General features: G+C 71.3%; 48 protein-coding genes and 2 pseudogenes. 23 read left to right on the plus strand and 27 right to left on the minus strand.

Translation table 11 applies throughout. From position 1 onward, the window contains the following. Both E1165_RS07870 and E1165_RS07875 read left to right on the plus strand, forming a co-directional pair. Window positions 1–330: pseudogene (locus E1165_RS07870) on the plus strand (transposase); the annotation flags it as partial. Window positions 331–1,005: 675 nt separating this feature from the next. After that, the gene (locus E1165_RS07875; RefSeq protein ID WP_132389213.1) at window positions 1,006–1,344 is read left to right on the plus strand and encodes a hypothetical protein; all 339 of its coding nucleotides are present in this window, start codon (window positions 1,006–1,008) and stop codon (window positions 1,342–1,344) included. On the opposite strand, the gene E1165_RS07880 is transcribed toward E1165_RS07875, so the two are convergent. Next, window positions 1,341–4,139: a glycoside hydrolase N-terminal domain-containing protein gene (locus E1165_RS07880; RefSeq protein ID WP_371687314.1), complete on the minus strand. Its 2,799-nt coding sequence runs from the start codon at window positions 4,137–4,139 to the stop codon at window positions 1,341–1,343. The genes E1165_RS07875 and E1165_RS07880 overlap by 4 nt on opposite strands. Window positions 4,140–4,961: 822 nt before the next feature. Between E1165_RS07880 and E1165_RS07890 the strand changes: the two are divergent. Beyond that, window positions 4,962–7,987: pseudogene (locus tag E1165_RS07890) on the plus strand (Tn3 family transposase). Between the two features lie 282 nt (window positions 7,988–8,269). Continuing rightward, on the plus strand, window positions 8,270–8,839 hold the full coding sequence (locus tag E1165_RS07895; protein WP_120730846.1) for a trans-aconitate 2-methyltransferase: 570 nt from the start codon (window positions 8,270–8,272) through the stop codon (window positions 8,837–8,839). Between the two features lie 93 nt (window positions 8,840–8,932). Here E1165_RS07895 and E1165_RS30675 read toward each other — a convergent pair whose 3' ends face one another. From E1165_RS30675 to E1165_RS07905, 3 genes are read right to left on the minus strand one after another with little or no spacing between them, the layout of a single operon-like run. After that, complete coding sequence (locus E1165_RS30675; protein WP_207916732.1) at window positions 8,933–9,418, minus strand: SRPBCC domain-containing protein; 486 nt, start codon at window positions 9,416–9,418, stop codon at window positions 8,933–8,935. Between the two features lie 12 nt (window positions 9,419–9,430). Next, complete coding sequence (locus tag E1165_RS29500) at window positions 9,431–9,586, minus strand: hypothetical protein (RefSeq protein ID WP_207916735.1); 156 nt, start codon at window positions 9,584–9,586, stop codon at window positions 9,431–9,433. Window positions 9,587–9,614: 28 nt separating this feature from the next. After that, window positions 9,615–9,983 (minus strand): helix-turn-helix transcriptional regulator, encoded by a 369-nt coding sequence (locus E1165_RS07905; protein WP_132181100.1) that lies wholly within the window; start codon window positions 9,981–9,983, stop codon window positions 9,615–9,617. Between the two features lie 304 nt (window positions 9,984–10,287). Here E1165_RS07905 and E1165_RS07910 point away from each other — a divergent pair, with 304 nt between their 5' ends. Then, a complete protein-coding gene (locus tag E1165_RS07910; protein ID WP_132389217.1) occupies window positions 10,288–11,235 on the plus strand; it encodes a site-specific integrase in 948 nt (315 codons plus the stop codon). A gap of 323 nt (window positions 11,236–11,558) precedes the next feature. Here E1165_RS07910 and E1165_RS07915 read toward each other — a convergent pair whose 3' ends face one another. Further along, entirely contained in the window at window positions 11,559–14,063 is a 2,505-nt protein-coding gene (locus E1165_RS07915) for a tetratricopeptide repeat protein (RefSeq protein WP_132389219.1), read from the minus strand. A gap of 365 nt (window positions 14,064–14,428) precedes the next feature. Here E1165_RS07915 and E1165_RS07920 point away from each other — a divergent pair, with 365 nt between their 5' ends. Continuing rightward, complete coding sequence (locus E1165_RS07920; RefSeq protein WP_165945167.1) at window positions 14,429–16,015, plus strand: discoidin domain-containing protein; 1,587 nt, start codon at window positions 14,429–14,431, stop codon at window positions 16,013–16,015. Window positions 16,016–16,304: 289 nt separating this feature from the next. Beyond that, window positions 16,305–16,742 carry a hypothetical protein gene (locus E1165_RS07925; protein ID WP_132389223.1) on the plus strand — a complete coding sequence of 146 codons (438 nt, stop codon included), beginning with the start codon at window positions 16,305–16,307 and terminating at the stop codon, window positions 16,740–16,742. A gap of 156 nt (window positions 16,743–16,898) precedes the next feature. Here E1165_RS07925 and E1165_RS07930 read toward each other — a convergent pair whose 3' ends face one another. Then, on the minus strand, window positions 16,899–18,386 hold the full coding sequence (locus tag E1165_RS07930) for a family 43 glycosylhydrolase (RefSeq protein WP_132389225.1): 1,488 nt from the start codon (window positions 18,384–18,386) through the stop codon (window positions 16,899–16,901). Window positions 18,387–18,873: 487 nt separating this feature from the next. Here E1165_RS07930 and E1165_RS07935 point away from each other — a divergent pair, with 487 nt between their 5' ends. The 3 genes from E1165_RS07935 (at window position 18,874) to E1165_RS07945 (ending at window position 23,229) form a co-directional block, all read left to right on the plus strand. After that, window positions 18,874–20,301 (plus strand): family 43 glycosylhydrolase, encoded by a 1,428-nt coding sequence (locus tag E1165_RS07935; protein ID WP_132389227.1) that lies wholly within the window; start codon window positions 18,874–18,876, stop codon window positions 20,299–20,301. A gap of 311 nt (window positions 20,302–20,612) precedes the next feature. After that, window positions 20,613–22,109, plus strand: a complete 1,497-nt coding sequence (locus E1165_RS07940) for an MFS transporter (RefSeq protein WP_132389229.1) — start codon at window positions 20,613–20,615, stop codon at window positions 22,107–22,109. A 106-nt stretch (window positions 22,110–22,215) separates the two neighbouring features. Then, entirely contained in the window at window positions 22,216–23,229 is a 1,014-nt protein-coding gene (locus tag E1165_RS07945) for a PrsW family intramembrane metalloprotease (RefSeq protein ID WP_243704645.1), read from the plus strand. A 125-nt stretch (window positions 23,230–23,354) separates the two neighbouring features. On the opposite strand, the gene E1165_RS07950 is transcribed toward E1165_RS07945, so the two are convergent. Both E1165_RS07950 and E1165_RS07955 read right to left on the minus strand, forming a co-directional pair. Next, window positions 23,355–23,903, minus strand: a complete 549-nt coding sequence (locus E1165_RS07950; RefSeq protein ID WP_132389231.1) for a DUF421 domain-containing protein — start codon at window positions 23,901–23,903, stop codon at window positions 23,355–23,357. A gap of 161 nt (window positions 23,904–24,064) precedes the next feature. Then, window positions 24,065–25,435 (minus strand): CHASE3 domain-containing protein, encoded by a 1,371-nt coding sequence (locus E1165_RS07955; protein WP_243704646.1) that lies wholly within the window; start codon window positions 25,433–25,435, stop codon window positions 24,065–24,067. Window positions 25,436–25,583: 148 nt separating this feature from the next. Between E1165_RS07955 and E1165_RS07960 the strand changes: the two genes are divergently transcribed. Then, complete coding sequence (locus tag E1165_RS07960) at window positions 25,584–26,228, plus strand: response regulator transcription factor (protein WP_207916741.1); 645 nt, start codon at window positions 25,584–25,586, stop codon at window positions 26,226–26,228. Here E1165_RS07960 and E1165_RS07965 read toward each other — a convergent pair. After that, window positions 26,206–26,601: a response regulator transcription factor gene (locus tag E1165_RS07965; protein WP_243704647.1), complete on the minus strand. Its 396-nt coding sequence runs from the start codon at window positions 26,599–26,601 to the stop codon at window positions 26,206–26,208. The two genes, E1165_RS07960 and E1165_RS07965, sit on opposite strands and share 23 nt — an antisense overlap. Window positions 26,602–26,863: 262 nt before the next feature. On the opposite strand from E1165_RS07965, the gene E1165_RS07970 reads away from it, so the two are divergent. Beyond that, on the plus strand, window positions 26,864–29,851 hold the full coding sequence (locus E1165_RS07970; protein ID WP_132389239.1) for a phosphatidylglycerol lysyltransferase domain-containing protein: 2,988 nt from the start codon (window positions 26,864–26,866) through the stop codon (window positions 29,849–29,851). Window positions 29,852–30,004: 153 nt separating this feature from the next. On the opposite strand, the gene E1165_RS07975 is transcribed toward E1165_RS07970, so the two are convergent. After that, window positions 30,005–30,796 (minus strand): class F sortase, encoded by a 792-nt coding sequence (locus E1165_RS07975; protein WP_132389241.1) that lies wholly within the window; start codon window positions 30,794–30,796, stop codon window positions 30,005–30,007. Then, window positions 30,780–31,625 carry a hypothetical protein gene (locus tag E1165_RS07980; RefSeq protein WP_132389243.1) on the minus strand — a complete coding sequence of 282 codons (846 nt, stop codon included), beginning with the start codon at window positions 31,623–31,625 and terminating at the stop codon, window positions 30,780–30,782. The genes E1165_RS07975 and E1165_RS07980 overlap by 17 nt, the downstream gene beginning before the upstream one ends. Before the next feature lie 393 nt (window positions 31,626–32,018). On the opposite strand from E1165_RS07980, the gene E1165_RS28865 reads away from it, so the two are divergent. The 4 genes from E1165_RS28865 to E1165_RS07990 are packed head-to-tail and all read left to right on the plus strand — an operon-like array spanning window position 32,019 to window position 33,321. After that, window positions 32,019–32,165 (plus strand): hypothetical protein, encoded by a 147-nt coding sequence (locus tag E1165_RS28865; protein WP_165945168.1) that lies wholly within the window; start codon window positions 32,019–32,021, stop codon window positions 32,163–32,165. A 5-nt stretch (window positions 32,166–32,170) separates the two neighbouring features. Then, window positions 32,171–32,482: a putative quinol monooxygenase gene (locus E1165_RS07985; RefSeq protein WP_243704648.1), complete on the plus strand. Its 312-nt coding sequence runs from the start codon at window positions 32,171–32,173 to the stop codon at window positions 32,480–32,482. Further along, entirely contained in the window at window positions 32,479–32,607 is a 129-nt protein-coding gene (locus E1165_RS30345; RefSeq protein ID WP_256370646.1) for a hypothetical protein, read from the plus strand. The genes E1165_RS07985 and E1165_RS30345 overlap by 4 nt, the downstream gene beginning before the upstream one ends. A gap of 51 nt (window positions 32,608–32,658) precedes the next feature. Beyond that, a complete protein-coding gene (locus tag E1165_RS07990) occupies window positions 32,659–33,321 on the plus strand; it encodes a TcmI family type II polyketide cyclase (protein ID WP_132389247.1) in 663 nt (220 codons plus the stop codon). Between the two features lie 73 nt (window positions 33,322–33,394). Here E1165_RS07990 and speD read toward each other — a convergent pair whose 3' ends face one another. Both speD and E1165_RS08000 read right to left on the minus strand, forming a co-directional pair. Continuing rightward, a complete protein-coding gene (gene speD, locus E1165_RS07995) occupies window positions 33,395–33,856 on the minus strand; it encodes an S-adenosylmethionine decarboxylase (RefSeq protein WP_132389249.1) in 462 nt (153 codons plus the stop codon). 25 nt (window positions 33,857–33,881) lie between these two features. After that, a complete protein-coding gene (locus E1165_RS08000; RefSeq protein ID WP_132389251.1) occupies window positions 33,882–35,099 on the minus strand; it encodes a nucleotide disphospho-sugar-binding domain-containing protein in 1,218 nt (405 codons plus the stop codon). Window positions 35,100–35,336: 237 nt separating this feature from the next. Here E1165_RS08000 and E1165_RS08005 point away from each other — a divergent pair, with 237 nt between their 5' ends. Then, window positions 35,337–36,290: an aldo/keto reductase gene (locus E1165_RS08005; RefSeq protein WP_132389253.1), complete on the plus strand. Its 954-nt coding sequence runs from the start codon at window positions 35,337–35,339 to the stop codon at window positions 36,288–36,290. Window positions 36,291–36,441: 151 nt separating this feature from the next. Here E1165_RS08005 and E1165_RS08010 read toward each other — a convergent pair whose 3' ends face one another. The 9 genes from E1165_RS08010 to E1165_RS08050 form a co-directional block, all read right to left on the minus strand. Beyond that, on the minus strand, window positions 36,442–37,662 hold the full coding sequence (locus tag E1165_RS08010) for an endonuclease/exonuclease/phosphatase family protein (protein WP_132389255.1): 1,221 nt from the start codon (window positions 37,660–37,662) through the stop codon (window positions 36,442–36,444). Next, entirely contained in the window at window positions 37,659–38,714 is a 1,056-nt protein-coding gene (locus E1165_RS08015) for a glycosyltransferase family 2 protein (protein ID WP_132389257.1), read from the minus strand. Before E1165_RS08015 ends, E1165_RS08010 begins: the two co-directional genes overlap by 4 nt. A gap of 40 nt (window positions 38,715–38,754) precedes the next feature. Then, complete coding sequence (locus tag E1165_RS08020) at window positions 38,755–39,795, minus strand: UbiA prenyltransferase family protein (protein ID WP_243704649.1); 1,041 nt, start codon at window positions 39,793–39,795, stop codon at window positions 38,755–38,757. Between the two features lie 21 nt (window positions 39,796–39,816). Next, a complete protein-coding gene (locus E1165_RS08025) occupies window positions 39,817–40,857 on the minus strand; it encodes an NAD(P)-dependent oxidoreductase (protein WP_132389293.1) in 1,041 nt (346 codons plus the stop codon). 2 nt (window positions 40,858–40,859) lie between these two features. Continuing rightward, window positions 40,860–42,188 (minus strand): aspartate aminotransferase family protein, encoded by a 1,329-nt coding sequence (locus tag E1165_RS08030; protein WP_207916744.1) that lies wholly within the window; start codon window positions 42,186–42,188, stop codon window positions 40,860–40,862. Window positions 42,189–42,329: 141 nt separating this feature from the next. Beyond that, window positions 42,330–43,328, minus strand: coding sequence for a lysylphosphatidylglycerol synthase transmembrane domain-containing protein (locus E1165_RS08035; RefSeq protein ID WP_165945169.1), 999 nt, complete (start codon window positions 43,326–43,328; stop codon window positions 42,330–42,332). Between the two features lie 26 nt (window positions 43,329–43,354). Beyond that, window positions 43,355–44,362: a glycosyltransferase family 2 protein gene (locus tag E1165_RS08040; protein ID WP_207916738.1), complete on the minus strand. Its 1,008-nt coding sequence runs from the start codon at window positions 44,360–44,362 to the stop codon at window positions 43,355–43,357. 247 nt (window positions 44,363–44,609) lie between these two features. Next, the gene (locus E1165_RS08045) at window positions 44,610–44,840 is read right to left on the minus strand and encodes a hypothetical protein (protein WP_132389263.1); all 231 of its coding nucleotides are present in this window, start codon (window positions 44,838–44,840) and stop codon (window positions 44,610–44,612) included. Window positions 44,841–44,881: 41 nt separating this feature from the next. Further along, a complete protein-coding gene (locus E1165_RS08050) occupies window positions 44,882–45,592 on the minus strand; it encodes a BTAD domain-containing putative transcriptional regulator (protein ID WP_165945170.1) in 711 nt (236 codons plus the stop codon). A 201-nt stretch (window positions 45,593–45,793) separates the two neighbouring features. Here E1165_RS08050 and E1165_RS08055 point away from each other — a divergent pair, with 201 nt between their 5' ends. The 4 genes from E1165_RS08055 (at window position 45,794) to E1165_RS08070 (ending at window position 50,092) form a co-directional block, all read left to right on the plus strand. Next, window positions 45,794–46,753: a UbiA family prenyltransferase gene (locus E1165_RS08055; protein ID WP_132389267.1), complete on the plus strand. Its 960-nt coding sequence runs from the start codon at window positions 45,794–45,796 to the stop codon at window positions 46,751–46,753. A gap of 148 nt (window positions 46,754–46,901) precedes the next feature. Beyond that, complete coding sequence (locus tag E1165_RS29790) at window positions 46,902–47,966, plus strand: sensor histidine kinase (RefSeq protein ID WP_132389269.1); 1,065 nt, start codon at window positions 46,902–46,904, stop codon at window positions 47,964–47,966. Next, the gene (locus E1165_RS08065; protein WP_243704650.1) at window positions 47,963–48,646 is read left to right on the plus strand and encodes a response regulator transcription factor; all 684 of its coding nucleotides are present in this window, start codon (window positions 47,963–47,965) and stop codon (window positions 48,644–48,646) included. Before E1165_RS29790 ends, E1165_RS08065 begins: the two co-directional genes overlap by 4 nt. Window positions 48,647–48,799: 153 nt before the next feature. After that, window positions 48,800–50,092: an AMP-binding protein gene (locus E1165_RS08070; RefSeq protein ID WP_132389273.1), complete on the plus strand. Its 1,293-nt coding sequence runs from the start codon at window positions 48,800–48,802 to the stop codon at window positions 50,090–50,092. A gap of 51 nt (window positions 50,093–50,143) precedes the next feature. Here E1165_RS08070 and E1165_RS08075 read toward each other — a convergent pair whose 3' ends face one another. Continuing rightward, window positions 50,144–50,662, minus strand: coding sequence for a hypothetical protein (locus E1165_RS08075; protein ID WP_132389275.1), 519 nt, complete (start codon window positions 50,660–50,662; stop codon window positions 50,144–50,146). A 110-nt stretch (window positions 50,663–50,772) separates the two neighbouring features. Beyond that, window positions 50,773–50,973, minus strand: a complete 201-nt coding sequence (locus tag E1165_RS08080) for a DNA repair protein (RefSeq protein WP_132389277.1) — start codon at window positions 50,971–50,973, stop codon at window positions 50,773–50,775. A 217-nt stretch (window positions 50,974–51,190) separates the two neighbouring features. Here E1165_RS08080 and E1165_RS08085 point away from each other — a divergent pair, with 217 nt between their 5' ends. Continuing rightward, the gene (locus tag E1165_RS08085) at window positions 51,191–51,853 is read left to right on the plus strand and encodes a GNAT family N-acetyltransferase (protein WP_132389279.1); all 663 of its coding nucleotides are present in this window, start codon (window positions 51,191–51,193) and stop codon (window positions 51,851–51,853) included. A 306-nt stretch (window positions 51,854–52,159) separates the two neighbouring features. On the opposite strand, the gene E1165_RS08090 is transcribed toward E1165_RS08085, so the two are convergent. Then, complete coding sequence (locus E1165_RS08090) at window positions 52,160–53,614, minus strand: glycoside hydrolase family 3 protein (RefSeq protein ID WP_132389281.1); 1,455 nt, start codon at window positions 53,612–53,614, stop codon at window positions 52,160–52,162. 154 nt (window positions 53,615–53,768) lie between these two features. On the opposite strand from E1165_RS08090, the gene E1165_RS08095 reads away from it, so the two are divergent. After that, window positions 53,769–54,944, plus strand: coding sequence for an ROK family transcriptional regulator (locus tag E1165_RS08095; protein ID WP_132389283.1), 1,176 nt, complete (start codon window positions 53,769–53,771; stop codon window positions 54,942–54,944). 57 nt (window positions 54,945–55,001) lie between these two features. Here E1165_RS08095 and E1165_RS08100 read toward each other — a convergent pair whose 3' ends face one another. Together E1165_RS08100 and E1165_RS08105 are read right to left on the minus strand one after the other, a co-directional pair. Next, complete coding sequence (locus E1165_RS08100) at window positions 55,002–56,009, minus strand: ABC transporter permease (RefSeq protein WP_132389285.1); 1,008 nt, start codon at window positions 56,007–56,009, stop codon at window positions 55,002–55,004. Continuing rightward, window positions 56,006–57,025, minus strand: a complete 1,020-nt coding sequence (locus E1165_RS08105; protein WP_132389287.1) for an ATP-binding cassette domain-containing protein — start codon at window positions 57,023–57,025, stop codon at window positions 56,006–56,008. Before E1165_RS08105 ends, E1165_RS08100 begins: the two co-directional genes overlap by 4 nt. Window positions 57,026–57,200 lie beyond the last annotated feature (175 nt).

Consider the following 57,200-nt stretch of genomic DNA (forward strand, 5'->3'; position numbering starts at 1 on the left):
GTCTCGGGCGGTGATCGACGGCTCCCACGTGCGGGCGCTCAAGGGCGGCCCAAAACCGGTCCGAGCCCGGTCGACCGCCGCAAGCCAGGCTCGAAACACCACGTCATCACCGACGCGGGCGGCATCCTCCTCGCCACGGCACTGACCGGCGGCGACCGCCACGACGTCACCCAACTCATGCCCCTGGTCAACAAGATCCCACCGATCCGAGGCATCCGCGGCCGGCCACGACAGCGCCCAACAGAGATCTACGCCGACCGTGGCTACGACTACGACTGCTACCGCCGGGACCTGCGGGCCAGAGGGATCACCCCGGTCATCGCCCGACGCGGCGTCGTTGACCACTAACGACAAGTAGTGATCGACGGCTGGCTGCGTTTGTGCAGGCCAACGCTGGTTTTTGACGATCGATGACAAGGCCGCGAGGGCGTCAGTCGACAACCGCGGGTTCGGGGTTCGAGTCCCTGGCGGCGCACCAACGTGATCCAGGGGACATAGCCGATCGGCTATGTCCCCTGGATCATGAGTGGGGCGTGGATGGGGCCCCTCGTGCCCCACGTTCTCGAGGCCGAATCGGAACTCTGACCTGCGGAAGTATTGATCAAAGTCTGCGGGCTCGCGCTTGACACCCACAGGGCTCCTGCAAATGCTTACTGTCCGTGTCGATAATGCGTTCGATGTGTCCGTCGTGAGCTGACTGTGACGTGGGCTGCTGCTGTGGGCTCGCACTCGCGTCTGCTGGGCCGGCTTCAGCCGGTGGTGTCGGACGGGAAGGCGTACTGGCTGTCCGCCGAGTTGACCGGCCTGTCACGGACGTTGTGGGACACCTATCTGCGACCGGCGTCAGCCGCAGGGGACGACGATGAACGCCAGCGGCGCGAGGACGAGCGGGAGGTGCTCCACGCGGTGACGTCCGTGCTCCGGAAGCCCAAACCTGCCGGATTCCTCCGGGCACATGCTGGTGTCCTACAACTCGGTTGAGGAAACGCATACCGGCTGGGTCGGGTGCTGCACCAGCTTGCTGACGCGGCGCTGACCGACGCGGTGGCGGCCGAGGTGGATGTTGAGGTCGGCGCGGTTCGCCGGGCCGAACTCGGTGGCCTGTCGGGCCGGGCGGAACAGGCGGCCTCACTGGACCGCCTCGATGCGTCCCCGGTTCAGGTCAGCGCCGCGGACGAACTCTTGCGCGCGAGCCCGCGGGGCGGGGAGTTGCTGTCGGCGGCGGCTGACCCCGCCGCCTCATGTGTGGCGGCGGCGCACTGGTCGGCGCAGCCGCAGTTGTCGCGGCAGATGAGGCGGGAACCAACCCTGGCCGGGTGTTCGCGATGGCCGACGCCATCTTAGACGCGTTGGAGTTGGAACTGCTGGTTGGTGCTACTGGTGGGCGTCCACTGGGAAACGCGGGCGCCGTCGGCGGTGGAGGCTTGCCAAACGTCCATGGCCAGGCCGCTTTGCCGGTTGACCAGGCTCACCACGTCACCGCCGTGTCCGACGAGCCGCCACTGCTGACTGGCGGCGTTGGTGTCCGGCTGCTGGTTGATGTCGGCGCCGCTGCTGTTGCTGGCGATCTGCAGGACCAGGCCGCTGTGCCGAGCCCGGATCCGGTAGTAGCCGCCGTCGGACGGCAGAAACTCGAACTGCTGGTTGGGTCCGGTGCCGGTCGACCACTGGATCAGCTGCGCGCCGGCCGCGGTGGATCCGCCGCTGATGTCGGCGGCCTTCCTGCTGTGCTGGGCCACGAGCCGGTAGTAGGCGCCGACCACCACGGGCCCCGACCTGACGGCCGACGCGCGGTAGGTGTGACCGGCCTGCCCGGCGAACTCGATGAGATCGGTTTCGAGCCGCGTCGGCTGGACCGCCGTGCCGTTGGTCTCGTCGCGCAGATCGAAGGCGCCGGTGAAGATCTGGCTGCGCACCCGGACGGCGCCGGCGCGGTCGGGGGTGACGACGAGCTCGATCCGGCTGCTGCTCCACGCGGCGCCAACCGTGTATCCGCCGCGGCCGCGCAGACCCGTGACGCTGCCGGTGGGCCAGGCGGACGGTAGGGCGGGCAGCAGATGCAGTTCGTTGTTGTGGCTCTGCAGGAGCATCTCGGCGATGCCGGAGGTGGCGCCGAAGTTACCGTCGATCTGGAATGGTGGGTGCAGGTCGAACATGTTCGGCGCGAGCCGGTCGGTGCGCACCAGATCCCGGAGGAGCTTGTACGCCCGTGCGGCGTCTTCCAGCCGGGCCCAGAAGTTGATTTTCCAGGCGAGGGACCATCCGGTGCCATCGTCGCCGCGCAGCTCGAGTGTCTGCCGCGCGGCATGGTACAGCTGGGGTGTGCCCCGCTTGGTGATCTGGTTGCTGGGGTGCAGCCCGTACAGATGGGAAACGTGACGGTGGGTCCGCTCAGTCTCCACCCAGTCGGCGAGCCATTCCTGGACGTTGCCGCGGGAGCCGACCTTCGTCGGCGGCAGCCGGTCCTTGGCGGTGCGCACCTGGATACGAAACGTGGCGTCCACGCCGAGGACTTCGCTGGCCAGTGCGACGCCGTTGAACAGGTCGCGCAGGATCTGGTTGTCCATGGTGGGGCTAGCGCACACGGTGGCGTTCGTGTGATGGGTGAGCTCTGGGGAGTTCGACGGGTTGGTGACGAGATAGCCCAGCGTCGGGTGGGTGACCAGGGTGTCCAGAAAGAACTGGGCAGCGCCCTTCATCGCCGGGTAGTTCGCGCGCAGGAACTCCAGGTCGCCGGTGAACAGATAGTGATCCCAGATCATCGTAGCCAGCCACGCGCCGCCGGTCTGCCACATGCCCCAGCGCGCTTCGTCGACGACCGACGCGCCGCGCCAGGCGTCGGTGTTGTGGTGGGCGACCCAGCCACCCGCGCCGTACTGCGCCTGCGCCACCCGGGCACCGGTCGCCGTCAGGTCTTTGATCATGTCGAAGACCGGCAGGAAACACTCGGACAGGTTCGTCGTGTCGGCCGGCCAGTAGTTCATCGGCAGGTTGGCGTTGAGGGTGTACTTCGAGTCCCACGACGGAGCCATTTGATCATTCCAGATGCCCTGCAGGTTTGCCGGCTGCGTGCCCGGGCGTGAGGAGGAGATCAGCAGGTAGCGGCCGAACTGGAACAGCAGCGCGGAAAACTGCGGGTCGTTCGTGCTCGCGTGCTGAGCGATCCGCACGTCAGTCGTCTGGTCGGCCGCCGCGGTGCGTCCGAGGTCGATCGTCACCCGGTTGAACAGCGCCTGGTAGTCGGTCAGGTGCCGGGCGCGCAGCTGGTCGAAGCCAGCGGTGCGGGCGGCGTTGAGGCGGCTCCGGGCGATGCCCTGGTAGTCGCCGTTGACGGTGCGGTAGTTGACGTAGCTGGAGCCGATCGAGACCAGCACGGTGACGCTGGTCGCGCCGGAGACCCGCAGGGTGCCGCCGGAGCTGCTGACCGTGCCGCCGGCGACGCTGGCGTTAGCCAGGGCGAGGAAGCGGACCTGCCCGGTGACGCCGTCCATGTTTCCGGAGATGCCGTCGAGTCCGATCGTGGCGCTGTCCGGGCTCGAGACCGTCGTTCGCTGTGGACTGTCGAAGGTGGCGTTGAACGTCATCGCGTTGGCCCGGTCTGCGGTCAGCCGGATGACGATCACCTGGTCCGGTGCGCTCGCGAACACCTCCCGCTGATAGCGCACCCCGTTCAGCACGTAGGTGGTGGTGGCAATGGCCGTGGTGAGGTCGAGCGTTCGGTTGTACTGCGAGGCGCCGCTGGCGCTGCCGAAAGCCAGCCGCAGGTTCCCGACCGGCTGGTATGCCAACTGCCCGGCGGGGTTGCCAACCATCGTCTGATTGATCAGATCCTGCGCCTGGGTCCACTGGTCGGCGAAGACCCGCCGCCGGATCTCCGCCAGGTTGGCCGCACCACGGGTGTTCGCCGAGTCGTACGGGCCACCGGCCCACACAGTGTCCTCATTGAGTTGTAGCCGCTCGGTGTCGACATTGCCGAACACCATTGCACCCAGCCGACCATTACCAACCGGCAGTGCTCGAAGCCAGTCCGTGCCCGCCGGCTCGTCGTACCACAACGCCATATCACCCGCGGCCCGCACCTGAGGCGGTGCCAACGCGCCGGCCTTGGCGGCCGCGGTCCAGCCGGTGGGCAGCAGCATGGCACCGGCCCCCGCCGCCCCGGCTCCGAGGAGTTTCCTTCGTGTCACTTCTGACATTCGTTTTCTCCAAGCGGCATCGGCCCGTCGGGCTGTGGGAAGTCCACCACAGCTACACCCTTGGGAGTGGCGTCACGGCGTGCGGGCGCCGCGCCATCGATCGAAGCGCAACACTCGATCGTGTGGTGGCACCTCCAAGGAAGTGACGCATCTCAATGTATGACGTCATACGTTAAGTGCCCGACAGGAGAGAGTCAACACATGCCAACGTTGGTGCCGGACAGGGGCCGCGCCGCCGGGGCCGCGCCCCGCCCGCCCGCCAACGGTCATGCCGCGACGGCACACCCTCGGTCGTCCCCGTCACGCCCACGGCCCCGAGTACCCGCCCCAGGAGTTCGGGTTCGGGTCGGGGATGACGTGCTGGCACAGGTTGCGGGACTGGAACGACGCCGGGGTGTGCGCGCACCGTCAGCTCAGAGGTACGTGTTTCGGTACCGTCGCGCCGTCAGGAAACCCGTCGCTTGTCGAGGCCAAGCCGATGACGCTCGACCATGATGATCCGCCAATCAAGCGGGATCGCCCCATCGGTGAGCCGCCGGCTCCGACCGGCTGGACCCGCCGCCCGCGGTCACCGTTCCCGTCCGCGGGTTCGGGGTTCGAGTCCTGGCGGCGCACCAACTCTGAGCTGCGCGTTCTTCCTTGCGGTAGGCCCGCCCGTAGTTTCCAGACCAAAAACAACGGTAAGAACTGAGGGTTGATCAAGCTCTGTCCTGAGCCCTAGCGTGCCGTCCGTTTGGTGACGGTCGATGCTCGGGTGGTGGGTTCGTGGCGAGTCAGGATGTGTTCTCGGCGGAGGAACTGGCGCGGCTTCGGGGTTTCCGGAGATCAGTCGGGCGGAGCTGATCCGGTACTTCACGTTGACCGGCGCGGACGAGGCGTTCGTGCGCCAGTTCCGCAGCGGCCGCAACGTGCTGGGCGTGGCGGTACAGCTGTGCACGCTGCCGTGGCTCGGGTTCGTCCCGGATGAGGTGGTGGCGGCGCCGGCCGCCGTGGTGGGCCGGTTGTCGCAGCGGCTCGGGATTGCGATGGGTGAGCTGCGCGGGTACGGCGAGCGGGAGCAGACCCGTACGGATCATCTGCGCGAGGTGGCCGGCTATGCCGGCTGGCGGTCGATGGACACCGCTGAGTGGAAGGATCTCGACGAGTTCCTGTTCGCCAGGGCGATGGAGCATGACTCGCCGAAGTTGCTGTTCCGGTTGGCCTGCGAGTACCTGCTGTCGTCGCGGGTGCTCCGGCCGGGGGTGATCCTGTTGCTGCGGCGGGTGGCCGCGGCTCGGGCTCACGCGAGGACGGAGACGTGGTCGCGGGTGCGGCATCTGCTCTCTGACCGGCGGTGCGCTGAGCTGGATCTGTTGCTGGTCCCGGATGCCTATCTCGGCCGGACGCCGCTGGCGTGGCTGGGTGTGGGGCCGACGTCGTCGAGTCCGGCGGCGGTGAAGGCGGAGTTGGAGAAGCTGGCCTATCTGCGGCGCCTGGACGCGCACACCGTGGACCTGTCGATGCTGCCGGTGGAGCGGCGCCGGTTCCTGGCCGGGGTCGGCCGGCGGTTGACGGGGCAGGCGTTGCAGCGGCGGGAGCCGGAGCGCCGGTATCCGATCCTGCTCACGCTGCTGTCGCAGTCGGCCGTCGATGTGCTCGACGAGACGCTGCTGCTGTTCGACCAGGCGATCAGCGGCCGGGAGGCGGCGGCGAAGCAGAAGGTCGCCGAGGCCTTGGCCGAGCGGGCCAAGGGCGGCGAGAACCGGCAGGCGCTGCTGGACGAGATCCTGACCATCGTGCTCGATACCGGGATCGGTGACGAGCAGATCGGCGGCATGTTGCGCATGAGCATCGGCCTGGACCGGATGCGCGCCGCGTGGGCTGAGCGCCGCGAGCGGCTGCCCCGCGATCACGGTCAGCTGAGCATGCTGGATGCGTCGATGTCGTACCTGCGCCAATTTGCCCCGGCCGTGCTGGCCGCGGTCGGGTTCGACGGTGGGCCCGGCACCGAGCAGCTGATGCAGGCCGTGGGGATCCTGACGGGTCTGTACGCGGCCGGTGCCCGCAAGGTGCCGGCCGACGCGCCGGTCGGGTTCGTGCCGGTGAAGTGGGCCGGCTACCTGGTCGCCGCGGAGCAGGCCGGCGACGTTACTGCGTATCGCCGGTACTGGGAGCTGGCCGTGCTGGTGGGCCTGCGTGACGGGCTGCGTTCCGGTGATGTGTTTGTGCCCGGGTCGCGCCGGTACGCCGATCCGGCGTCGTTCCTGCTCACCCCGCAGGCGTGGGCGCCGCAGAAGGTGGAGTTCTGCCACCTGGTCGGCAAACCGGTCGAGGCCGCCGACGCGCTCGCGGCGGCCCACGACGAGCTGCACACCGCCCTGGCCGATCTGGAGACCCAGCTGGCGAAGGGCAACCCGGGCGAGGTACGACTCACCGACGACGGCGAGCTGATCATCCCGCCGCTGACCGCGGAGGACGTACCCGCCGAGGCCGATGCGCTGCGCGCCGAGCTGGCCGCGATGCTGCCGCGGGTGCCCATCGCGTCGGTGCTGGTGGAGGTCGACGCGCGGACCGGTTTCACCGATCACCTGGTGCATGCCGGCGGGAAGGTCGCCCGGCCGGCCGAGCTCAAGCGCAACTTGATGTATGTGATCATCGCGGAGGCCACGAACATGGGCCTGTCCGCGATGGCCGAGTCCTGCGGCGTGCCGTACGACGTGCTCGCCTGGACCGCCGAGTGGTACTTCCGGCCCGAAACCCTGGAGGCGGCCAACGCCGCGGTGGTCAACTACCACCATCTGCTGCCGCTGACCCGGGCGTTCGGCTCGGGCACCCTGTCCTCCTCGGACGGGCAGCGGTTCCCGGTCAAGGGCAAGTCCATCACCGCCCGGCACCTGTCGCGGTACTTCGCCCGCGGCCAGGGCGTCTCCACGTACACCCACGTCTCGGACCAGCACTCGACGTTCGACACGAAGGTCATCGTCGCGACCGCGCCGGAGTCGCACTACGTGCTCGACGGACTGCTCGGCAATGAGACCGACCTGCCCGTGTTCGAGCACGCCACCGACACCCACGGCGCAACCCTGGCGAACTTCGCCCTGTTCGACCTGGTCGGCAAACAGCTCTCGCCGCGCATCCGCGACCTCGGGAAGATCACCCTGTACCGGACCGGGCCCCGCGCTGACTTTATGGACCGCTACCCGCGCGCCGGGGCGCTGCTGACCCGGCGGCTGAACCTGGACCTGATCACGGACATGTGGGACGACCTGCTGCGGGTCGCCGCGTCGGTGCAGGGCGGGCACGCCACGGCGGCGCTGGTGGTCGGGAAGTTGTGCTCCTCGAAGCGGCAGCAGAACGCGCTGACCAGCGCGATCAAGGAGTACGGGGCGCTGCGCCGCACGGTCTACGCCACCCGATACCTGGCCGACGAGACCTACCGGCGGCGCATCGCCCGGCAGCTGAACAAGGGCGAGAACCTGCACGCCCTGCGCCGCTGCCTCGCGTACGCCGGCGAGGGCGCGTTGCGACGGCGGCACCACGAGCAGCAGAGCGAGCAGATGTGGTGCCTGACCGTGGCCACCAATGCGATCGTCTGCTGGTCCACGGAGTACCACGGTCTCGGCGTGGCCGCCCTGCGCAGAGGCGGCCGCGACGTCGACGACGAGGTCCTGGCACACATCTGGCCGACCCACCATGAGAACGTGCACTTCTACGGCACCCACTCGGTCGACATCGACGGCGAGCTCGCTCAGCTCGACACCGACGGCTACCGGCCGCTACGGCTGATCGAGGCCACCTCGGCACGACGCTAACCACGGGCTGGTGAGGTGACGACGACGTCGTCGGTGACGGTGGTGGGGGAAGTACGTGTTCCGCGACGGTGATGGCAACGAGATCGGCATCGGCGGCGACGTCTCCGCTGCCGGACGGTGACTGGTCGCTCGCCGCAGTGCCTACTGCCCGGTAAGTGCCTGTCTCGCTACTCCCAGAGCGGGTTAGGGGCCGGTTCTACGCTCGCGGGATGAGTGGGATCGAGGACTGACTCTTAAAGTGACGCCGTGAGAAACCAACCAATCCGTGACGCCTACTCGTACATGTCGGAGCAGTACATCGCCTTGTTCGATGGTGACTGGCAGGCCCACGCGGACGACGCGGCCCTCGTCCGAGGTCACCTCGTCGGCCTGGACGGCACGGTGCTCGATCTCGGTTGCGGCCCCGGCCATTGGAGCGCCTACCTGCATTCGCTCGGCGCCGACGTGACCGGCGTCGACTTGGTCCCCGAGTTCATCGACTACGCCCAGACCAACTTTCCCGGGCCAGAGTTCCAGCTCGGAGAGATGACCGACCTGGACCTTCCCGCCCATTCGGTGGCCGGCATCCTCTCCTGGTATTCAACCATTCACATACCGCCACCGGAGCTGGACGGTGTGCTAGCCCGGTTCCGCCGGATGCTGACCCCTTCCGGGAGGCTAGTAATCGGCTTCTTCGACAGCGACGACGGGGTGGCCGCGTTCGATCACAAGGTCCACACCGCATACCGCTGGCCTGTGGACGAGTTCTCCGCCCGCCTGAGAGAAGCCGGTTTCACCGAACTTCAGCGTCTTAGGCAGCAGTTTCCGGGCCGCAAGTGTGCGGCCATCGCCGCAGCAGCCGCTGCGTCATAGTGGCCGACTGACCAGCCCTGCGGCCGACGCGCATGCTCGGCGGCGACTGCTGCGCGCCGACGGTGCGGTCACCTCCGCGGTGGCGTTACTTCATCACGCGTCCCCGGCGGGCTGGTAGAACGCGGTGGTGGCCTCGACCGCGGCCGCGACTTGGCTCGGTTCGCCGCCGCCGGCCAGGTGGGCCTCGCCCCGGGCGGCGGCGCTACGCCGGCTGAACTCGCGGCCGGCGGGCGATGCCCTGAACTCCTCGTGGTCAAGGACCTCGCCGTCGCTCAGGAAGCCGGCGAGGGTTAGCAGATGCAGGTCCCAGCCGACACCGCCGGCACCGGGACCGTAGGTGGGGAACATAGGTTCTCCGACGGCGGCAGCGTGGACCAGTTCGAACTCGGTGTCTCCGGCTGATCCGGGAGACAGTCGCACCTCGACCTCGCTTGTGCCGGGCCACTCGTCCGCGCCGGGCCCGAACATCCAGGACACCCGCAGCAAGCGCGGCGGCTCGCACCGGAGGATCTCGCCATGCTCGCCGCCGTCTAGCTCGAATGTCCCGCCGAGGCGAAGGTCGCCGGTGACCGGCTTCATCCAGCGACTCAGTCACTCGGGGTTGGTGATGGCGTCCCACACGTCATCGAGGTGCGCGTTGTAGCGACGCCTCAGCTCCATCGTGTATGCCTCACCGGCGGGCAAAGTCGCCGTGCCCATCTTCCGGCGGGCCGCGGACAGCTCGTCGAGAACATCCTTCATCGTCATGCTCCGTTCGGTAGGGAACCCCTCGTGCCTACGCTTCTTCGTTGGGCCCGCCAGGCTCGTCGTTGGCGGGTTTCCGGGTCATACGCCTGCCGCGGGCGAGCTCGGTCTCCAGTGCGTCTAGTCGCTGGTCCCAGAGCCTGCGGAACCGGTCCAGCCACGAGTCAACCTCGCTCAACGGCCCGGCCTCCACGGCGTAGAACCGACGAGCCCCCTCAGCCCGGACCGACGCGAACCCGTGCTCACGGAGAACCCGCAGATGCTGGGAGACAGCCTGCTGCGACAGTGCGAACTCGACCCGGATCACATCTGTGATTGCGCCAGCGGTCTGCTCACCGTCGGCGAGCAGCTCCAAGATCCGCCGACGCACCGGGTCGCCGAGGACGTCGAACGCGTTCACGACCACATCTTACCATGGTTCACTTGTACAAGCCGACAGTGGTATTCCCCCGAGAGGCTTTCGCGGTATCGGCATCGAAATCCTCCTCGACGAATTCCGGGCACAACCGCCTCTTCCTGGGCGCGACAGCGCTACCGGACGCACTAGGCAAGTCGCCTGCTCCTGCAGGCCGTCTGTGACACAGAATCCCGTATTCTCTGTCATAGGGTCGACGATCCACCCGCCGCCACCTGCCGGACACCGTCATGGCGCAAAGGGTGACTCGGCCACATTCTGTGTCACATCGCCGCAAGGGGCCGCCGAGGTGTCCGTGATCCCGCTGCCGACCGCCCGGCGCCCGGTGGCGCTCGTGGTCGCCGTCGACGCGTTCCTCGACCGGTTCCGCGACGACCCCGCCACCCGCGCCACCTACATCGAGACCCTGCGCCGACTGCGCGAAACCGCCGGCGACCCACTGCCGGTCGCCGCTCTCACCCCGGAGCTCTACGAGCAGACGATGGCCCGCTGGGACGAGCGGGCCGCGAACACCTGGAACGAGCATCTGTCCGCGCTGACCTCGTTCGCCGCCTACTGCCGCCGCCAGGACTGGCTGAGCACCGACCCCGGCCGCCGTCTGGAGCGGCGCAAGGTCACCCGGATCCGAGACAAGGCCATCCCCCGCACGCGGCTGGAGCGGCTGTTCACCGACGACCGCAACCCGCTGCGCGAGCGGGTGCTCTGGCGGATGCTCTACGAGACCTGCGCCCGCGCCGAAGAGATCCTCGGCCTCGACGTGCCCGACCTCGACATGGAGTTCCGCCGCGCCCTGGTCACCGAGAAAGGCGGCGACCGCGCCTACGTCCACTGGGAGACCCCCACCGCCCGCCTGCTGCCCCGGCTACTGGCCGGCCGCACCGCCGGCCCGGTGTTCCTCGCCGACCGGCGCGCACCCGCCGCCGGTCGCCGCGCACCAGCCCTGCGCGACATCTGCCCCGACACCGGCCGCGGCAGGCTGTCCTACCCGCGCGCCGAGTACCTGTTCAAACAGGCATCCCAGCTCCACGACCCCCACGGCACCGGGTACACCCTGCATCAACTGCGCCACTCCGGGCTGACGCACCTCGCGGCCAAGGGCCGCAGCGCCGCCGAACTCCAGGCCAAGTCCCGCCACCAGCACCTGGCCACCCTCGGCATATACGTCCGACTCGGCGAGGAGACCTCCGCCCGCATCACCGCCGAAAACGACGAGCACCACCGCCGGCACCGGCGCTGATCCCGCATCCCACGTACCGGGATCATGAAAAGCGGCGAAGCGCCTCCCGCGCGACCCGCCACTCTGGGGCCGGCGTCCCTGGTACCGGCCTAGATCAACTGCTTAGCGTTGTTTTTGGTCTGGAAACTACGGGCGGGCCGGTAAGGGCGCGCAGCTTCATTTGTGACCCAAGGGAGACCCAGCCTCCCGGCCGTCGCCTCTGGCACCACCACCCGGACGTCCTCCCGGCCAGCTGCGCGAGCTGTTCGGAGATGATCAGAGGGTGGGAGCCGCTCGGCGGACACCGCCGACAGCCGTGTGCCCAGCCTCTGTGGGCGGAACACCTAGCCTGACCGCCTCGGCGCCCAACCCGCCTCGGGCGCACCTAACCCGTACCCTGCGTCAAAGCGGGCTCGCCTACCGGTCAGGGGTGCTACCGGGCCGCACGTGTCAGCGACCATATCGGTAGTCGGTGTAAGCCCCGCCCACGAGAGCGGGAGCGCACGGAGCCCGGCCGCCGCCGGATGCCGCAGGTCATCGAAGATGTTCAGGGCTTGTCGCCAGGCGACCAACGCCGCCTCTCCATCCCCGGCAAGTTGGTGGCAGTCACCCAGGTGCACGAGGGTGTCGGCCTCGTGGTAACGGTCGCCGGACTCCCGATACAGCGTGACCGCCCGCTGGTAGGTCACTGCGGCCTCGGCGCACCGGCCGAGCTGGTGGTAGGTGTAGCCGAGGCTGTCCAAGGTGGCGGGAGACTCGTGCGGCGAACCGAGCTCGGTCTGAAGTTTGACGGCCTGACGGCAGCAGTCCAGCGCGCGTTCGTACCTGCCGAGCAGCGCGTGGTACCACCCGACGACACCCAGCGACGACGCGTACCCGGGCCGGTGGCCCGCGACGTGGAACAGATTCAGGGCCGTGTGGGCGTGCTCCAGCGCCGCCTCGTACCGGCCGGACAGCTCCAGGGTCAACGACAGGTTGAGGTGGCAGTGCGCTTCGCCGGCGCGGTCGCCGATCCGCCGGCACAGGTCGATCGCCTCCTCCAGCTGTGCGTGGGCGTCGGCGTATCTACCCAGACGGTTGCCGGCACGGGCCAGGAAACGCAAGGCGTGGATCCGCCCGACCTCGTTGCCGGCCTGGGTGGCGGCCATCAGCGCGATGCCCTGCACGGCAACCAGATCCTGCCAGTGACCGCGCCAGTCGAGATAGGTGGTCAGCGCCCACGCCAACTGCCAGGCATGCGCGGCGAAACCGTGGACGGCGGCGAGCCCCACCGCACCGACCAGGACCCGGTGTTCGTTCTCCAGCCAGCGCCGCGCGTGGTCGCGGTCGCTCAGACCTTCGCACGTCACGCCTGGGGCCGACGGGACGAGGGCGATCGGGTCCCCCGCCGGATACAGCAGCATGGCTGCGGTGTACGCCGTACGCAGGTAGTGGTCCAGGATGCGGCGCACTACCGCGCGGCGCCGTTTCGGACCGTCGACGAGGCGCGTCTGTTCCGAGGCGAAGACCCGTAGCAGGTCGTGCATCGCGTACCTGCCCGGCACGCGCTCGACGACCAGTCGCGCGCGGGTGAGCTCGGCCAGCGCCGGGCGTACTGCCGCCGGCGGGACGCCCGCGATGCTCGCCGCAGCTTCCGCGGTCAGGTCCGGACCGGGATGTCCGCCTATCCACCGGAACAGCTTCGCTGCCGGCGGGCGCAACTGGCGGTACGAGCCGGCGAACGCGGCGCGCGGGTCGGCGGTGGGGTCTTCGGTGGCGAACGGGTCGAGGGTGTCCCGCGCGTTGCGGAGTTCCTCGGCGAGGGCCGCCAGCGGGAAGGTTGGCCGAGTGCCTGCCCGCGCGGCCACGACTGCCAGGGCCAGCGGCAGAGCGGCACAGCAGCGGATCAACTCGTCGACGGTCTCCAGTTCGGCCGCCACCCGCACGCTGCCCAACCGCCGGGCCAGCAGGTCGCGGGCCTCCGCGAGTGACAGTACGTCGAGCTCGATGTGGTGCGCTCCCTCCACCGCGGCCAGCCCGGTCATCTGACTGCGGCTGGTCACCACCGTGAGGCAACTGGACGTCCCGGGCAGCAGGGGCCGGATCTGGTCGGCGTCGCGCGCGTCGTCCAGAACGATCAGCATCCGCCGGCCCGCGACGAGGCTTCGGTAGAGGCCCTCCTGCGCGGCGCCGCTTCGCGGCACGGCGCGCGCGCTCACGCCCAGCGCGTCGAGCAGGTCCAGCCTCGCCTCGGCCGGGCTGACCGGCGGTCGGCCCGGATCGAACCCGCGCAGGTTGACGAAGATCTGACCGTCCGGAAAGTGGCCGGCCACCCGGTGGGCCCAGTGCACGGCGAGGGAGGTCTTCCCGACACCCGCGCCGCCGCAGACCACGGCAACGGTGCCGGCGGGGACGACCCGGACGGACTCCGGGCCGACATCGGCGGTCTGCCTGCGAAGCAGGGCGTCCAATCCGGCCAGTTCTCGGGTACGCCCGGCGAAGGGGAAGCCCACCAGCGGTAGCTGCCGCGGCACCGGAGAGTCCGTAGTCGCCTTCGAGCGCCGGCGGCTCTCCTGCGCGCGGTCCCGGGCCGTGGCCAGCGCTCCGCGCTCAACCGGGGTCGCGCCGAGCAGGGTGACGAGCATGTCGAAGCGGTCCGTCGGCGGCATGACCTGCCCGTTGAAGTAGCCGGCGAACGTACCGATCGACCAGCCGGTCCGAGCCGCCAGTTCGCGGTAGGTGAGTTCGGGTCCGCCGCATTGACGGGCCTGCCGGCGACGTAGTTGGCGGAGCAGGTGAGCCACTTGCTCGGCCGGCGTCCCCACAACGGGGTGTTCCAGGCCAACGACCAGGGACGGCTCATGTGTCATGCTTCATGACCTCCGCAGGTAGGTCCCGGCCCGCGCCGGCCCCTCGGCCGCTGTGAGTGCCGCTGACATGACTCTATGCATCGGTTGCGCTACCAAGGGAGATCGTCTCGCCAAGTGGTCGGCCGGCTCCCCTGAGGGCGGCGCGCGCGGCAGACGCCCCGACGTGTGGAACCGTCGACCGCCGTTCAGTGATGTTCAAGGATGTTCAGGATCTGCGGCGAGCGGTCCCCGGCGAAGACATCATCTGGACGGCACGCCTGCGCGGCACGGGCCGCGCGGGCCGTTGAGGTTCCGCGAAAGGGGAGACCGTGAGCATGGCCGTCCGCAGCACCGGCCGAGGAGGCGGGTCCGCGAGGCGGGCCTTGGTGGCCCTCCTCGGCGTGGCGCTCGTCGCCACGACCGTGGCCAGTCCGGCCCACGCCGGCGAGGAGAGGGCCGCGGCACCTGCCGCAGTTCCCTCCCCGCCGCAGGTTGAAGTCCAGATCCACTCGCGACTGCAGAATCTCCTGACCCCGGCCTTGTCCGCCGCGGCGGACACCCAGGTACGGGCACTGGTCCGCAACATCGTCGCCCGACAGTTCGACGGCGACACCAACGCCCTGTGGTCGACCGTGATCCAGGAGGCCGAGGAAAGCTACATCGTGGACCCGTACGCCTCTGACTGGCTCGCGCTCAAGGACGCCGTTGCGCAGTTCCACAACATCGACGGATACAGGTTCGATCCGCAGGTCTACATTCCGAACTTCGACGAGGGAATCGTCCCGGCGTCAACGGTGACGATGGCGGTCGCGCCCGCCGACCAGAACGCGACCTCGACGACGGGCTACCGGCTCGACCAGTCCGGCAACGTGGAGACGATCTCCTCACCGATCGACGAGACCTACGTCGAGACCAACGAGGTGTGGGTGCTCTCCGTCAACGAGCGCATCGACACCGGCGAAGCGGCACACATCGCCGACTCGCCGGCGCCCGGCAAGGTGAAGAAGGGCAGCCAGGCCGTCAAGGGCATCGATGCCGGTGACGCCGACGCCACCAAGATCGGGCCGATGTCCGTCTGCAACCCCACCGGCCTGCGTAACAACCAGGGCGAGGAATACCTCCAGCGCTGGCGCGTGCCCAACAAGAACTCGTTCGGCGGGCTCTTCGAGGGCAAGCGGGAGATGCGGCTCGTGGTGGTCACCAGCACCGGCGTAGTGATCAAGAATTACCTGTTCCCGAAGGTGAAGCGCAAGCACATCGACCAGTGGCAGAACTCGAACGTGTTCATCACCACCTGGGACCGCGCCGTATGGGGTGAGGCGATGGGCTACCAGTGGTACGAACTGGACGGCGGCAAGACGACCAGCAGCACGATCAGCGTCCCGATCCAGGGCGGCGGAACGATCAGCACCACGGTGACCAGCCAGGAACGCGACGACGACGGGGGCAGCACGGCGGTGCTGTTCTCCGAGTCGACCTACCGCGAGTACGACACCGGACCGGTTCGGTTCAACATGTGCAGCCAGGGCGGCGACGGTGGCACCGGCAACGACAACTTCGCCTGCGGCGCGATCGCGTCGGCCTCCAGCACCTTCTCGGGCTACTCCCCGTCGCGCACCACGGACTGCAACCGGGACACCCGACTTGGTGGCTCGTACAGCTGGGCCAACGCGTTGGGCACCTGGCCCCCGAGCAACCCCGAGTGGGTGCAGGCCGACTTCGGCGTCAACCGGACGATCCGAAGGGTGGTCGTCTACACCAGCGCGGGGTACCCGATCCGGGACTTCGACGTGCAGGTGTGGAACGGCGTCACCTACGTGACGGTGGCCTCGGTGACGGGCAACACCCAGCTCGCCGTCACTGTCAACTTCACCGCGCGGACGACCAGGATCGTCCGGATCCTCGGCCGCAGCGGCCCGAACCACCAGCAGACCTACGTACGGGTGAACGAACTCGAGGCGTACGCGATCTAGGGCCGAAGCGCCGCGGGCGGGGGTGGGCCGAGCGGAGCCCATCCCTGCCTGCGGCGCAGCGGTTCAACTTCCGGGCGGGGAACTGCTCCGCCTTGCTGCGTAGCGTCAGAGCCGCCCACCCTCAAGATTGTCTCAAGCTCTCCGGTGATTCCTGGTGGTCGATGTATGGCGGTCGAAACAATCGTGTCAATGAATCGAGCGGTGGTTCGGTCACTGGCCCGATCCCGCGGCTCGAACGGCGGCCGTGGCGTGGGCGTGGGCCCATCCTGGCCACGTACGAGGAGGCACGATGATCGGAAAGCTCACCAGAGTCGCCGTGACGCTGGGCGCGGCGACTGGCATGGCCGTCGTCGCTACCCCGGGGGCGGCCTCCGCGGCGAACAACGGGTACGCGTGGGCGTGCTGGAAGGCTCCTGACGACACGATCAACGGTGGGTGCGCCAAGCTCTACGCGAATGGCGAGATCCTGCGGCTGGAGGACTTCCAGGCCGACGGCTGGGGCACCCGGGCGCAGATCCAGAAGTTCTTGCCCGACGGCAACGGCGTCAAGCGCTGGGTCAACCACGGCGATCCCTGCTTCGATGACACCAGCACGAGCAACACCAACGGCGGCATGACCGTGTGCGACTACAACACCGCCGAGAACATCCCGATCAGGGTGCACGTGTGGGCGTCGCGCAACGGTGTGTACAAGCACCACAACTACAGCCCGTCGATTCAGAGCTGACCGAGCCGCCTACAGGGATTGCCCCGCCGACGATCCGCCGGCGGGGCAATCCCTTCCCGGAACAACGCTCGTGAGCACTGCCGCCAGCGCCGGGCGCAGGTGGAGGACGGCGGCGCGGACGGGTTGTCGCCGCCGGACGTCGGACGGCGGAGGCTATCAGTGGACGTAGGGCCAGCCGGCGGCGTCGTAGCCGATCCGGTTGATGCCGAGCAACGACGCTCCGTTGTTGGCGTAGTAGTGGTAGAAGAGGTGGTCGCCGTCCCGGTCGGCGAGGACGGCTTGGTGGCCGGGGCCGTGGACGCTGCCGTGCGAGGTCAGGATCTGTGTGCCGCCGCCGGAGAGCATGTCGCGGCCGGTGCGGTCGACGAACGGCCCGGTCGGGTTGGCGGAGCGACCGACCATCACGCGGTAGGTGCTGTTGGCGCCCTGGCAGCAGCGGTCGAACGAGACGTACAGGTAGTACCAGGCGCCGCGCCTGGTCATCACGGGCGCTTCGATGCCCGGCCCGTGGTTGGCGAGGCTGTGCATGGTGCTGCCGAGCCGCCGCCCGGTGGCGGGGTCGAGCTGCACCAGTTTGATCCCCGACCAGAACGACCCGAAGCTCAGCCACCAGCGGCCCTGGTCGTCGACGATGAGGTTCGGGTCGATCGCGTTGAACGTGTCCGAGGTGCGCGACTCGACGACCAGGCCCTCGTTGGTCCAGCTGCCGGAGGCTCCGGTGGTGCTGGTCGCCAGGAAGATCGCCGAGCGGTTCGAGCCGAAGGTGGACGCCGAGTAGTACAGGTAGTAGCGGCCATTGTGGTACGACAGGTCCGGTGCCCACAGGTTGCGCGCGCCACCGGTGTAGGTGGTGGTCCATGGGGCGCCGCCGGGGAAGACCGCGCCCGCGTTGCGGAAGGTGACCCGGTCGGTGGAGGTCTTCAGCGTGACGTTGGTCCCGGTGTGCGCGACGAGGTACCCGCCCTCCGGGCGGGTGACCACGGTCGGGTCGTGTACGCCGATGTCGCCGGACACCGGGCTCGGCTGCGGGTAGGACGCTGGCGGCGTGCCGGTGGGTGGCGACGGGGTGCCGGTCGGGTTGCCGGCCCCGAGGCGGACCAGTTGCCACTGCTGGTTGGTTCCGTCGAGGTTCTGGTAGCCGACCAGCATGCCGCCGTCGGCGGTCGACCGGTTCCACACGTCAATGACCCTGCCGCTGGACCGGTTGACGAACCGTACGAACCCACCTGCCGAGTCCTGCAACCGGAAGTGCTGCGTCGTCGCCCCACTGTCGCTGTTCTGCACCACCCGGGTGCCGTCCGCCGCGCCGGGCAGGTCCAACACCTTTCCGCTGTGCCGTGACCGGACCTTGTAGAAGCCACCGCCCGCGTCCACGAACTGCCACTGCTGCACCGCCAGGTCGTTGCGGGTCCACTGGTTCACCGGCGCGTTGTCCGCCGTCGACCAGTCGTGCACATCCATCGCCTTGCCGCTGTGCCGGTTGACGAACACGTACGTCGCACCGGTGTCCACCGTTGCCGCCCACGCCGCCGGCAGCCCCACCACCACGCCGGCCGTCAGGGTCAGCACCGCCCCGAGCGCCGACAGCGACCGCCGACCACGCCACCGCGTACGCACCCCCGCCACCTCGCCTGCCAGACTCATCGACTTCCTCCGTTGGTCTCGATCCGGCGCGGAACGGTGATCGTCCACGTTTGCCGCGGGACGGCCCGCCGCGCCGCGTCCCGGGCCGGGACGACGGGGGTCCGCGTGCGCGACTCGGCTCGCCGAGCCTGCGTCAGGTGGGCCACCACTGTGTAACAAATCGAGGCTCCCCGTTCACATTGATGACTGTCAAGATGTCGGTCGGGGAAACCCGGAGTATCTGGCAGGCGTGTGCCGTGCGGAGACGGTCCCACCGCCGACACCCGCCCTGGCCGGCCGGACGGCGCACGCCCGCCCCTTGACGACCTCAGTGTGAGCGTTAACACTCTCGTCACGCGGTCGTCACCGTGTCCAGGGGTGAACATGCCCCACCCCCGGGCGCGCTGCGTCGTGGGGCGGGCCACCTCGTACCGGATCGGCCCTGCCCAGCAGTGGCAGCAGCAACCGGTAGAGCGGCGGAATCCGCCCAGCGGAGAAGGAGAGCGACATGCGCAGACGTACCCTCATCGCGCTGCCCGTCCTCAGTGGGGCAGCGGGGCTGCTGGTCCCGGGCCGGGCGCAGGCCGCGCCCGCGGTGACCTACACCAACTCGCTGATCGCCCAGCGCGCCGATCCCTGGGTGCACAGGCACACCGACGGCTACTACTACTTCACCGCGACCGCGCCCGAGTACGACCGGATCGTGCTGCGGCGCGCGACCACCCTGCAGGGGCTGGCCAGCGCCGCCGAAACGGTCATCTGGCGCAAGCACAGCAGCGGTGAGATGGGCGCCCACATCTGGGCGCCGGAACTGCACTTCATCGACGGCAGGTGGTACATCTACTTCGCCGCCGGCCGCACCGACGACATCTGGCGGATCCGCCCGTACGTGCTGGAGAACACCAGCGCCAACCCGTTGACGGGCACCTGGGTCGAGCGGGGGCGGATCGCGCTCCCGCTGGACACCTTCTCGCTGGACGCCACCACGTTCGTCCACAACGGCACCCGGTACCTCTCCTGGGCGCAGAACGACCCGGCGGTGGGAAGCGGCACGAACCTCTACCTCGCGCCGATGAGCAACCCGTGGACGATCTCCGGTACGCCGGCCCGGATCGCCGTACCGACCCACTCGTGGGAAACCATCGGTCACCGGGTCAACGAGGGTCCCGCCGTGATCATCCGCAACGGCCGGGTGTTCATGACCTTCTCGGCCAGCGCGACGGACGCCAACTACTGCATGGGGTTGCTGACCGCCTCCACGTCGAGCAACCTGATGAACCCGGCGTCGTGGACGAAGAGCGCCCAGCCGGTGTTCCGCAGCAACGACGCCACCAGCCAGTACGGCCCCGGGCACAACTCGTTCACCGTCTCCGAGGACGGGCAGAGCGACATCCTCGTCTACCACGACCGCAGCTACAAGAACATCACCGGAGACCCGCTCAACGACCCGAACCGGCGTACCCGGATCCAGAAGTTCTACTGGAACGCCGACGGCACACCGAACTTCGGCATCCCGGTCGCCGACGGGGTGACCCCGTACCGGTTCCGGTCGCACAACTTCCCGGACCGGTACATCCGGCACTGGGAGTTCCGCGGGCGCATCGACCCGGACGTGACCACACTCGCCGATTCGCAGTTCCGCATCGTGACCGGGCTCGCCGGCAGCGGCACCGTGTCGCTGGAGTCGGCCAACAATCCCGGCTACTACCTGCGACACAAGAACTACGAGATCTGGGTCGAGAGGAACGACGGCAGCACGTTGTTCCGCAGCGACGCGAGCTTCGTCCGTCGCGCCGGCCTGGCCGACTCCGCCGGGGTGAGCTTCGAGTCGGTCAACGCCGCCGGCCGGTACCTCCGGCACTACAACTACCTGCTGTACGTGCAGGCGCCGAGCGTCGCCACCGACCGCGCCGACGCCACCTTCCACCTCGAGTAGCCCGTTGCCGTCCACGGTGGGGCGCGCCGCGCCGGGTGGGGCGGTCCGGCCGACGCCGTCGACGGCAGCCGGACGAGACTGGCCAGGGTGTGGCCCGGCCGCGGCCGTTCCGGACGCCGTGCCCGGCATGTACGGCAGAGCCACGCCGACCCCCCCGCTGGCTGCAATCCCCCGCTTACCGCAGACCGGTAACGGAGTTGGGGGCTGGCCCTGAGGGCAGCGCCACCATTCGGCGCAACGGTGGCCGGTGCGGGCCCATCGGGTCCACCGGCGCGTCGACGCGCAGCGGAGCGGAGAGAGGGAGCCGCACCATGATCAGCACGACAGGCACCGCCTCAGGAGTCCTCCGGAGCACGATTCCCGCCCGGTTGGACCGGCTCACCTGGAACAGCTTCCATACCCGGCTGGTGCTCGCCCTCGGCGTGGCATGGGTGCTGGACGGTTTGGAGATCACCATCGCCAGTTCCGTCGGCGCTGTCCTCGGGCAGGCCGACACGTTGGCCATGTCCGCGACTGCGGTGGGAGCCGTGGCGACGGTCTACCTCGTCGGCCAGGTCGTCGGCGCCCTGTTCTTCGGGCGGCTGTCCGACCGGCTCGGACGCCGCAACCTGTTCATGGTGACCCTCGCCGTGTACCTCGGCGGCAGCGGCCTGACCGCCCTGACCCTGGGCCACGGCGCGGGTTCCGTCGTCTACCTCCTGCTGACACGGTTCATCGCCGGCACGGGCATCGGCGGAGAGTACGCCGCCATCAACTCGGCGATCGACGAGATGATCCCGGCCCACTACCGCGGACGGATCGACATCGCCGTCAACGGAACCTACTGGGCCGGGGCGATCCTCGGTACCCTCGGCGCCCTGTTCTCCCTGCACATGCTGCCTCCCGCGCTGGGCTGGCGCCTCGGTTTCCTGCTCGGACCCGTGCTCGCCGTCGTCGTGATCTACGTCCGGCGGAACCTTCCGGAAAGCCCGCGCTGGCTGCTCATGCACGGCCGCGTCGCCGAGGCGGAGCGCGTGACCGCCCTCGTCGAGGCGCAGAGCAGCCCGGCAGGGCGGACGCCGCCCCCGGTGGACGAGCGCGAGGCCATCGAGATCCGGCCGGTACACGCCGGTTACCGCACGCTGCTGCGGGTCCTCTTCGTGGACCACTGGCGGCGGTCGGTACTCGGCGCGACCTTGATGATCACGCAGTCGTTCCTGTACAACGCGATCTTCTTCACCTACGTTCTGGTGCTCACCCGGTTCTACGGGGTCAGCGCCGACAACGCCCCCGTCTACCTGATCGGTTTCGCGCTCGGCAACCTGCTCGGCCCGTTCACCATCGGCAGACTGTTCGACACCATCGGCCGCAAACAGATGATCGCCGGTACCTACATCGTCTCCGGTGTTCTGCTGGCGGTCACCGCGTACCTGTTCGACCTGGGCGTTCTCACCGCGGCCACCCAGACCATCGCGTGGTGCGTCATCTTCTTCTTCGCCTCGGCCGGTGCCAGCGCCGCCTACCTGACCGTCAGCGAGCTGTTCCCCCTCGAGGTACGAGCCCAGGCGATCGCGGTGTTCTTCGCCATCGCGCAGTGCTTCGGCGCCATCGGCCCGGTGCTGTACGGCCACCTGATCGGCGCCGGGACCAACCCGTCCCGGCTGTTCGCCGGCTACCTCATCGGCGGCGCCGTCATGGTCGTCGGCGGCATCGTCGAGATCATCTTTGGTGTCCGCGCCGAACGCCGACCGCTGGAATCCGTGGCGCTGCCCCTGTCCGCCGTTCAACGACCCCGGGCGGGCACCATCGCCACCTCGTTCTCGTCCTGACCGGACCCGTGGGGGCCGGCGGCCCGGCCGGCCTTACGGCTAGCCGGTACGGAGGATCCCGGTTGACGGCGATGGCAGGAGACGGTCCCGGTGACACGCTCGCGGCATGAGCACCGACCACGCCGCCGGGCACGACGCGGCGGCACGGAGGGAGGACGAGATGACGATGGTGTCGCCGGCGGCGTTCAGGCCGACCACCCACGCCGGCACCGGCACCGGGCCACGAGCCCGGCGCCGGCTGCCGAGCTGGGCGCGCGTCTTTCTGACCGGACTGGTGTTGTGGGTGGTGGCGGTGCCGGTCACCTTCGCCACCGGCAACATCAATCTCATCCCGACGATCATTCTGCTGGGCAGCTTCCTCGTTCCGGTCACGTTCGTGGTGTACGTCTTCGGGCGTGCCGACGGCGTGGTGACCGCCGAGCGCGTGTTCGTCGCCTTCCTCTGCGGCGGCGTGCTCGGTGTGCTCGGCGCCTCGATCCTGGAGGCGGCGCTGCTGCGGCAACCGTCCGGGTGGGGCTACGTCGGCGTCGGTCTGATCGAGGAGGCGGTCAAGCTCGCGGCACTGTGGCTCCTGGCCCGGCACCTGCCCCGGTACACGGCGCGGGACGGGATGGTGCTCGGCGCCTCGGTGGGCCTGGGGTTCGCCGCGTTGGAGAGTGCCGGCTACGCCTTCACCGCCCTGTTCAGCGCGTCGGGCAGCCTGTCGCTGCTCAACGTGGTGGAGACCGAGGCCCTGCGGGCGGTCCTGGCGCCGTTCGGGCACGGGCTGTGGACGGCGATACTGGGCGGCGCCTTGTTCGCGACCGCGGCCCGGTCGCGCCACGGCCGGCCGAGGCTGGGCGGCGCGCTGCTCGGTTGGTACCTGCTGATGGCCCTGTTGCACATGTTCTGGGACGCGTCCAGCGGGATCGCCGTGTTCCTGACCCTGCTGCTCACCGGCACCCCGACGCAGTGGACGTTGATCTCACTCGGTGCCGCGCCCGGGGTGACCGCCGCCCAGGTGCACACCTACACCGTGATCAGTTGGGGACTGCTCGCGCTGGACGCGGCGGTCGGAGTGCTGATCCTGGTGGCGCGCTGGCGCAGGACCGCCCCGCCGGCCCCCGTGACGGTCACCTGACCACGCACGCGGCGCGGTGGTGACCACCGCGCCGCCGGTGTCCCACGCCGCTCCGCCCGGCCGCCGAGCCGGTCGACCGTGACGCCGCTGGCCCGGACTGCCTGAAGCGGCCCGGGCCAGCGGCGTCAGTGGTGCCTCGACCGGTCGGGGTCGAGCAGTGCCTCGATCCGGTCGAGCCGGCGCAGCACCTCCTCGGTGCGATCCGGCTGCTCGACGGTGAGGGTGCCATTGGCCTCCAGCACCGCGGTGTCGACCTGCTCGATGCCGCGGACCCCCTGCCGGCGCACCGCCGCGGCGAGCTCCTCCTTCGAGATGAGGTACCGGCGCAGGTTGGCGTCCACTGTCCGGCCGTCCTGCACCAGCACCGTGGGGGTGCCCTCCATCACCCGGGCCAGGCCGGGATGGCGGAACCCCAGCCGTACGACGACGTAGTTGACACCGAGCAGCACGGCGGCGCCCAGCAAACCCCCGAGGAGCGAGTTGTCCGCGCCGATGACGGCGTTCTGCACCGTGTTGCTCAGCAGCAGGAGGACGACGAGATCGAACGTGTTGAGCTGGGCGAGTTCCCGCTTGCCGCCCAGCCGCAGCGCCACCACCAGGAACAGGTAGACGGCGACCGAGCGGAGCACCTTCTCCGCCAGTGGGATCTGCACGAGCAGCAAATCGTGCAGCATCATGTCCTCCCCGGTCCGGGTTCGGCCTCCCCGTCGCCCACTGCTGTCTGCCGGCAAGGCTTCCACCCGAGACAGCCCCGGTCTGCACGGTTAGCGGCCGTCGTTGCTGGGGGCTGGCTGGAATCCCCCCTTCCGCCGGGGCGAGAGGCCGGCGCCGGGAGCTACCTGCCGGCGCCGGGAAGGTCGACGACCAGCGTGGTGCCCGCCCCGACGGGGCTGGTGACCGACATGGCGCCGCCCAGCGCGTGCACCCGGTCGGCCAGCCCGACCAGGCCCGAACCCCGGGCGGGGTCGGCGCCACCCCTGCCGTCGTCGCGTACCGACAGGTGCAGCCGACCGTCGGCGAGCCGCGCCTCGACCTCGACGACGGAGGCGTGGGCGTGCTTGGCGGCGTTGGCGAGCGCCTCGGACACGACGTAGTACGCCGCGACCTCGACCTGCTCGGGTAGCCGGGTCGGCACGTCGACAGCCAGCTCGACGGGGATCGCCGACCGCCGGGCGAGCGCCTTCAGCGCCGGCCGCAGGCCACCCTCCGTCAGGATCGCCGGATGGATGCCCCGGGACAGCTCCCGCAGCTCGTCCAGGGCGTCGGACAGCCCGTCCACCGCCCGGGACAGCTGCTCCCGCACCTCCGTCGAGCCTGGCGGGACGGCGGTCTCGGCGGCGCGCAGCGCCAGGATCAGCGACACCAGCCGCTGCTGGGTGCCGTCGTGCAGGTCACGCTCGATACGGCGTCGTGCCTGGTCGCCCGCGGCCACGACCCGCGCCCGGGACGCGGCGAGCGCGTCGCGGCCCCGTTCCAGCGAGCTCGCCATCGCGTTGAAGGAGCGCTGCAGCACGCCGATCTCGCCGGTTCCCCGTTCGGGCAGCCGCGTGCCCAGGTCGCCGGCGGCCAGCCGGCCCGCCGTGGCGGCCACCTGACGGACCGGCGCGACGATGACTCGGTGCAGGTAGCTCGCGAACACGACGACGAACAGGACTGAGCCGGCCAGGCCGGCGACCGCGGCGAACACGGCCCGGTTGGCCGCCGCCTCGGAGCCGTGCTGCCGCGTCACCGCGAGGTGGCGTTCGGTGGCCAGGAACTGGTCGAACTCTTCCCGCATCGTGTCGACGCGCCGCCTGCCCTCCTCGAGCTCCGGCAGGATCCGCACCGCCGCCGGGTCCCGCCGTGCCTTCGCGATCAGGGGCGCCGAGTAGTCGCGCAGGTACGAATCGCCCTCCGCCGTGATCCGCTGGGCCCGGACCCGCTGCTGCGGGTTGTCCGCGACGAGCTGTTCGAGGATGGCGGCGTCGTCGCCGAACGAGGCCCGGGCCGCCTCCCACGGCTGTAGGAACTCCTCCCGGCCGGTGAGCAGGTAACCCCGCTGGCCCGTCTCCATGTCGACGACGAGCCGCTCCAGGTGGTTCGCCGCCACCAGCGCCTCCTGCGATCGCAGGGCGCGGCGGTCGTCGGCGCGGAGCCGCGTGACCGAGGTCAGCAGGACGGCGAACGCGCTGCCGACCACCAGTGCCAGCAGAACGCTGGCCACCACCGTGCGCCCCGTCAACCCGCCCCACACGTCAGGTCCCGGTGCGCCGGGGCCCGCCGCCGACCCGGCGCTGCCGGTCCGCGCGTCGCGCCCAGGTACTCCGCCGGGTTCTCACAGCCGTACGCTAGCGGATAATCCGGTCATGACGAGTGTGCGGGTGTTGCTGGCCGACGACGACGTCCTGCTGCGGGAGGGGCTGGCCAGCCTGTTGCAGCGGGCCGGCCACGAGGTGGTGGGGCAGGCGGGCGACGGGCGGCAGCTCGTCGAGCTGGCGCAGGCCACCGCACCCGACCTCGTCGTGGTGGACATCCGGATGCCACCCACCCACACCTCCGAAGGGCTGGAGGCCGCCCGCGACATCCGCAGCATGCGGCCCGGGACGGCCGTGCTCGTCCTGTCCGCCCACGTCGAGGTGGAACACGCGATGGAGTTGCTGGTCAGCGGGCGCGGCGTCGGTTACCTGCTCAAGAGCCGGGTCAGCGACGTGGCGGAGTTCGTCGACAGCCTGGAACGGGTCGCGAACGGGGGATCCGTGGTCGACCCGGCGCTGGTGCAGGAGCTGGTGTCGGCGCGCCGGCGCGACGATCCCCTCGCCGTGCTCAGCGAGCGCGAACGGGAGGTGCTGGCGCTGATGGCCGAGGGGCGGTCCAACGCGGGTATCGCCCGGCGGCTGTGGGTGACCGAGGGCACCGTGGAGAAGCACGTCCGCAGCATTCTGGCCAAGCTGGATCTGGCCGAGACCGACGAGGATCACCGCCGGGTCCTGGCGGTGCTCAAGTTCCTCGAGGCCCGCTGAGCCGATCGGCGTGATCCGCGCCGTCCCGGCGCTCCACCAGGCCCCGGACGGCGGTGGCGGACAGCGTGACCTTGGGTAGGAAACCCACCGCGGGACTGGCCGCGATCAGCTCCGCGTAGTCCTCCTCGTCGTGGGTGGAGATGAGGATCAGGCGAGCCGGCTGCCGGTCACCCTTCTCCTGCAGTCGTCGGGCCAGTTCGAAGCCGCTCTCGCCGCCCAGATCGATGTCGAGCAGCACCACATCGGGCCGGAGCTCCTCGACGCGCCGCAGCGCCTCGACGCCGTTCGACGCCACGCCCACGACCGTGACGCCCTCGCGGTCCAGCAGCACGCGGGCGGCGTCGAGGAACCACGGGCTGTCGTCGACAATCATGCAGCGCAGCATGGACCAAGGGTTCCAGCGCGCAAGCGGCCCTGGCATTCCGGCTAGCTGGACAAGGTACGGGTGACCGCGGTGGTCGTCCCGGTTGCAGCCAGCCCCCAGCGGGGACGGGTGCTGGCGGTGAGGCCCGCCGACGCCGGAGGGCCCACGCTTGTCGACGTGGCCGCGCGGCCGGGCGTCAGCAACGGCGACGGCACCGAGCACACGCACCAACCGCCGGACGTCGGCGACGACCTGACGGATGGGAGGGCACATGATCGAGACGGGAGTGGTGTCTCCCCTCGACGGCGCGGCACCGGCCGGCGGGACGCTGCCCGCCGTCACGGTGCCGGACCGGTTGACCGTACGACTGTCCGCCGACGCCACCGCCCTGGTCTGCGGCGATCTGCATCTGGGGCAGGCCCGGTCGGCCGCCTCCGCCCGGTCCGAGCACGATCTGGCGGCGCGGCTCGCCCGGTGGTCGGGCCCCGGCGTCGTGGTCCTCAACGGGGACACGTTCGAGTTGTGGGGCGAGCCCGGCGGCACGGTCGAGGGCGCCCTCGACGCCCATCCCGCGTTGACCGCGGCACTGCGGGAGTTCAGCCGGGGGCCGGGCCGGGAACTGGTCGTGGTGGTGGGCAACCACGACTCCGCGATCGCCTGGGACGGGGTGTCAGCGGCGGTCGTGGCCGATCGGCTGGGCGGCCGGTGCGCGCTCTCGGTGGACCTGCGGTTCGACACGCCGGCCGGTCCACGGGTGGTGCGCTGCGAACACGGGCACGGGTTCGACCCGGCGAACGCCCTCCGCGATCCGCGTAATCCCCTGGACTCGCCGCTGGGTCAGCACATCGTGCAGGAGGTGTTGCCACACGTCCGGGGTACCCCGATGGTTGCCGACGCCGGGGCACTCACCGACCCGGGCGCGATCGGGCGGTTTCTCGCCTCGCGGCTGGTGTACCGGCAGTTGGGCCCGCGCGTCTGGTGGTTGCTGCTGCCGGCGGTGCTGGCGCTGGCCCTGCGCGCGCCGTTCATGGTGCGGCTGCTGGCGCGCTCGGCCGCGTTCGCCCGTGTCGAGCGGTGGCTGTTGATCTCCGGGATCACCCTGGTCGCCGACGTGGTCCTGCTGGCGGTCCTGGCGGTGCTGGTGGCCCGTGTCCTGTACGCGTCGTTGGCCGGCAGCCGGCTCGCCGCGCGGGGAACGCGGCTCAACGGGCCACCGAAGGCCGCCGCCGCCGCGCTGTGCGAAGCGGGCCTGGCGGGATTCGTCACCGGTCACACGCATCGACCCGAGCTCGCCGCGCTGGCGGGGGGCTTCTACGCCAACAGTGGTTGTGCGACCAGGGTGGTGGAGGCGCGACGCGCCCGCTGGTTCCTGCCGCCGGTGTTCCTGCCGGTGCTGCGCCGCAGCTGGGTAGAGGTCGACGTGGAGCAGCAGGTACGGGCGCGGCTGGTGGTGGGCGAGTCGCCCGCCGGCGGGGCGACGCTGCTGGAGCGGCTCGTCGCCCGGCGTCACCGGTCGGTACCCGACACGCCCGCCGTGGTGGCCGCCGTGCCGGGCCAGGTGGGATGGCCGGTGCAGCAGGACGCGCTGGCCCGCCGGGCCCGGTACGAACGGGTGCGGCGCACGGCCGCCCTCGTGGTCGGCGCGATGGCGGTGCTCAACCTGGTGTCGGCGGTGACGCCGCCGCTGCGGGGCCGGTTGGCCGCGCTGCTGGAATGGCTGCCGGTCGAGGGGCCACAGGCGGCGGCCGCCGGCGTGGTCTTCGTCAGTGTCGCCCTGCTGCTGGTCGCCTGGGGTTTGCGGCGGGGCCGCAGCCTGGCGTGCGGGGTGGCTTTCGGTCTGCTCGCCGTGTCGGCCGTGCTGCACCTCGTCAAGGGGCTCGACGTCGGGGAGGCCCTGCTCGCCGTCGGGGTGGCCGGCTGGCTGGTCCGGCACCGGGCGGCGTTCCCGACGCACCCCGACCGGGGGCAGGTACGGGCGGCCGTCACGGTCCTGCTGGCCGGTGGCGTGCTCGTCGTCGCCGTCTCCGTGGGGTTGACGGCGGCCACGGGCGCGCACCTGCCCACGAGGCACACGGCTGGTGTGGTCGCGGCACGGATGATCGGCACCACGGCGACGCCCCTGCCGTCCACGAGCCGGCTGGTGGAGCCGGCGCTGACCGCGGTCGGGTGCAGCCTGCTGCTGGCGGTCGGGTGGCTGCTGCTGCGGCCGAGACGGCACCGCCGGCCGAGTGCGGCCGAGCACCGCGCCGACCTGGCCAGGGCGCGGGCCCTCGTCCGGCGCTACGGCGGGGACACGCTGGGGTACTTCGCCCTGCGGTCGGACAAGAGCTGGTTCTTCACCGGTGACTGCGTGGTGGCCTACCACGTGCGCGACGGGGTGTGCCTGGTGTCTCCGGACCCGATCGGACCGCCCGAGCAGTGGACGGACGCGTGGGCGCAGTTCCTGGCGTTCGCCGACCGGCACGGCTGGCCGGTCACGGTGGTCGGCGCGGCCGAGGGATGGCTGCCGGTCTACCAGGCGGCGGCGTTGCGGCCGGTGTACCTGGGCGACGAGGCGATCGTCGACTGCGGCAGCTTCAGCCTCGACGGGCGCCCGATGAAGGGGCTGCGCAGCGCCTACCGACGGGTGCAACGGGCCGGGTACACCACCCGGTTCTACGATCCGGCGACGCTGCCGCCGGCCCTGGCCGACGAACTGCGCCGGATGTCGACGCAGAGTCGGCACGGTGAGGCGGAACGCGGCTTCTCGATGACCCTGTCGCGGCTGTTCGACCCCGGCGACACCGGGCTGCTGCTGACCGTGGCGTACGGCCCGGACGGCCGCGTCGACGCGTTCTGCCAGTGGACACCGGCGGCGGACATCGCCGGGTGGTCGCTCGACGTGATGCGCCGGCGGACCGGTGTCGCGCTGCCCAACGGGCTCACGGACTTCATCATCATCGAGACCATCCACCACCTGCGGGCGCGGGGGCAGTGGGGTCTCGGGTTGAACTTCGCGGTGATGCGCTCGGTCCTGGCGGGCGAGCGTGGCCAGGGCCGGCTGACCGACCTACAGCGGTGGTTGGTGCAGCGCTTCGGGGGCACGACCCAGATGGAGTCGCTGTGGCGGTTCAACGACAAGTACCAACCGATGTGGCGGCCCCGGTACGTGCTGCTGTCCGGGTCGGGCAACGCCGCCGCGCAGGGCCTGGCCATCGCCGGCGCCGAGGGGGTCTCCGAGCTTCCGGTGATCGGCCGGCTGGTGGGTCACCACGCTTGACCGCCGCCAGGTCGCGGACGTCGTCGAGTGGCAGGAGTTCCGGGCGGAGCAGGCGGCGGTCGGTCGGTCCGGCGTACCGGTGCCGGGAGCATCGGTACGCCGTCCGGGGACCCACCGCCGCCCGCACCGCCCGGATTCGCGCGGATCGGCGCCTCAGGCGGCACGTTTGGTGGCCAGGGTCGCGAACACCACGATGTTGTCCTTGTACGACTTCGCCTTCTTGTCGTATTCACCGCCGCAGGTGATCAACCGCAGCTGCGGTGTGCCGTTGTGGCTGTAGATCAGGTTGGCGGGGACGTTCTTCTTCGGGTAGCGGGCCACGCCGTCGACGATGAAGCGGGCCGTCGTGCCGTCCTTGCGGAGCACCTCGATGGTGTCGCCCGGCTTCAGGGCGCCGAGGCGGAAGAAGACCGCCGGCCCGGTGGTACGGGAGTCGAGGTGACCCACCAGCACGGCGGTGCCGGGTTCGCCCGGGCTCGGTCCCAGCTTGTACCACCCGGCCAGCTTGGCCGGCGGGACCGCGATGTGCTTGTTCTGGTCCAGGCCGAGCGGGGTCGTCGTCGCGTCGACGCCGATTCTCGGGATCCGGACGCGGGTGGGTTGTGACCGTGGCATGCCGGCAGCCTTCGGTGAGGGAGACGGGCTCACCCCGACGGGCCCGCCGTCGCGGCGCTGCCAGGCACCCGGCGCCTCGCTGGCGTTGTCCGTGGCCGTACCGGCGGTCGGCGGCGCACCGGCTGTGGCCGGCGTCGGTGACCCCAGGAACGGCGGTGCGGCGGCGGCGTCGGGCTGCGGCGGCCGGACCGGATCAGGAGCCTTGGCCGCGAGCCCGATCAGTCCCGCCCCGGTCAGCATGAAGAGGACGACCAGGACGAGGCCAGCGGCACGCCATGGGGAACCATGGCGGCCGCTGGCGCTCCTGGCCGCCTTAGGCGACAGTGCCATCGGCGGACCGCCGACGCAGCAGACCGAAGCCGCCGAGCGCGGCCACGCCCATCATGCCCGCGCCGGCCGCCACCAGCGAACCGGTGTTGGAGTCGGCGAGGGGACCCTCACCGGCCGCGACGCTGCCGTTCGCCGGGAGCACCCAGGCGCCGTTCGGGCCCGCGTACGCGCCGCCGAGGGCGGGGATGCCGGCGATGGGCTGACGCAGCGGCGTCCCGGCCCCGCTGGCCCGGGAGGCTTCGACCGTCTCGAGGATGTCGCTGAGCAGGTCCACCTCCACGTCCACGTCGATGTCGAGGTCGCGGATGCAGACCACGAGGGCCTGGGCGTTGACGTTCGTCGCCGCGGCTGCCCCGGTCTGGATGAAGCTGTTGACGCCGCCCGTGATGGTGTTGTTGCTGATGGTCTGGGCGACGCCGGCCTCGGCGTTCTGGTCGTTGGTGGCGCAGACGACGCCGTTGCCGTCCTTGTCGCGCACCTTGAACGTCCTGGGCTTGTTGTTGTTGCCGTCCTTGCCGTCCTTGCCGTCCTTGCCGTCCTTGTTGTCCTTGCCGTCCTTGCCGTCCTTGCCGTCTTTGTTGTCCTGGCCGTCCTTGTTGTCTCGGTTGTCCTTCTCGGTCTTCTCGTTCCGGTTGTTCTGGTCGTTCCGGTTGCGCTCGTCGTTCTTGTCGTTCGAGTCCCTCTTCCACTCCCGCTCGTGGTTCGAGTTGTTGGGCTCCTTGGTCGGTCCGTCGTCCGCGGCGAGCGCGGCGGCGGGTGCCGCGAGCAGCAGGGCGGCGCTGCCCAGCACCACACCGCCGGCGAGCTTGGTCAGAAAACTCTTCGACATGTTCCTCACTCCTTCTCTCGTCGGCTCAGGAGGGCGAGCCATGAGGAACGTTATGCCAGTTACTGCCGGATCAGAACGTTTTCCGGGTTTCTAACGTTAAGAAGTCCTCACATGCTATACGTGAACGTTTGCCGCGATCTAGGGGGAAAGTCCGGTTCGTGGTGAGGTGGGGCTGGTCGTGCCCTCTCGGTGCCGCACGCGTACGGCACCCGCATCAGTGATCACCCGGATCACCCGTGGACGCCACCGGGCCGACCACTGTCATCGCAGCGCTCACGGTGCCCGTCGCGCGGTGACGCCGCAGTGACGCCGTCTCCGCAGACTCGCTGCTGGGGCCAGCGGTGTTCGTTCAGCCCACGCCCCGTCTCGCGCAGGCCGTCGAAAGGGGACTCCATGATCAGGGCCTTGGTCCGGATGCCCGCCCGCCCGGGCTGCGGACCCGTCGTGGAGTCCCGGTGGCGGGCGGTGTCCGGCCTGACCGGCGGGGAGGTCGACGCGCTGCGGAGGAACCTGCGACCGGTCTTCGGGAGTGCGACGTGACGCCGGTGCGCACCGTACTGGCGATGCGTACCCGGGAGGGCTGCGAGCAGCGGTTCGAGGCCGAGTGGCTGGCGGTTGCGGAGAAGATCCGTACGCTCGACGGCTGCCTGCGCCAGGAGCTGGTCCGCGACGCCGACGACCCGCGCAGCTACCTGATCATGAGTGACTGGGTCGACCGGGAACGGCTCGACGCCTTCGGCCGCAGCGAGCATCGCGACCACCTGCTGCGCGTCATCCGTGACCTCCGCGAGTCCGCGCAGCGGCACACCTACCAGATCGTGCACAGCGTGTGCGGCGAGCCGGACGAGCCAGGATGACCGAGCCCGTCGAGTCCGCGCCCGAGTTCCACACCGACGAGTGCGCCGCCGACCCGTACCCCGCCTTCGCGCAGCCGCCACCGTTTCGCGGCCTACTGGAGCTGCCAGTCCGGTTCGGTGCCTGAGCGCCGTCGCCCCGACGCATCCCGTCCATCCAATCCCACCAAGGAGCAATCATGGTCTTCCGCAACGTGATCGTCTGCCACATGGTTCCCGGCAGCGAGAAGATCGTCGGCGACGTCTTCGGGCACTTCGACAACACCACCCGACCGCAGGACCTCGGTGTCATCGGGCGGATGCTGCTGTCGCACCACGACCTCTACCTGCACATCATCGAGCGCAAGCAGGACCCCAAGGTGTCGGGCCAGAACCGTGGACTGCCCGCCTTCCAGAAGATCGCCGAGGCGATCGGACCGTACGTGACGCCGTACCCGAGGTACTGGAAGAGCGCGTCGGACTCGGTGGCGAAGGAGTTCTACCACTGGGTGCCGGACGGGCCGAAGCCCGCGAACACGACGCTGCTCGTCATCGTGGGCCGGATCAAGCCGGGGGCCGAGCCCGACGTGGCGCGCATCTTCGCGGAGTCCGACGCCGGGTCGTTGCCGGCCGAGCTGGGCGTCGCCGAGCGCTGGCTGTACTCGATCGACGACGTGTACGTGCACCTGCTGGAGCAGGACGAGTCCGTGGCCGAGACCGCCCGACAGGAGCGCGGCAAACCCGCCTTCGCCAAGGTCATGCAGGAGCTCAGCCCGTACATCGGCCCGTACCGCCCGGACGCCTGGCGCGGTCCCCAGGACTCGCTGGCGAACGTGTTCTACCGGTGGCGGGCGCAGGACTGACGAGGAAACCGGCCAGGGCCGGTCGGGTGCGACCGACCCTGGCCGGCTCGTGCGGGCGGATGCCGGCCCGACCTCAGGCGGCCGGGTGCCGGCGCCGGCTGCGCCACAACCGGCTGGCCGGACCGAGGGCCCGGGGCCAGTCCTCGCCGCGCCGGGTCAGGGACCGCTCGGTGACCTCGAACCCACCCACCAGGCCGGTCAGCTCGTCCAGCACGTCCTGCTCCCGGAACGGCTTGCAGGAGAAGATGTTGACGAACATCTCGCGGAGCTCGGGGTAGGTGTGGATCGCGGCGTGCGACTCCGCGAGGATCACCACCGCCGACTTCCCGGCCTGGTGCGGCGGGCCCTCCTCGGTGGCGACCAACGGTCCGGCGATCACCGTCATGCCGATGCGGGCGACCAGGTCACGCATGAACGTGTGTAACGCGTCGTCGTCGTGCAGCGCGCGGGTGTCGGCGACCCCGGACAACCGTAGGGTCAGCTCGTCACCGTAGTGGTCCTCGGGCGTGTGGCCGGTGACGGGGCGGCGGGTCATCGAATCTCCTCGGGGTGGTCCGGTCTCAGCTGGCCCGGGATAGCAGCCGGACCGGATCGGCGGTCAGTTCCTGCATGATCGAGACAACGCGGGCGGGGCCGGACGGCCCCGCCCGGGGCGGCACGGCGGCGCCGGCCACGGAGCGGGCCGACCGGCTGGCGGCGGCCTGCGCGACCAGCTCCCGCAACCGCTCCGGTCGCCAGTCGTCGGCCCCGCAACTGACGGCCAGCCCCTGGCGGGCCAGCATGTCGGCGAAGTACTCCCGCTCCGGGTCGTCGCCGGGGAAGACCAACAGCGGTACCCCGGCCTGCAGCGCGCTGACCAGCGTGCCCCGCCCGCCGTGGCACAGCAGGGCGCTCGCCCGGCCGAACAGGCCACGCATCGGCAGCAGCGGCCACAGTTGCACGTTGCCGGCCGGCGACACCCGTGGCGGGGCGGGCTCGGGCCGGCCCGCCGCGATCAGCACATCCACCGTCGATCCCTCGAACGCTTGCACGCAGTGCCGGTAGTACCAGTCGGCGTCCATCGGCGGCCCGCTCGTGTAGGCCAGCACACCGGTCCGTCCCGGCCGGGGCCAGTCCGCCGGCCCGGCGGCGACGTGCCTGTCCAGCGCGGCGGCGGTCAACTGACCGACGTACTCGCCGGTGCTGTGCCGGGCGACCAGAGGATCCATCTCCGGTGTCAGCGGATAGACCAGCCGGGTGCTCCAGTCGAAGAGGACCTCCGACAGCGACGCCGGCTCCGGGGCCCGGCTGCGGCGCAGCGTCGGCCGGAACGCCTCCAGCGCCCGGGTGTCGACCGGAGCCCAGCCGGCGCTGCCCCGGCCGAACAGGCGATGGTCCGGCCAGGTCACCGGCGACACCACCGGAATCCCGGCCAGCGCCCCGGCCACCACGGTGGTCAGGTCGTAGTCGTGGAACAGCACCTGCACACGGTGCGCGCGGAAGGCCCGCAACTGCGCGGCCAGCACCGTCTCCACCAGGTCACGGTCGGCGTACGCGGAGTGGGACAGCAGGTCGTCCAGGCGAAGCACCGTGCCCGGATCGTCCGGGTAGGACACCCGCTCGGGCCCCGGGATCGGCACCACCGGCACGCCCAGCCGGTCCAGGACCGGCCGGAAGTGCGGGCTGGCGAACAGCACCGGGGTGTGGCCCGCGCGGCGGACCTCCTCGTACACGGCGAGCACGGTGGTGACCGAGCCCAGCCCGTACGACCACACTCCCGGGACCAGACCGACACGCATGGTGTTTCCCTCCGTCACTGGGGCGCCGGATCACGGGCCCGGGCTGCCCGCCCGGCGGCGACCGTATGAGCCGGTACCAGTGTGGACAAGGTGGCGCCGGCCACGCACCCGCGAGGATGCGCCCTCGGTCCCACGTCGTCTACCCGGAAGGTCGTAGATATCGACGCAGGGCAAGCCTCCGGCGTCCCCGCGTCCCTATCCTGTGGCCGACGGATCCGTCGCAACCTGGGAGGACTGATGAGGCAACGTGAGCTGTCCGGCGGCTCGGGGATTCAGGTCAGCCAGTTCTGTCTCGGCGCCATGCCGTTCGGCACCACCGTCGACGAGCAGACGTCGTTCGCGATCCTGGACCGGTTCGTCGAGGCCGGCGGCACCACGATCGACACCGCGAACTGCTACTCGTTCTGGGTTCCCGGCGGTCGGGGCGGCGAGAGCGAGACGGTGCTCGGCCGGTGGCTGGCCAGCCGGGGCGGCCGGGACGGGTTGGTGCTGGCGTCGAAGGTCGGTTCCGGGCTCGGCGCGAACGGCGCGGCCGAGGGACTGGCCCCGCAGGTGATCCGCGAACAGCTCGCCGGCTCGCTGCGCCGGCTCGGCGTCGACCACCTGGACATCTACTACGCGCACCGGGAGGACCGGACCACCCCCGACGCCGAGACGCTGGCGACGTTCCACGAGGCGGTGACCGAGGGCAAGGTGCGCACGCTGGGGGCCAGCAACCACGCCGCCTGGCGGCTGGCCGAGACCCGGGCACTGGCCGCCGCCCGGGGTTGGACGCCGTACACGGTCGTCCAGCAGCGCTACTCGTACCTGTTGCCGCGCCCGGCGACCGTCCTGCCCGAGGGAGGGCACGTGCACGCCAGCGACGAGCTGCTGGACCTGGTACGCAGCCGCGACCTGACCATGTTCGCGTACAGCACCCTGTTGTGGGGCACCTACACCCGGGCGGACAAGCCGCTGCCGGAGCACTACCAGCACCCGGGCACCGAGCGGCGGCTGCGGGCGCTGGGGGAGGTGGCCGCCGAGCTGGGCGCCACCCCGAACCAGGTGGTGCTGAGCTGGTTGACCGGCGGCGACCCGAGGATCGTGCCGATCGTCGGGGTCAGCTCGGTGGCCCAGCTCGACGAGTGCCTCGCCGCGGCCGACCTGGAACTCCCGACCGAGCTGCGCAAGCGCCTCGACGAGACCTGCTGAACCAGCGCACCCCGACGGGCGGGGGATCCGTGACGCCGTCACGGATCCCCCGCCCGTCTCCCTGCCCGCGAGGCCGTACCCGCGCGAGGCCGTGCGGGTGCGGCGACCGGGTTGCCCTGCTCCCGCGGAGCAGGGCAACCCGGAACGGCGCTCAGCTGTCGTCGCCGAGGGAGACGGTCACCTGCTGTCCCGAGTGGTCCGACATGCCGTGCGCCGGGACCATCCGGTACTCGTGGGTCCGTACCGGGCCGTCGGTGAAGGCCCAGTCCAACCGCCACTTCGGTGCTCCGTCCGGCCAGGACGCCGGATAGAGCCGGTCGCCGGCGACGGCCGCGTCGGTGAGCTGGCCGGCCAGGTCGCGCAGCTCGCCCATGGCCGAGGTGGCATTGAAGTCGCCGGCGACGAGCCGGCCGTACGGGTTGGTCGCGAGGTCGGCGCGCAACGCCCGGTAGTGGGCCTGCCGGCGGTCCTGCTGGGCACGCATGAACCCGGTGAACTCCGACGACGTCGGATCCATGGAGATGTCCAGTTGCACCGGCACGTGCACGTTGTAGACGGACAGCACCCGCTCCCCGACCCGCAGGTCGGTGCGGAGCACCTTGTGGCGGTAGTACTCGGCGAAGTCCGAGCCGGCCGGTGTGCCGTTGCGCGCCGGGTCGGCCAGGTACGGCCAGCCGTCCAGTCCCCGCCAGGCCACGATCGGGTAGCGGGACATGGTGAGCATCTCACCGGTCGCCACCACCTGGTAGCCGGGGAAACGCGCGCGCAACTCGGCCACGTGGTCCACCCGGATTGGGCGGTGCCCGGCCAGGTCCCAGCCGACGTGCTCCTGCAACAGGTACACGTCGGCCCGCTGGGCGGCCAGGTGGTCGTAGAACCGTCGCGGGTCGTCCCCGTCGTGCCAGTACTCGGTGTTCCAGGAGAACACCCGCAGTGCCCCCGCCGGGGCCGGGGTGGCGCCACCGACGCCGGGCAGCGCGTACGGGTTCAGCCCGGCCAGATCCAGGCCGATGGCCAGGCAGCACAGCGCGGCGGCGGCCAGTCGCCAGCGGACGGGGCGGGCCAGCGGGGCGAGCGTCAGCAGCAGCGCCGGGACGGCGGCGAAGAGCAGCGGCGGCGGCAACTCGGCCAGCCGCCACCACCAGTGCTCGCCGGTCAGCAGCAGGAACACGCCCAGGAACACGGCCCAGGTGGCGGTCAGGGTGACCAGCAGCCGGGTCCGGCGCGGCCAGCGCTTCCGGTCGCTCCGACCGGTCGCGGTGGGCGGTGTCCGGTGCGGGGCCCGGCCGGACGCCGGGCGGTCGAGGATGACCCCGGGTGCCCCCGGCGCGGTGGTGGCCGCGCCGGGGACGGGGTCGAGCAGGACGCTCATGCCGTGGTCCCGGCCAGGTCCGGAGCCGGGTTGCGGCCGGCCGACCAGTCCGCGTCGTACAGCCGGCGGAAGGTGCCCGAGCAGAGCCACTGCACGGCGCCGACGCCGATGCCGGCGGCGATCGCCACGTTGGTCAGGAACGCCACCCCGGTGAACACGGCCAGGAACGGGGCACCGCGGGTGCGCCACACGTGCCGGTACATCTCGGCGTCCGCCGAGAGCGACACCCCGAACAGGGCGGCGGCCAGCAGCAACCACGCCGGGTGCAGCACGGCCAGCGGCAGGGTGGCCAGCACGCCGAGCGCGGCCACCGTGCCGAAGGACCGGGCCGGGCTCTCGAAGCCCTTGGCGAACCTGCGCCGCCGGGCGAACAGCGGTACCCGCAGCCGGGCCCGCCGGAACAGCTTGCGCAGCAGCGGGATCAGCCGGTCGTCGTCGTCGTGCCAGCCGCGTACCCGGTCGGTGACCATGATCTGGTAGCGGGCGGACATCCGTTCGCCGTAGTCGACCTCCTCGGTCTGCCGTAAGCGTGGGTTGAACGGGCCGACCTCGTCGAAGACCCGGCGCGGCACGGCGGTCAGCGACGAGAACAGGAAGCTCACCTCGCCCAGTGACGCCATCCGCCAGCAGTACGCCTGCAGCACCCGGCACTCCTCGACGATGCTGTCCCGGATCAGTGGTTCCTCTTCGTAGATGCCGCAGACCGCCCCGTACTCGGGATGGGCGGCCAGCTCGGCAACCGCCTTCTCGACCGCGTCCGGCCGCAACGCCACGTCCGAGTCGACGAAGAACAGGATCTCCCCCCGGGCGGCGGCGGCACCCGTGTTGCGGGCGACGGCCACTCCGCTGTTGCGCGGGGTCTGCAGCACGGTGACGTCCCGCTGCCGGGCCTTCGCCAGGGAGTCGTCGGTGCTGTGGTCGTCCACGACGATGACCTCCAGCGGTTGGTACGTCTGCCCGAGGGCGGCGTCGATGCACCGGCCGATGGAGTTGCCGTAGTTGTAGTTCGGAATGATCACCGAGACCAGCGGGTTCGTGGTCGGGGTCGTCATCGGTCTCTCCCAGTCGCGTTCGGTAAGTGGGGTGGTGGGTTCAGGGCAGGAGGTCGAGCACGCCCGGGTGCTGGGTGACGAGCAGGACGCCGCCGAGCAGCGCCCCCCACAGCAGGGCGTTGACGAGCATCGCCCGGTCCCGTAGCAGCACCCGGGTGGGCTCGCCGCCGTCACCGTCGACGACGACCACCTGCAGGTAGCGGGCGATGGCGAACAGCGCGAACGGAGTCGAGCCGACCAACGCCAGGGCCTGGTGCGGGGCGGGGATGGTCTCCTGCACGTAGCCGAGGAACCCGCTGACGGTGACCGCGGCGCAGAGCACGATCAGGAGATCCAGGTACTGCACCGAGTAGCCGGCCAGTGAGGGCCGGTGCGCGCTGCCGGCGACCGACATCTCGTGCCGTCGCTTGCCGAGGATGAGCAGCAGGCACAGGGCGAAGACGGACACCAGCAGCCAGCTCGACACGGCCGCCCCGGCGGCCAGGTAGCCCTGCACCACCCGCAGCAGGAACCCGCCGGCGACCACCAGCACGTCCAGCAGCGGCAGGTGCTTCAGACCCCGGCTGTAGGCGATGTTGAGGGCCAGGTAGACCGCCATCGGCCACCACGGGAACGCCGGCCCGAACAGCACCGCCGTGACCAGCGCGGCGGCGACCAGGCCACCGAAGGCGTACGCGACGCCGACGCCGACCCGGCCGGCGGCGACCGGGCGGTGCCGTTTGGTGGGGTGGGCCCGGTCGCGGTGCCGGTCGTAGACGTCGTTCCACACGTACACCAGGGCGGAGACCATGGTGAACAGCACCACCGCCCAGGCCACCCGGCCGAGCACGCCGAGCCCGAGCCGCGGGGTGTCGATGAGCACCAGCGGCACCACGAGCAGGTTCTTCGCCCACTGGTGCGGTCTGATCAGGGTGAGCAGGTCGCGTACGAGGCCCGGGCCGGCACCCCGTCCGACGGCGGAGGGCCGGGTCGGGTCGGTCGCGCCGGGCTGACCGACGGTGCGGGGGGACGCGGTCCCCACGGTGGCGGGGCCGGTCGGTGTGGACCCGCCGAACATCGGCGGGTCGACGAGGACAGTCACGATAAACCTCCGGGGTACCGGTCAGAAGACGGCCTTGGCCAGGCCGAGGGCGCCCTGCTTCCAGGGGTCCCGGCTGGTCCGGCCGGCCGAGGTGGGGGAGGCGGAGCGGTTCGCCCGCCACCAGTCGTAGGTGCGCAGGATCGCCTCGCGGTTGGACAGTCGCGGGGTCCAGCCGAGCACGTCGCGGGCTTTGTCGACGCTCACGTACGAGTCGGCGAGCAGTTTGTGGATCAGTCGCCCGTACACCGGCGAGAGCTTCAGCCGTTGCAGCAGCTCCAACGCGACGACGGCGGGGCGGGCCGGGATGGGGACGACCCGTCTGCCGTGGCCGGCGGCGTCCAGCACGGCCTGGAAGTCCTCCCGGATGGTGGCGAACTCATCGGCGGCGATGTTGAACGTGTCGTTGGCGACGGGGGCCGGCGCGCGCAGGACGGTGCGTACCGCGTCGACCAGGTCGTCGATGGCCAGCATCTGGATCCGGACGTCGCCGCGGCCCAGCACCGGGAAGTTGCGACCCTCGTCGGCCCACTCGAACAGCATCGAGAACAGCCCCATCCGGCCCGGCCCGAGGAAGGTCTTGGGTCGCAGCATCGGCAGGCACATCCCGCGGGCCCGGAACCGTTCGGCCACCTCCTCGGCGCCGGCCTTGGCCCGGCTGTACGGGTCGACCGGCTCGCGCGGGTACCGCTCGGTGGTCGGGACGACCTTCGGCAGCCCGTACACGGCGGTCGAGGAGACGTGCACGACCCGTTCGGCCCCGCCGCGTTCGGCGGCCCCCAGCACCGTCTCGGTGCCGCCCACGATGATCGACCGGATCTCGTCCTCGGGATAGCTGGGCAGGGCGGCGGCGGTGTGCACCACCGCGTCCACGCCGTGCAGGGCGACGCCGACCCGCTCGACGTTCCGCACGTCGGCGACCGTGTAGCTGACCCCCGGCACCGGCTCGGCCGGTTCCCTGACGTCCAGGCTGCGTACCCGCCAGCCGTCGTCGGCCAGCGCCCGCACCAGGTGCCCGCCCAGCATTCCGCTGCCGCCGGTCACCACCACCGTCTTGCCGTTCATGTTCACCACAGCGACGACACCTTCTCCTTGACGAAACGGGTGACCAGCCGGGGCAGGCCCTGGGCGAGTGTCTGGTCGAGCCGGTCGACGAAGCGCTCCACGTCGGTGGGGTCGACGACCAGCGGGGGGCCCACCACCAGGGGGTTCTTCCCGTTGAGCGTGTAGTACGTGTATATGTCGTGATCTCGGTAGAGGGCGCTGATGACCGCGCAGGTGACCAGCTTCGTACCGAACTGTGGGTCGCGGGCCAGGCCGCCCGGCGCGAGTTTGGCGACCACGTCCAGGGCGCGCGGGGCGTCGAGGAACACTCCCCACAGGGCGCCCGCGCCGCGGACCTCGGAAACCGCGTCCGGGTGTTCCTTGGCGATCCGCGCCAACCCCGGGGCCAGGATCCGTTCGATGTCGCGGGCTCGGGCCGGGAAGTCCTCCTCGACCGCCACGTTGATCGCCTCGATGGCGGTGGCCGTCTCCTCGCCGAAGCCGTAGTACGTGGTGCTGGTGCTCTGCAACAGGGCGTCGTTGAGGCTCTCGTACGCCTTGTGGAAGATCGGCCGGCGGGCCACGTACGCGGAGATCGAGGACTTGCCGCCGCCGAAGGACTTGGACGTGGTCACCACGTCCGGGATCAGCCCCGGGTAGCGCGTGAAGTAGAACATCGTGCCGGTCTTGCCCCACCCGGTGTAGATCTCGTCGAAGATCAGGACGATGTCCTCCCGGGTGCACAGCTCCCGGAGGCCGCGCAGGAACTCCTCCGAGCACCAGCGCATCGTCGAGGCGCTGAACGGCTCGATCAGGATCGCGTACACGTCGCATCTGCCCCGGCGGTCCCGGGTGGCGTCGACCGCCGCGCGCACCGCGTCCAGGTCGTCGTACGGGAAGCTGACCACGCCCGGGATGCCGGGGAACTTGAAGTGGTTCTGCGCGCTGCCGGTCAGGCTGCCGGAACCGAGCAGCTTGCCGTGGAAGCTGATGTCGCTGCGCAGGATCGTGTTGCGCCTGCCGCCGTGGTACTTGTAGGCCAGCTTGACCGCGCCCTCGACCGCCTCCGCGCCCGAGTTGGGCAGGAACGACATGTCCAGGTCGCCGGGGAACACCGCGGCCAGGTTGTGGGACAGCGCGGCCAGGTACGGCGAGAAGTAGGTCTTGTGGACCTCCATCCGCTGCCGCTCCTGGAAGCGCTTGCGGGCGGCCAGGATGCGGGGGTGGTTGTGACCGTGGTTGAGCACCCCGACACCACCGGTGAAGTCCAGGATCGCCCGCCCGTCGCGGGTGTGGATGTAGGCGCCCTGGGCGTGGTCGACCAGCTCCCGGCCGAAGCCGAACGAGGTCATCAGGCTGACCTGGCTCTTGTTGACGTACCTGCGGTACAGGTCCTGCACCTGGTTGATCGAGAGCTGCTCGGCGGCGTCGATGGTCAGTAGCTCGGACATGGGGTTTCCTTTCCGGACAACGGGGATTCGTGGGCGGGCAGGTCAGCCCGGGGTGGGGGTCAGTCGGGCGTCGGGCTCGGCGGGATGCCGGCCGGTGCGGTGCGCTGCGGTGGCGGCGGCCCTCCGGTCCGGGGCGGCGGTGGCTCGGGCGGTGCGTTCGCGGACGGCGACGGCGACCAGCGCCACCGCGGCGGTGAGCACCTCGGCGAGGGTGGTGAGCACCCGGCTGGCGATCGCCGCGGTGACCGCCGCCGGCAGCGGCAGCACCGTGGCCAGGGCGGCGACCATCGTCACCTCCCGTACGCCGGCCCCGTCCGGCACGAACAGGGCGAGCGTGCCGGCCGTGGTGGCCAGGGCGAACGCGCCGACGGCCACCGGCAGGGCGGCGCGGGCGTCCGCGCCGAGGAGGACCGCGACGATCCACAGGTGCACGCCGGAGAGCAGCCAGGACAGGCTCTGGTACGCGATCGAGCGGCGCACGTCGGCGGGCCGGTCCAGTGTCGCCGGACGGGGCCGGCGGGTCAGCCGGGCAGCCAGATCGACCAGAGTGTCGATCACCCGGGGCCAGCCGGCCAGCACCGTCAGCAGGGTGACCGGGACGGCCAACCAGGCCAGCCCGGAGCCGAGCACGGCCGGGGCCACCAGCAGGCCCACCGTGCCTCCGGTCAGCAGCACCACAACCAGGTTCACCAGGTACGTGCCGGCCATCCGGGCCCGGCTGACCCCGGCCTTCTCGCCGAGCCGGATCTGGGCCAGCAGGCCCCACAGCCGGCCGGGGACGAACTTGCCGAGGAAACCGACGAAGAACATCCGGATCCCGGCACCGGCCGGCACCGGCGCGCCGACCGCCGCCAGCGTCAGCATCCAGGCCCGGGTGCCGCAGAGCAGCCCCACCGAGGTGACCAGCAACGCGCCGAGCAGCCAGGGAATGGTCTCCGGTCGCAGCAACCGACCCAGCGTCGACCACTGCTGTCCGCGCAGGGCCAGCGCGACCCCGCCGACCACCGCCGCCACGAAGGCGACCGTCAGCGCGCTGCGCACCCACCGCCAGCTCCGCCGGTCGCCCATCACCGGCCCTCTGCCAGGGTCAGCGGCCGTGGCGTGCCGGTGCCGCGCAGCCGGGCGGCGCAGCCGGCCGTCACGCCGGCCACGATGGCCAGCTGGGCCACCAGGTGTACCCCGACGAACCAGGCCAGGAAGCCGAGCCCCCGTTCCCGGCGGACGAACGGCAGCAGCCCCGGGTCGGCCAGCAGGAACAGCCCGAAGCAGGCCAGCGGCACGGCGAGCAGGGCCGGGTGCGCCAGCGCCAACGGCAGCGTGGCGAGCACCAGCGGGGCGGTCAGCACACCCAGGGCGGGATTGACCGCGACGCTGCCGGCACGCATCCGGTGCGCCCCGGCGAACGCCGCCAGCGGCAGTGAGCGCCGGTACTGTTCGCGCAGCATCGCCCGGAATCCGGCGCAGTCGTCGTGCCGGCCGACCACCGTGTCGGTCAGCCGGATCGTGGTCACCCGGGCTAGCCGGTCGCTGTACTCGACGTCCTCGGCGTCGCGGAGCCCCTCGTGGAACGGCCCGGCCGCCAGGAACACCGAGCGCCGCACCGCGGCCAGCGCGAAGACGGCGGTGTTCACCCGGCCCACGCTGCGCCGCCGCCACCAGTGCGCGTGCAGGACCTTGTAGTGCTCGACCGGCCCGTCGTCGTAGAGCGGGCGGGTGTCGTACGTGCCGTGCACACAGCCGCACTCCGGGTCGGCCGCCATCACCTCCAGGGCGTTGGCGATCGCGTCGGGCCGCAGTGCCACGTCGGAGTCGACGAAGAAGAGGATGTCGCCGCGCGCCTCCCGGGCGCCGAGATTGCGGGCCGCCGACACGCCCCGGTTGCCGCCGCCTGAGACGACGCGGCACGGGTATCCCGCCGCGATCTCCCGGGACCGGTCGGTGGAGCCGTCGTCGACGACGATCACCTCGTACGGGCGGTGGGTCTGCGCGAACACGGCGTCCAGGCACGCGCCCAGGGTCTTCTCGTAGTTGTAGTTCGGCACGATCACCGACACCGTCTGCTGATCAGCGGCCACCGGCCTCTCCCTTTCGCATTCGACGTCCTGGAAGGACGTCCAGGAATATCGGTGCCCACGACGTTAGGGACGGGTGGATCGTTGGCCAAGGTGGCGGATCCCGATGCGCGTGGGATTTCCTCGAAGGTGGCAGGAGTACTACGACCAAGAGCGCATTCGCGCGGCACGGAAAAGGGCGTCCCGCACGCCTTTCCGCGACGTGCGGGACGCCCTCGACTCAGGGTTCAGATTCGGGTGGCAGGTGGGGTCAGTTCCGCTGTGTGACGTACAGCAGGATCGGCGGACAATCGTCTGCGGCGCTCAGCAGGAACTGCTGGATCCGCAGCAGCCGCCCCCGACAACGGCTCCGCAGCGACGGCGGCGGGGCGGGCGGGGCGAGCCCGGTGCCCGGCCGCCCGGCCGGGAACCGCGCTCCTGCGGGCCGGACCACCCCGGGCGTGGTGCGCACCGGGTGGTCCAGCGAGGTCGTGGTGGTCATGTTGCTCCTTCCAGTCGTGGCGGATCGGCGTCCGGCGACGGTCACACCTCCGCCAGCCGGTTCGCGGCCAGGTCGTCCCAGCGCCGGGCCTGCGCGTCGAGGCCGAGCCGGCGGTGGCAGTCGGCCAGCACGGCGAACGCCGCCGGGTCGTACGGGTCGACGTCCAGGGCCCGGCGGTTCCAGCGGATCGCGGTCCAGAGGTCGTTGACGCCCAGCGCCTGGTCGCTGAGGAACCGCAGGGCGTGCAGGGCCTGCGTCCGGAGCCACTCGCGTTCCGTCACCACCCAGTCCGCGTCCTGGTTCGGCAGCAGGGGGCCCCGGTAGATCGCCAACGCGCGCCGGAAGTGACCGGCGGCGCCGCCGTGGTCGCCGGCGGCGACGGCGGCGGTGGCGGCCCTGACCCGCCGGTCGAAGGCGGCCACGTCGATCCACAGTTGGTCCGCGCGGAGCAGGTAGCCGCCGTCCACCGAACAGATCTGCACCGGAGCCGGCCGGTCGGCGGTTCCGCACAGCGCGCGCCGGGCGCCGTGCACCGCGGCCTTCACCGAGGTGGCGCCGGCCGACGGTGGCAGATGTGGCCACAACGCCTCGCGCAGGGTGTCCCTACTGACCGGCCGGCCCCGGTGGACCAACAGGTACTGGACCAGCGCCCGTGACCTGCCGGCCCGCCAGTTGGTGACGGGACGACCATGGATGGACATCCGGAATTCGCCGAACAGCTCGACGCTCGACGTTCCTACATTGCTCGACATCTGGCACCGCCACATTCCGTCGGTCCCCTCGTCGGGAACGACGGGTCGACCATAAATAGCGGCGCTGGGGTGGCCAAGGTGGCGGGTTCTGCCGCAGTGGCGAAGGTGCCCGTTGGTGGTACCGCGCCTACGACCATGGTCGTATGCCGGGTCAGTGTCGCGGATGAACCGGAAAAGGATTTCCGCCGCCACTCTGTTGGCATGACCTATCACTCGGTAATCAGGCCCGACCGGTCTTTCCGCGTCGAGGGTGTCGTCCGGCCGTTGGCGCCGATCCTCGCGGCCCTGGTGGAGGGCGGCCGGCACGTGTCGGCGAGTTGGCGCGAGGCTCGGCCGGTCGTCCAGGTCATCTTCCAGTTGCGGTTCTTCGCCGGTGCGGCGGTCGCCGCGCCGCAGGGGGTCGTCGCCCGCCCCGCGACCCTGCTGCTCGGCGCGCTCGCCTGGCTCTGCGCGACCTGGTGCGTCTACCTGCTCAACGGGCTGTCCGACCAGGTCGAGGACCGCCGCAACGGCTCGACCCGGCCGCTGGCCACCGGGGCGCTGCCGGCCAGGGCCGCCCGGCGGATCGTGATCGGCCTGGCCGGGGTCGCGCTGTCGCTGGCCGGGGCGGTCTCGCCGTGGATGGCCGGACTGGTGGCGTTGATGCTGGCGCTCGGCTGGTTGTACTCGGCCGGTCCCCGTCCGCAGAAGGGCAACATGCTGGGTTTCGTCCTGGTGGTCGCCGCCGGTGGAATCGTCACCTACCTGGCCGGGAGCGCGGCTGCGGGTGGCCCGGTCAAGCCCGAGCTGATGGTGATGATGGTGGCCATGTCGCTGTGGATGGCGCTGGCCGGCACCACCAAGGACCTGTCCGACGTGGCCGGTGACCGGGCGGCCGGGCGTCGTACCCTGCCGGTGCTGCTCGGCGACCGCGGTGCCCGCCGGCTGATGGCCGGGCTGGTCGTCGTGGCCGGCGGCGTGCTGCTCGCCGGTGCCCTGCTGGTGGCACCGGCGCTGGTGGCGCCGGCAACCGTGTTGGCCGTCGGCGCGGGCGCGGTGGTCTGCTGCGTGCTCACCGGCGCGGGTGCCACCGACCGACGGCGGCAGCGCCAGCCGTACCGGATCTTCATGGCCAGCCAGTACGCCGTCCACCTGACGGTGTTGGGCCTCTTTTTGCTCTGAACGGGAGGAGGTAGAGGGCGGCGGTCCTCGCATCCTTCCTCTGTGGACGGTTCGTATAGACGACCGGGGATCTACTCTCCGCGACCTGGGCGCTACCGTGGTAGCCTCGGGCGAGACAGCGGGGGGATCCGTGGCGAAGCCGTACGCAATGGAGCCCGTAGCCGAGGCCGAACTGTCCTCGACGGCGCGGGAGATCGTCGACGCGTTTCAGGAGTCGCTGCGCCGGCAGGGCAGCGATCTGGTCAACGGCCCGGACGTCCTGGCGCAGCTGGCGGTCCAGGTCCAGGCGGTGCTCGACGACATCACCGCCCGGGTGTCCGTGTCCGAGGCACCCCCCATGGAGCTGGTCGGCGAGGCCCGGCTGTTCAACGTCAACATCGGTGCCGACCGCGCCCGCCGGGGCATTCACCCGGTGCAGTCGCTGCGTGCGGCGACCACCCTGTTCGAGGTCATGCTCCCGGTCATCACCCGCGACCTGCCGTCGACGGACAGCGCGGGCGCGTTGCGGCTCAGTCGGGCCCTGCACGAGGCCATCATGGCCCGGGTTGCGCTGGCGTCGCTGTCCTACGTGGCCTTCCTGATGGAGAAGCTCCAGGCCTCCCGCCAGGAGGAACGCACCAGGATAGCCCGGGAGCTGCACGACCGGGTGCTGCACGAGATGGGCCTGACCCTGCATCAGCTGGACCTGCACCGGCACTACGTCGACCGGGATCCGGCGCAGGCCCGATCCAAGATCGACAGAGCCATCGAGTCGCTGGACGAGGCCCTGCGCACGGTACGGCACCTCTCCGCCGAGCTGCGCCGGTCAGTGGGCGAGTACGGGCTGGAACGCACCCTGCGTGCCTACCTGGAGGCCAACGCGCCCGCCTCGGTGCAGTACTCGATCACCACCACCGGCGACCTCAAGGTGCTGCCGCCCGACGTGCTCGAAGAGCTGTACCTCATCATGCGGGAGGCGACGCGCAACGCGTTGCGGCACGCCGATCCCACCCGGTTGGAGCTCTCCGTCGACGTGGGGGACAACGCCGTCGCCGCCACGGTGGTGGACGACGGGTGCGGCTTCGACACCAGCGATCCCGACCGGGCGCGGGGCGGCCTGCCCTCGATGTACGAACGGGCCCTGCTGCTGCACGGCGTCCTGGAGCTGACCAGCACCCCCGGCCGGGGCACCCGGGTCGAGGTGCGCATCCCGTTCTCCGAGGCGGCCCTGTGAGCGCTGTCCTCCGGCCGCAGATCAGGGTGTGCCTGGCCGACGACCACAACCTGTTGCGCGACGGCATCCGGGAGATGCTGTCCACCGAGCCGGAGTTCGCGGTGGTGGGCGAGGCGTCGTCCGGGCCGGAGGCGCTGGCCCTGGCCGTCCGGCTGCGGCCGGAGGTGCTGCTGCTCGACGTCGAGATGCCCGGGCCGGGCGCGTCGGCCATCATCCGACAGGTCAGGCGCATGGCGCCGGAAACCCGGGTGATCGTGCTGACCATGCACGACGACCCGGACATGGTGCACGAGTTGCTGGAGGCCGGCGCGGTCGCGTACCTGTTGAAGACGATCCTGCGGGACGACCTGGTCGCCGCGGTCCGCTCGGTGGTCCGGCGCCCCACCCAGAGCGTCCTGCTGGCGGTGTCCCGGGAGACGGTGGAACGGCTGGACCGGCAGAAGCCGCGTACGAACGGGACGCCGCTGACCGCCCGGGAGCTGGAGGTGCTCCGCCTCATCGCGGAAGCGATGAGCAACGCGCAGATCGCCAGCCGGCTGTTCATCACCGAGGCCACCGTCAAGCGGCACCTGACCAACATCTACGCGAAGTTGCAGGCGGTGTCCCGGGTGGACGCCATCCGGAAGGCGACCGCCGCGCGGCTGATCAAGCCGATGGACGACCAACCCACCACGATCTGACCGCGCGGGTGGGCCGACGGGCATGACCGTGCCGTGACCGCAGTCGCCTAGGTTCGTCGGGTCGGATGTCGTCGGGGTTCGCCGGTGCCGTGCGGGCCTCGCGTCACCCCGTCGCAAACGCCTGTTCCGTGTCCGGGAGTCTGGGAGCATCACATGTTTGGGCGGAAGGAGCCCCGCTACTTCCAACTGGTGGCCACCGAGGCCAGGGATTTCGCGGTCTGGCCGATCGGCCGACGCCCGCCGCGGGGGTGGCGCGTGGTCCCGTTCGCCGGCACCATCCAGGCGTGCGGCCGGCATGTGGCGGAGCTGCACAGCGCCGGTGCGGCGCGGGCCTGTGACGGGCGGCCGTCGCCGATGGCGCCCGCGACGCTGGTCGGGTTGTTGCGCAAGGCGGCCGGGGAACAGCCGGACGCCCCGGCGCTGTCGGTGGGTGATCTGCGGGTGTCCTACCAGCTGCTCTGGGAGTTGGTCGAGGATCTGGCCGGGCGCCTGACCGAATCGGGCGTCGGTCCGGGCGAGCGGGTCGGCGTCGCCGGGCACGCCGCTCCGGATCTGCTCGTCGCCGCGCTCGCGGTGCTGGTCACCGGCGCCACCTGTGTCCTGTCGGCGGGTGGGCGCCCGGACGGTGTGGTCGCGGCGGTGGCGGGTGCCCAGCCGGGCCTGGTGTTGGCGCCAGCCGGGTCCGTGGCCGCGCTGCCGTGGTCGCCGATGGTGCTGGCCCGCTGGGAGGGCGTGACCGGTACGGCATGGCAGGCCTGTGCCGCGCTGGAGCCGGCGGTGGCCGGTACCGCCGGGGAGCACGCCGAGGCGTCGCTTGTGGTGCTGCCGCCGAGGCCCGGCGTCGCCGGTGTGGTGTGGCGTGGTGGGCAGCTGGCCTGGCTCGCCGGTGACTGTGGGCTGCCCCCGTTGGGTGGCGGTGCCCGGCTGTTGCCGCCGGCCCCTCCGGGTGCGCCGGAGACGGCCGTGGTGGCGTTGCGCGCGCTGCTCACCGGCGCGGAGCTGGTCCTGCCCGAGCGGGACCCGGGACGGGCCGCCGGGGCAGCCGCCGGCCGGGGGCGGGCCGCGCCGGCTCCGGTCCGGTGGCGGCTGCGGGCCGACCGCGCCGGGGGGGCGCTCGACGAGGTGGAGGTGGTCGGCTTCGCCGAGACCTCGATGCTGTGCGCGGCGGTGGTGCCGGGCACCGGTGACCTGGAGCCGCTGCCGCACGTCCGGCGGTACGTCCTCGACGCGCAGCTCGGACCGGTGCCGACGGGAGAGGTCGGTGAGCTGTACGTCGCCGGCGCCCCGTTGGCCGCCGGCTACCTGGACCAACCCGAGTTGACCATGAGCCGGTTCCTGCCCGATCCGCTGGGCGAGGTGGCGGGCAGCCTGATGTTCCGCACCGGCAACCTGGCCCGGCGGCTGTCGGGTCACCGGTTCGCGCTGGTCGGCCCGCCCACGCCGTGAGCCGACCACCGGTGGCGGCACTCGTCCGTGCGGCCCCCGACGGGTGCGCCGTCAGGGCGTGGCGGCGAAGCCGTACCGGGCGGCGTGCTCGGGGTCGGCCGGGTCGATCTGCCGGATGCCGGCGTCGGCGAGCCGCTTGTTGACCTCGTCGAGCCGATCCCGGACCAGTTGGGCCTCCTCCTCGGTGACCCGGCCCCGGTGTGGCTTCCCGGCGTGCTCGATGGTGCCGTAGTCCGGCTTCTCCGCGGTCTTGCGCGCCTTCGGCGGGCGGACCCGTTCGGCGGTCTTCAGCAACTGGGCCATCGGCGTGTCGGTGGCCATGGCGTCGAACTCGCTGGCGGTCAGCACCACGCGGCGTGGTTCACCGTGGCCGTGCCGGTCGTGGATCTCCACGACGGCGACGTCCAGCGCCGCGTCGTCGATGCTCTCCACCTCGGCCGGTGTGGCGTCCAGTTGCACGGGCCCGGCCACCAGGTCAGGGTGCTCGAGCACGACGACCTTGACCATGTCGTCGTCGGGTCGCAGCACCGTGCCGCTGAAGTCGGAGACGTGGATCGTCTTCTTGCCCATGCGCGGAGCTTCTCCTGTCGTTGGCCGGGACTCAGACCAGAAGACGCTACCCGACAGGTGTGCGAAAGCCGGCGCTGGACGCCCCGGGTGTGTCGCCGCTGTCCCCTCCGTCAGTGGGTGCTCAGGCCGCGCCGGGAGGAGGTGCCGGCCGGCAGGCTGTTGAGGTCGCCCCAGGAGAGCGCCGCCTTCGCCCCGTGCCCGGTCCGTGCCTCCTGGTACGGCGGCTGGCCCGGGAACCGCCCGGCGGCCTCCGCCGCCCGCCACGCCCGCTCGCTGTCCTGCTGGTACCGGTCATTCGGCTGCTTCGGCATGACCATTACCATCCCAAGGAAAGTTGTACATGTATGGAAATCGATATGACGATCGATCGATGCCGGTAAATTCTGTGTATCGCGGCGCCCGGTACCGGTACCCCGGCGGGCGGGGTCCGAACCGGCTGGCGCCCGCCCGATCAGGAAGCCCCGCCGGCCGGTCCGGCGTACGGTGATCACGGTTCGTCGTACCGGATCGGGGTGAGGGAGGTCTGCGGTGCTCGACCGCCGGCTCTACCTGCATCTGGTCACCTGGCTCGGTCAGTGGCCCGCCGGCCCGGGTCTGCACGTCGTGGGTTCCCGACGGCGGAATCGACCGGCCTGGGACGGCCGGCTCCGCCCGGCGATCGCGGTGCGCGCCGGCGACAGCACCGTGCTCTCCGTGCCCCCGGAGCGGGTCGCGGCGGTCCGGGCCCTGGCCCGGGGCCCGGAAACCGGCCTGCTGGCCGGGCTTCCCGCCGCGGTCGGTCAGCCCGGGTGGGTCGTCCACCGCGACACCTTCCGGTGGAGCCTCGCACCCGCGCCGCTGCCGGACGTGGGGGAGTGGATCGACCCTTCCGAGCCCATCCTCCCGTCCTGGCTGCACCTGTTCGACCGGGAGGTGCTGGTCGTCCGGGACGCCGACGGCGGCTACCTGGCCGGCGTGGGCGTCAAGCGGCACGACGCGCACGGCCACGAACTCGCGGTGGGCACGGCACCGGCGGCACGTGGCCGGGGACTGGCCCGCCGACTCGTGGCGCAGGCCGCCCGGCGGGTGCTCGACGAGGGGGCGGTCCCGACGTACCGGCACGACCCGGCCAACCTCGCCTCCGCCCGGGTCGCGGGGGCGGCCGGCTTCCCCGACCGGGGCTGGCGGTCGTTCGGCGTCTATCCGCCATGACGCCCTCGGGAGGTGGCACGGCGGCGGGAGCGGACCGTGGATTCCGGGCCAAATCCACGGTCCGCAGCTTTCCCCAGGCCCGCCGTGAGCCGGCACCCCGCCGACTGGTCCTGTGCTGGTGACGCTACGTACAGATTGTTCGCCCGGCAAGAGGGAATCGCCCGATCGGGAGTGTCCGGTAGTGGACTTGACCTGCGGCGGAACGCGCTGTCGGGTTCCCGGCGACGGTGACGGAGCGTGCCCGCACGTCGTGGGCCGATGGTGACGCGCGTCGCCCCGGACGCCTGCGCCGCCTGGCGGTCGCCCTCAGTTGGCCAGACCGAGCACCTCGGCCGCCGCCCGGCCGCTGGCGTGGCTCGCACCGAAGGTGGTGACGAAGGCGCGTACCCCGGCCGGCCGCCACCGGCCCGGCCAGCCCATCTCCACCACCGTCACCGGGTACGCCGCCGCCAGCGCCTCGACCAACGCCGCGCCGCCGGGCAACCGGTGCAGGTGCCGCCCCACCAGCACGATCGGCCGGCCCCCGGCGGCCCTGCCCAACTCCGCCGGATCGGTCTCGGCGGCCACCACCCGCAGTTCCTCAAGGCCAATCAGGTGCGGACCGAGACCCCACGGCACCCGGCCCCGGGCACGGGTGGTGGCGGCGTGCAGCCGTACCACCAGCGGCCGGACCAGCCCGCCGACGTCCCCCTCGACGCGGACAGCCCGGCGCGCTGCGGCGTACCCGAGGCCGTCGGCGGCCGCGGTCGGCGCGGTGCCGGCGGCTCGGGTCCAGGCGGCGAGCGCGGCGGCCCGGCCGGCCGCCTCCTCCACCCGGGACCGGTCCAGCCGGCCGTCCCCGATCGCCTCGACGATCCGCCCGGCGACGTGCTCGACCAGCCTGGCGTCCACTCTCGCGCCGACACAGAGCAGGTCGGCCCCCGCCACCAGGGCACGGACCGCCGCCGGCCCCACCCCACCGGCGGCCAGCGCCGCGCCCTTCATCTCCAGCGCGTCGGTGATCACCGTGCCGGTGAAGCCGTACTCGCGGCGGAGCAGGTCGACCAGGACGGCCCGGCTGAAGGTGGCCGGCCCGTCCCCGGTCAGGGCCGGCACCCGGATGTGCGCGGTCATCACCGCCCGCGCCCCCGCCCCGATCGCCGCCGCGAAGGGCGGCAGGTCCCGCTCACGTAGCACGGCCGGCGACACGTCCACCGTGGGCAGCTCGTGGTGCGAGTCGGTGACGGTGGCGCCGTGACCGGGGAAGTGCTTCGCGCAGGCGGCCACCCCGACCGACTGGAGGCCCTCGACGGCGGCGGCGGAGTGCACGCCGACCCGGCCCGGGTCGGCCCCGAACGAGCGGGTGCCGATCACCGGGTTCTCGTCGGCGGAGTTGACGTCCACCGTCGGGGCCAGGTCGACGGTGACCCCGAGGGCGGCCAGCTCCAGGCCGATGGCCGCGTAGACCTGCCGGGTCAGCGCGGCATCGTCGACCGCGCCGAGCGCCGCGTTGCCCGGGTACGGGCTGCCGGTGGCGTGTGCCAGCCGGGTGACGTCACCACCCTCCTCGTCGATCGCGACCAGCACGTCGGCGCGGCCGTCGCGCAGCGCCGCGGTGCTCGCCGCCACCTGGGCCGGGTCGTGGACGTTGGTGCCGAACAGGGTGTGCCCGGCCAACCCCTCGGCGACCAGGTCGACGGCCCACCCCGGTGGCGTCGGCCCCTGGTACGCGGCCAGCAACGTGCCCAGCGCGAGCCGGCGCAGCCCCGGGTCCCGTCCCACCGTGTTGTTCCCCCTTCCGTGCCGAACGGCACGCGCGTCGCGTCCCCGTCGTCGGTCGTCCGAGTCCGGTCGAACCGGGCGGCGGATACGCTACGGGCACTCCGCCGTAGATCCACCGCGGTTGGCAAAGTTCGTGGAAAACAGAGGACGTGGCATGAGTGCGACCCGGCTGCCCGGCACCCCCCGCCTGTTGCGGGCGCTCAACGACCGCGCGGCCCTGGAGTTGCTGCTGGAGCGCGGTCCGCTGACCCGGGCCCGGCTCGGCGAACTCACCGGCCTGTCCAAGGTCACCGCCTCGCAGTTGGTCGAGCGGCTGGAGGAGCGCGGACTGGTGACCCGGGTGGGTGAGCAGGCCGGGGGGCGGGGCCCGAACGCCCAGCTCTACGCGGTCCGGCCGGGCAGCGCATACGTGGTCGGGGTGGACGTCGGCGCGGAGCGGGTGGTGGCGGCCTGCGCCGACATCACCGGCGCGGTGGTCGGGCGGGTCGAGCAGTCCACCCGGGACACCGACGACCCGGTCGGGGTGGTGCACAACGCCGTGGTCCAGGCGGCCAGCAGCGCCGGGGCGGAGCTGTCGAGCGTGCGCCGGGTGGTGCTGGGCACCCCCGGCCTGGTCGATCCGGCCACCGGCGACATCACCTTCGCGTTCAACCTGCCCCGCTGGCACCGGGGCCTGCTCGCCGCGCTCCGTGCGGACCTGGACACCCCGGTGGTCTTCGAGAACGACGTGAACCTCGCGGCGGTGGCCGAGGCGCAGTCCGGCGCGGCCGAAGGGTTGGCGGACTTCGTCCTGGTGTGGGTGGGTGCCGGTGTGGGCCTGGCAATCATGTTGGGCGGGCGGCTGCACCACGGCAGCAGCGGAGCCGCCGGCGAGATCGGGTACCTGCCGGTGCCCGGGGTGCCGATCCCGCGCGATGTGTCCCGCCGCGCCAAGCCGGCGTTCCAGCAGCTCGCGGGGGCCGACGCGGTCAGTGCGGTGGCACGCGAGCACGGCTTTGAGGCCGAGGACGCCGCCGGGGCGGTGCGGGCCGCGATCGCCGCCGGCACGACCGGCGGACCGATGCTCGACGAACTGGCCCGACGCCTGGCCCTCGGGGTGGCCAGCACCTGTGTGGTGCTGGACCCGCCGCTGGTGGTGCTCGCCGGCGAGGTCGGGCAGGCCGGTGGCGCGGCGCTGGCCGAGCGGGTCCAGCACGAGGTGGCGGCGATCACCCTGGTCCGGCCCCGGGTGGTGGCCACCGGGGTGACCGAGGAGCCGATTCTGCGGGGCGCGTTGCGGACCGCGCTGGACGCCGTCCGGGACGACGTGTTCGGGTCGACGGTGGCCTGACCATCGTCGCCGCCCGCGCCGTGCCGGAGCGCCCCGCGCCCCGGCACGGCCGGCGGATCAGATCAGGTCACGCCGGCGGAACGTGGCGAACGCGGCCACCGTGACCGCGCCGGTCAGGGCGAGCAGCACGGCCAGCGCCGGCCCCCCGGTGATCGTGTAGCTCCCGCTGCACAGCCCCTCGCCGCCCGGGCAGACCCGGTCCTCGAAGAACTCGGCCCGACCGGTGAGCCAGGCCTCCACGTACGTGGAGAGCATCAGTTGCTCCATCCGCGCCACGTCCAGGATCTCGAAGACGATGCGGGCGCCCAGTTCCCACACCACGGCGTACGCGGCGAACACGCCGAGCGCCGCAGAGGTGTGCCGGCCCAGCGTGGCGATGCCGAAGCCCAACACGGAAGCCAGCAGCACCAGCACCATGCCGCGCCCGTACCCCGTGGCCAGTTCCCGCCAGAACACCCCGTCGAGCTGACCCGGCAGCCCGGCGGTCTGCCCGATCAGCCAGAAGGTGCCGAGGTAGGCCACCGTGGAGAGCGCCGACAGCACCACCATCACCCCGAGTAGGGTGCCCAGCTTCGCGCCGAGCACGGCGAGCCGGCCCGGCCGCCAGAGCAGCAGGTTGACCACCCCGCCGGAGTTCAGGTCGGCGCCGATGTAGGAGGCGCCCACCAGGAAACCGAACAGCACCAGGAAGGCGATCAGGAGATAGGTCAGCGGTTCGGCCTGCTGGGCGAAGACGAACACCTGGTCCAGGTAGTCGGAAACCACCGGCAGCCGGTCCTGCAGCATCGGGTCCAGTTCGCTGCAGTCCCTGGGCAGGTAGACGCCCTCGTCCAGCGGTAGCTGGCCCGACTTGATCGCCAGGCAGCGTTGGTGTTCGGCCTCCATGCCGTTGATCGCCTGCGCGACCTGCGCCTGGGCCGCGGCGAGCTCGGGCGCCGAGGGCCGGTGCGACCCGACCAGGGTGGTCGCGGCGGTGACGACGAAGGCCAGCACCAACAGCGCCAGCATCAGCTGGGCGAAACGGCGGGCGGCCAGCCGCTCCACCTCGGCACGGACGAGGTTCACGAGTCCACCCTCCGGTCGCCGGTCGCGTCGAGGTCGATCATCGAGGTCTCGGGTCCCTCCCCGGGCAGGTCGGACCCGCCGACCTGCCGCGGTAGCGCCGGATGTGGGGTGGCGGCGGTCAGTTCGAGGAAGACGCTCTCCAGGTCCGGCCGGATCGGGGTCAGCTCGCCGACCCAGAGCCCCTGCTCGCCGAGGGTACGGGTGATCAGCTCCGGCTCCTGCGCCCCACCGACCGCCAGCAGCCCGTCGTGCACGGTGACGGACATCCCGACGCCCCGCAGCAGCTCCGCCGCCCGCTCCGGCTCGGACACCCGTACCCGGCACTCGTGCCGGTCGAAGCCGGCCAGCACGTCCCGCACCGGGCCGGCCGCCACCCGCCGGCCCCGCGAGACGATCGTCACGTGGTCGCAGATCAGCTGGATCTCGGCCAGGATGTGGCTGGAGATCAGCACGGTCACCCCGGACGCGGCCAGCGACCGCACGAGATCGCGCATCTCCCGGATGCCCGCCGGGTCCAGCCCGTTCGCCGGCTCGTCCAGGATGAGCAGCTCCGGCTCCTTGAGCAGCGCCGAGGCGACCGCGAGTCGCTGTTTCATGCCGAGCGAGTAGCCCTTCACCCGGTCGTCGCCGCGCTCGCGCAGGCCGACCTGCTCCAGCACCGCGTCGACCCGGGCGGTGGGCACCCCACCCGCCACGGCCAACAGCCGCAGCGTGCGGCGGCCGGTGAAGTTGCCGAAGAACTGCGGGCTCTCCACGATCGCGCCGACCCGGCCGGCCACCCGGGCCAGCCGCTCCGGTGCCGGTTCGCCCAGCACGCTCATCCGGCCGCCGTCCGGACCGACCAGGCCCAGCAGGGCGCGCAGGGTGGTCGTCTTGCCGGACCCGTTCGGGCCGAGGAAACCGTGGACCTGCCCGGTCTCGACCAGCATGTCGAAGCCGTCCACCGCGACCCGGTGTCCTTTGCGTACGCTGCGGAACGTCTTGCGCAGCCCCTCGATCTCGATGACCGCGCCCATCAGCGGTGGTCCTGGCAACGATCGGGCATGGGCCGTCCTCCGGGAATGGTGACCAACGACACGGCGCCTCACCCTACGGCGGTGCCCCCGCCCGTGGGGGGCACCGCGCGGACTGCGTGGTTGGATGGAGCGGTGACTGGTGACCTGATCCCCGGCGCCGCCGCCGCCCCCGCCG

The sequence above is a fragment of the Micromonospora sp. KC723 genome, assembly GCF_004348595.1.
In the GTDB taxonomy this organism is placed as follows: Bacteria; Actinomycetota; Actinomycetes; order Mycobacteriales; family Micromonosporaceae; genus Micromonospora.

Coding starts and splice junctions, on each gene's coding strand:
- E1165_RS28865 (WP_165945168.1), top strand. CDS start 32,019: ATGATCAGGGCCTTGGTCCGGATGCCCGCCCGCCCGGGCTGCGGACCC.
- E1165_RS08000 (WP_132389251.1), bottom strand. CDS start 35,099: ATGCGTGTCGGTCTGGTCCCGGGAGTGTGGTCGTACGGGCTGGGCTCG.
- E1165_RS07990 (WP_132389247.1), top strand. CDS start 32,659: ATGGTCTTCCGCAACGTGATCGTCTGCCACATGGTTCCCGGCAGCGAG.
- E1165_RS08050 (WP_165945170.1), bottom strand. CDS start 45,592: ATGTCGAGCAATGTAGGAACGTCGAGCGTCGAGCTGTTCGGCGAATTC.
- speD (WP_132389249.1), bottom strand. CDS start 33,856: ATGACCCGCCGCCCCGTCACCGGCCACACGCCCGAGGACCACTACGGT.
- E1165_RS30345 (WP_256370646.1), top strand. CDS start 32,479: ATGACCGAGCCCGTCGAGTCCGCGCCCGAGTTCCACACCGACGAGTGC.
- E1165_RS07945 (WP_243704645.1), top strand. CDS start 22,216: ATGAGCACCGACCACGCCGCCGGGCACGACGCGGCGGCACGGAGGGAG.
- E1165_RS08005 (WP_132389253.1), top strand. CDS start 35,337: ATGAGGCAACGTGAGCTGTCCGGCGGCTCGGGGATTCAGGTCAGCCAG.
- E1165_RS07940 (WP_132389229.1), top strand. CDS start 20,613: ATGATCAGCACGACAGGCACCGCCTCAGGAGTCCTCCGGAGCACGATT.
- E1165_RS07950 (WP_132389231.1), bottom strand. CDS start 23,903: ATGCTGCACGATTTGCTGCTCGTGCAGATCCCACTGGCGGAGAAGGTG.
- E1165_RS29790 (WP_132389269.1), top strand. CDS start 46,902: ATGGAGCCCGTAGCCGAGGCCGAACTGTCCTCGACGGCGCGGGAGATC.
- E1165_RS07975 (WP_132389241.1), bottom strand. CDS start 30,796: ATGGCACTGTCGCCTAAGGCGGCCAGGAGCGCCAGCGGCCGCCATGGT.
- E1165_RS08025 (WP_132389293.1), bottom strand. CDS start 40,857: ATGAACGGCAAGACGGTGGTGGTGACCGGCGGCAGCGGAATGCTGGGC.
- E1165_RS08030 (WP_207916744.1), bottom strand. CDS start 42,188: ATGACCTCGTTCGGCTTCGGCCGGGAGCTGGTCGACCACGCCCAGGGC.
- E1165_RS07925 (WP_132389223.1), top strand. CDS start 16,305: ATGATCGGAAAGCTCACCAGAGTCGCCGTGACGCTGGGCGCGGCGACT.
- E1165_RS08045 (WP_132389263.1), bottom strand. CDS start 44,840: ATGACCACCACGACCTCGCTGGACCACCCGGTGCGCACCACGCCCGGG.
- E1165_RS29500 (WP_207916735.1), bottom strand. CDS start 9,586: ATGACGATGAAGGATGTTCTCGACGAGCTGTCCGCGGCCCGCCGGAAG.
- E1165_RS08105 (WP_132389287.1), bottom strand. CDS start 57,025: ATGGGCGCGGTCATCGAGATCGAGGGGCTGCGCAAGACGTTCCGCAGC.
- E1165_RS07880 (WP_371687314.1), bottom strand. CDS start 4,139: ATGCTGCTGCCCACCGGCTGGACCGCGGCCGCCAAGGCCGGCGCGTTG.
- E1165_RS08010 (WP_132389255.1), bottom strand. CDS start 37,662: ATGAGCGTCCTGCTCGACCCCGTCCCCGGCGCGGCCACCACCGCGCCG.
- E1165_RS08075 (WP_132389275.1), bottom strand. CDS start 50,662: ATGGGCAAGAAGACGATCCACGTCTCCGACTTCAGCGGCACGGTGCTG.
- E1165_RS08080 (WP_132389277.1), bottom strand. CDS start 50,973: ATGCCGAAGCAGCCGAATGACCGGTACCAGCAGGACAGCGAGCGGGCG.
- E1165_RS08055 (WP_132389267.1), top strand. CDS start 45,794: ATGACCTATCACTCGGTAATCAGGCCCGACCGGTCTTTCCGCGTCGAG.
- E1165_RS07980 (WP_132389243.1), bottom strand. CDS start 31,625: ATGTCGAAGAGTTTTCTGACCAAGCTCGCCGGCGGTGTGGTGCTGGGC.
- E1165_RS08015 (WP_132389257.1), bottom strand. CDS start 38,714: ATGACGACCCCGACCACGAACCCGCTGGTCTCGGTGATCATTCCGAAC.
- E1165_RS07895 (WP_120730846.1), top strand. CDS start 8,270: ATGTCGGAGCAGTACATCGCCTTGTTCGATGGTGACTGGCAGGCCCAC.
- E1165_RS07965 (WP_243704647.1), bottom strand. CDS start 26,601: ATGATTGTCGACGACAGCCCGTGGTTCCTCGACGCCGCCCGCGTGCTG.
- E1165_RS07935 (WP_132389227.1), top strand. CDS start 18,874: ATGCGCAGACGTACCCTCATCGCGCTGCCCGTCCTCAGTGGGGCAGCG.
- E1165_RS08095 (WP_132389283.1), top strand. CDS start 53,769: ATGAGTGCGACCCGGCTGCCCGGCACCCCCCGCCTGTTGCGGGCGCTC.
- E1165_RS08070 (WP_132389273.1), top strand. CDS start 48,800: ATGTTTGGGCGGAAGGAGCCCCGCTACTTCCAACTGGTGGCCACCGAG.
- E1165_RS30675 (WP_207916732.1), bottom strand. CDS start 9,418: ATGAAGCCGGTCACCGGCGACCTTCGCCTCGGCGGGACATTCGAGCTA.
- E1165_RS07930 (WP_132389225.1), bottom strand. CDS start 18,386: ATGAGTCTGGCAGGCGAGGTGGCGGGGGTGCGTACGCGGTGGCGTGGT.
- E1165_RS07970 (WP_132389239.1), top strand. CDS start 26,864: ATGATCGAGACGGGAGTGGTGTCTCCCCTCGACGGCGCGGCACCGGCC.
- E1165_RS07915 (WP_132389219.1), bottom strand. CDS start 14,063: ATGACACATGAGCCGTCCCTGGTCGTTGGCCTGGAACACCCCGTTGTG.